The sequence below is a fragment of the Pyramidobacter sp. YE332 genome (assembly GCF_033060595.1).
Lineage (GTDB): Bacteria > Synergistota > Synergistia > Synergistales > Dethiosulfovibrionaceae > Pyramidobacter.
The window spans coordinates 1,320,776-1,377,147 of the sequence record NZ_CP133038.1 but is presented as its reverse complement, the minus strand read 5'-3'; the positions used below and the strand labels follow the sequence as shown (position 1 = coordinate 1,377,147).

The window sequence follows — 56,372 nt, the reverse complement described above, 5'->3', positions numbered from 1 at the left end:
CGCCGCCGGCAAGATCCCAGGCGGCTACATCAAGAGGGAAGGCCGTCCTTCCCAGACCGCCATTCTCAGCGCCCGCGTCGTCGACCGCTCGATCCGTTCGCTCTTCGACGATTCCATGCGCAACGACGTGCACGTCGTCGCCACGGTGCTGGCCGTCGATCAGAAGAATCCCGCCAACATCCTCGCCATCAACGCCGCTTCCGTGGCGCTGACGATCTCCAACATCCCCTGGGGCGGCCCGGTCGGCGCCGTGCGCATGGGCTGCATCGGCGGCGAACTCGTCGTCAATCCCACCGAGGAGCAGATGGCCGAGAGCACGCTCGACCTGACGGTGGCCGGACACGCCGGCGGCATCACCATGGTCGAAGCCGGCGCCAAGGAAGTTCCCGAAGAACTGCTCGTCAATGCGCTGCAGACGGCGCAGGACGAGATCAAAAAGATCGTCGCGTTTCAGCTGCGGATCCGCGAGGAGATCGGCCAGCCCAAGACGGAGCTGCCCGCGCCGCTGGCGATCGAAGAGATCGACCGCTGGGTGAAGGACAACCTGAGCGAAGAGACCGCGAAGGCCGTGATGATCCACGGCAAAAAGGAGCGCGGCGCCGCGATCTCCGCGCTGGTGGAGAAGGCGACGGCCCATTTCGCTGATCTTTACGCCGACGCCGAAGGCTACATCGCCGGCGCGGTGGAAGCGCTGGTCAAAAGCACGATGCGCACGATCACGGCCCGCGACAAGATCCGCGCCGACGGCCGCGCCACCGACGAGATCCGCCCGATTTCCTGCGAAGTGAACGTGCTGCCCAAAGTCCACGGTTCGGCGCTGTTCACCCGCGGCGAGACGCAGGCCCTGGTAGTCACCACGCTCGGCATGCTGGGCGAAGACGATCAGATCATCGACGGTCTGAAACTCGACGAGCCCAACAAAAGATTCCTGCTGCACTACAACTTCCCGCCCTATTCCGTGGGCGAGATCAAGCCCATGCGCGGCCCCGGACGGCGCGAGATCGGCCACGGCGCTCTCGCCGAGCGCGCGCTGGCGCCGCTGGTGCCCGGCGAAGAAGAATTTCCCTACGTCGTCCGCGTCGTCTCCGACATTCTCGAGTCCAACGGCTCCAGCTCGCAGGCTTCGATCTGCGGCGGCAGCCTTTCGATGATGGCCGCCGGCGTGCCCATGAAAAAGCACGTGGCCGGCATCGCCATGGGGCTGATCAAGGAAGGCGACGACATGGTCATCCTCACCGACATCCAGGGACTTGAGGATCACTACGGCGACATGGACTTCAAAGTCGCCGGCACCCGCGACGGCGTCACGGCGCTGCAGATGGACAACAAAGCCGGCGGCATCACCCGCGAGGTTCTGTCTCGCGCGCTGATGCAGGCCCATCAGGCCCGCATGCAGATCCTCGACGCGATGGAAGCCTGCATCCCCGAACCCGCGCCGCTGTCGCCCAACGCCCCCCGCATCTTCACGATGAACATCGACGTGGACAAGATCCGCGACGTGATCGGCCCGGGCGGCAAGATCATCCGCAACATCGTCCAGGAGAGCGGCGCCAAGATCAACGTCGAGGACGACGGCAGCGTGTACATCTGCGCCGTGTCGCCCGACAGCGTCGAAAAAGCCCGCCGCATGATCCACGACATCGTCCGCGAGGTCGAAGCCGGAGAGGCGTTCTACGGCACCGTCACCCGACTGATGGCCTTCGGCGCTTTCGTCGAAGTGCTGCCCGGCAAGGAAGGCCTGCTTCACATCAGCGAGATCAGCACCAAACACATCGGCAAGGTAGAAGACGTTTTCGCCCCCGGCGATCACGTCATCGTCGAAGTCAAGGAGATCGACGACCAGAACCGCATCAACCTGTCGCGCCGCCGCCTGCTGGCCGACCCCGCCCTGATCGAGTCGGCCGGGCTGACGCAGTACCTTCCCGCAGAGGAAGAGCGCGACAAAATGATCGCCGCTTTGCCCGACGCATCCGCCCCTTCGCGCGACAGAACTCCCCGCCGCGACGGCGACCGCGAGCGCCGGGGCGACCGCGGTCCGTTCCGCCGCGACCGCCGTTGACCATGACGCTGACCGTCAGGATCCGGCGCGAGAACGACGACATCCCGCTGCCCGAGTACGCGACTGACCAGGCGGCGGGGATGGACCTTCGCGCCAGCGAAGATCTGGTGCTCGAACCCGGCCAAATCGCCGGCGTCGGGACCGGCCTTCACATCGAACTGCCCGCAGGGTACGAGGCGCAGATCCGTCCCCGAAGCGGACTGGCTTTGAAGCACGGCATTTCGGTGCCGAACGCGCCGGGCACGATCGACGCCGATTACCGCGGAGAGATCCGCGTGATTTTGGTGAATCTGGGCCGCGAGCCTTTTCCCATCCATGCGGGCGACCGTATCGCCCAGATGGTGGTGGCTCCCGTCACGCGGGTCAGCTGGCAGCCCAGCGAAACGCTCAACGAGACAGGCCGCCAGAGCGGCGGCTTCGGAAGCACGGGGACCCGTTAGGACCCGTCGAGGCAACACCGTACAATGCAGCGCGCTGCGCAGAGTCAGCGCATCGCGCTTTGAGAAGGAGGCAACAAAATGTTCAAATATCATGGCCCCGAAGGGCAATTGCTTGAAAGCGACGCGCTCAAGGCCGGAGACATCCTTTCCCGGTGGAAGCTGGACAAGGGGGCCGTCGCCGCTTTCGTCGACGGAGAGGAAAAAGATCTCGACGTCGTGGTCGATCATGACGCGGAAGTCAAGCCGATCACGCCGGAGACGGAGGAAGGACTGGAAATCGTCCGCCATTCCACGGCGCACCTGCTGGCCGAGGCCGTCATGAATCTGTACCCGGCCGCCAAGGTGGCCATCGGTCCGACGATCAAAGACGGCTTTTACTACGACATCGAATTCCCCGAGACCGTTTCCGAGGAGATCCTGCCCGCCCTCGAAAAGGAAATGCGCCGCATCGCCAAGCGCTCCATCCCGCTGCGCCGCGAGCGGGTCGGCGTCGCCGACGCCATCAAACTGTTCAAGGAACGCAGCGATCCCTACAAAGTCGAAATCCTCGAGGGCGTCGGCGACGAGACCGTCAACCTGTACTGGCAGGACGATTACGTCGATCTGTGCCGCGGCCCGCACGTGCCCAACACGCGCTTTCTGAAGCACTTCAAGCTGCTGTCGATGGCCGGGGCGTACTGGCGCGGCGACGAGCACAACATCATGCTGACCCGCATCTACGGCACCGCCTTCAACACGCAGGAAGAGCTCGACGCCTACATCGCCCGCATGGAAGAGGCGCGCCGCCGCGACCACCGCAAGCTGGGCAGGGAACTCGACCTGTTCAGCCTGCACAACGAGGGCGTCGGTTTCCCGTTCTTCCATCCCAAAGGCATGGTCGTCATGAACAAACTCATGTCCTTCTGGCGCCGTCTGCATTTCCTCAACGGCTACAGCGAGGCCCGCACGCCGCAGATCCTCAACCGCGATCTGTGGCTCCAGTCCGGCCACTGGGACCATTACCGCGAGAACATGTACTTCACCACCATCGACGACATCCCGCACGCGATCAAGCCGATGAACTGCCCCGGCGGCATCATCATCTACAAGACGAGCAAGCACAGTTACCGCGAGCTGCCCATCCGCATGGGCGAGCTGGGCGTCGTGCACCGGCACGAGCTCTCCGGCGCGCTGCACGGGCTCATGCGCGTGCGCTGCTTCACCCAGGACGACGCGCATCACTTCTGCACGCCCGAACAGATCAAGGACGAAGTGAAGCTGATCATGAAGCTGGAAGATTACGTGTACACGCACGTCTTCGGCTTCAAGTACCACGTCGAGCTCTCGACCCGCCCAGAGAACTCCATGGGCAGCGACGAGCTCTGGGAGATCGCCGAGAACGCCCTGCGCGAGACGCTCGAGGAGACCGGCACGCCCTACGTGCTCAATCCCGGCGACGGCGCCTTCTACGGCCCCAAGATCGACTTCCATCTCGAAGACTGCATCGGCCGCACCTGGCAGTGCGGCACCATCCAGCTCGACTTCACGATGCCCGAGAAGTTCGATATGACCTACGTCGGCGCCGACGGCAAGGAACATCGGCCCGTCATGCTGCACCGCACGATTTTGGGCAGCATCGAGCGCTTCATGGGCATCCTCATCGAGAACTACGCCGGCGCGTTCCCTTATTGGCTGGCCCCCGTGCAGGTCAAGCTGCTCGCGGTGAGCGACGACCATCTGTCCTACGCCCGCGAGGTGGCCGAGAAGCTCCAGGATCTGAACGTCCGCGTCGAGATCGACCGCCGCGACGAAAAGCTGGGACGCAAGATCCGCGACGCGCAGATGGAAAAGGTGCCCTATATGCTCGTGATCGGCGACAAGGAAGTGGAAGCGCGCACCGTGGCCGTCCGCGACCGCGCCAAGGGCGACCTCGGCAGCATGGATTTCGCCGCCTTCACCGGGCTTTTGGCGGAACAGTACGATCCGGAGAAGGAAAACTTCCGCGTCAGGCTCGGCCAGTAACGCGGAAACGGAGAACGGCAGCGGCGCGGATGGAAAAGAAGACGTCAGCCGCCCGCTGCGGCACACTTCATATCGAAAGACGACAGCGCTGGAAGGCCGCCCCTTCCAGCGCTGTTTGGTATGCGGCGACGGCGCGCCCCGATCGGCCTTTCGTTTTTTTGTCCGCGCCGCGTTTGGACGACGGACATCTCCTTTATTAAACAGCGAAGATTTCTGCAATATGACTTGCGATTGTACGTACAATCGCGTACAATGGACTCGAAAAGGAGGGATCTTCATGGCACAGAAATCTGCTAATTTATATGTAAGGATCGAACCGGATGTCAAAGAACAGGCGGAAAGCATTTTGTCTGCGTTAGGCGTGCCGGCTTCCAATGCCATCAATATGTTTTACAAACAGATCATCATCCACAGAGGGCTTCCGTTTGAAGTTGTACTTCCCGCCAGAAGACCGCTTGATCTGTCGGAAATGAGCGCAGTGGAGTTGTCGGAGGAACTTGAGAAAGGATATGCGGACATGAAGGCTGGAAGAACTAAGCCGGCGAAGGAGTTCTTTTTAGCGATCCGTAAAGGCTATGCCTTATGACGAGATATGAGACGGCTATTTCTTGCCAAGCAGAGCGGGACCTGCGGGAAATATTCGAATATATCGCCTTTGAACTGCTCGCTCCCGAGAATGCGAATTCTCAACTTACACGGCTGGAACGTGCGATAGGGAAACTTGAAACGTTTCCGGAAAAGTACAGGCAATATGCAAAAGAACCTTGGAAAAGCAGGAATCTCAGGGTAATGCCGGTAGATGATTATTGTGTTTTCTATATCCCCGACACGGAAGAAATGACGGCAACTGTCATTCGTGTGATCTATGGCGGCAGAGATATAGATAAACAATTGGAACAGTTCACAGATGATATGCCAGAGGTATGATAAAGGATCCTTTATCCCCTGTGCGGCTCAAATCGAACGCGCTCACTATTTTAACCGTTACGCTGATTCCCGTGATGTTCGGAAAGAGCGAAACAGGAAGGCCGGGCATTCCGGCAGAGACCGAACGCCAGACGATCTCTTGAGGGACAAAAAGACCTGCCCGGAGGAATCGCCGATCCAGATCGGCACGATGGAGCATTCCGTCCCGCTGGAGGTTTTGGCGGAACAGTACAATCCCGAGAAGGAAAACTTCCGCGTCAGGCTCGGCCAGTAACGCGGAAACGGAGAACGGCAGCGGCGCGGATGGAAAAGAAAACGTCAGCCGCCCGCTGCGGCACACTTCATATCGAAAGACGACAGCGCTGGAAGGCCGCCCCTTCCAGCGCTGTTTGGTATGCGGCGACGGCCGCGCCCCGATCGGCCTTTCGATTTTTTGCCCGCGCCGCGTTTGGACGACGGACGCCTCCTCCCCGAGGCCGGCCGCGGCGGATAACGCCTGACCGAGCTTTGTCATCCTCGAAAAGTAGCCGATTGGGTGACAGACTTTGGGGGGGAAAAATATTAAAATTTCCGTAGTGAACCGTGAGATCACGGTCGGCGCATGGGCTTGCGTCACGGATATTTTATCGTTTTTATTTTGCGAGGAGGAATTTCGAAAATGAAAAGAAACACGTCATGCTGGGCGGCGCTGCTGGGCGTCATGATCGCGGCGAACGCGGCGTTAGCGGTGGACGGGAACTTTGTGAACCTGAACGCGACCGGCGCCACGACGCTGGGCGGCACATTGGACGTGACCGGCGGTGCCATACTGCGCAGTACGCTGGACGTGACCGGCGGCGCCACGCTGCGCAGTACGCTGGACGTGACTGGCGGCGCCACGCTGCGCAGTACGCTGGACGTGACCGGCGGCGCTACATTGCGCAATACGTTGGACGTGACCGGAGATACGACGCTGAAAAACACGTCGGTGAAGGGTACGGCAACGTTCGAAGAGAATGTGGAGATGAAAAAGGACCTCTCCGTCGTGGGAACGTCCAACCTGAACGGCACGAACGTGGCCGGCCCTCTGACGGTGACCGGCGACACGACGCTGGGCAACGCCAGCATGACCGGCAATGTTACAGTCGGCGGCACGTTGGGAGTGACGGGCGCCACGACGCTGGGCGGTACGCTGGGCGTGACCGGCGATACGACGCTGGGCAACGCCACCATGACCGGCAATGCGACAGTGGGCGGCACGTTGGGAGTGACGGGCGCCACGACGCTGGGCGGTACGCTGGGCGTGACCGGCAAGGCAACCTTCGCGGAAGCGGAGATCAACGGCCTGCTGACGGTGAAGGGCGCGGCGACGTTCGAGGAGAACGCGGCGATGAAAAAGGACCTCTCCGTCGCGGGCACGTCCAATCTGCACGGCACGAACGTCGACGGAGCGCTCACCGTGACCGGCGACAGCGCCCTGCACGGCAACGTGGTCGCCGACAAGAACCTGACCGTCGGCGGCGCGTCGCTCCTCAAGGGCGACGTGACGATGGAGAAGAAACTGACGGTGAAAGGCGTGGCGACGTTCAATGATAACGTGACGATGGATCGAGATCTGAGCGTCGCGGGCACCAGCAACCTGCACGACACGAACGTCGACGGAGCGCTCACCGTGACCGGCGACAGCGCCCTGCACGGCAACGTGGTCGCCGACAAGAACCTGACCGTCGGCGGCGCGTCGCTCCTCAAGGGCGACGTGACGATGGAGAAGAAACTGACGGTGAAAGGCGTGGCGACGTTCAATGATAACGTGACGATGGATCGAGATCTGAGCGTCGCGGGCACCAGCAACCTGCACGACACGAACGTCGACGGAGCGCTCACCGTGACCGGCGACAGCGCCCTGCACGGCAACGTGGTCGCCGACAAGAACCTGACCGTCGGCGGCGCGTCGCTCCTCAAGGGCGACGTGACGATGGAGAAGAAACTGACGGTGAAAGGCGTGGCGACGTTCAATGATAACGTGACGATGGATCGAGATCTGAGCGTCGCGGGCACCAGCAACCTGCACGACACGAACGTCGACGGAGCGCTCACCGTGACCGGCGACAGCGCCCTGCACGGCAACGTGGTCGCCGACAAGAACCTGACCGTCGGCGGCGCGTCGCTCCTCAAGGGCGACGTGACGATGGAGAAGAAACTGACGGTGAAAGGCGTGGCGACGTTCAATGATAACGTGACGATGGATCGAGATCTGAGCGTCGCGGGCACCAGCAACCTGCACGACACGAACGTCGACGGCGCGCTCACCGTGACCGGCGGCGCGTCGGTGGGCAAGGATCTGACCGTGGGCGGCAATTCGCTGCTGCGCGGCACGCTGGACGTCGACGGGTTCGCGACGTTCCGTTCCGGAGCGTCGATGGGCGGCAACCGTTTGCTCGAAGTCGCCGACGGGCGTGTCGAACGGTGGAGCCAGGACGCGGTCAACGGCGGGCAGATGTGGGAGATGAACCGCCGCCTGAGCGAAGACATCCGCAACTCGGGCAGCCGTTCCGCGGCGCTGGCCGGCCTGCATCCGCTCGATTACGACCCCGGCGCGCCGACGTCGGTCGCGGCGGCCGTTGGCAGTTACCGCGGGGACACTTCGCTGGCTCTGGGGATCAACCATTACTTCAGCGAAGACGTGCTGCTGAGCCTCGGCAGCACAATCGGCAAGCAGCCCATGGTGAATCTGGGCGTCTCGTTCCGCCTCGGGCGCGACGCCAAAAAAGTTTCCAGCCGTCGTCAGCTCCGTCAGGAGCTGAACAAAAAGGACGCCCTGCTTCTTTCGCTGCTGCGCCGTGTCGAGAAGCTGGAACAGGAACGCCGCTGAGCCGGCGAAAGCAAACCTTTGCCGCCGGGGCCGACGCGGCGGCGGTGCGAAAAAAATGAACGGCGCAGTTTGAAACGAAACATGGCAGCCATCGGAGATTCGGAGGCCGCCATGTTTTTTCATGTTTCGTTCGTTTTTTGCGAGCGCCGCCGCAGGATGTCTGGAAGGCACGCGGCGGCGATCGGCCGGAGGCGAGACGCACCCGGGCAGAATCGTTGCATAATGAAGGAAAATATTGATTTTTTCGCGGAGGGGGGGTAGAATAAGTAAAAAAGAGATGAGGTTTTATATCGTTCGGAGAGCGGGAAGCGGCTCTCGATATTTTCGAATTGTTTTCCCGCGTGGTTTCGTTCGAACGAGGAAAGGAGTTTCTCTTATGATCTGCGCCGCGTCGAAGAAGGACTACTATTTTTCCGAACGGATCCGCCGCCGTATGGAGCGCATCCCGTCGCACCGCCTGACGGCGGTCGAGGCGCCTTCGGGCTTCGGCAAGACCACGGCGGTGCGCGAGTATCTGAGCGCGCTGTCCGACGGGGCGCGCGTCGTCTGGCGCACCATCGGCGAGGAGAACCGCCTCGGCGAATGGGAGGTGCTCTGCCGCGTCGTGGGCGAGGCCGATCCCCAGTGCGGAAACGAGCTGGGCGCGCTGGCCGTGCCATGGGACGACGAATGCCTGCCGCGCATGGAAGCGGCGCTCGCGGCCATGCGCCATGACGGCGAAGTCTACCTTGTCGTGGACAATTACCAGTTTGTGCGCAGCCGTATCCCCGAGCGTTACCTGAGGGCTTTTTACGGCGCGCTGCCCGAGGGCGTCCACCTGATCCTCGTCACGCAGCTCGTCAATCCCGTGCCCCGCGCGATCGTCGTCGACGCGCAGGTCAACCACATCCGCAGGGAGCATCTCGATTTCGACACGGCGGACATCGCCGCCTACTACGGCCAGCTCGGCCTGCGCCTCACGGGCGAGCAGGCCGAAGGGATCCGGCGCCTCACCGGCGGCTGGGCGGCCGGCGTGTACCTGACGGCGCTGGCCTATTCCGAGGCGGGGACGCTGCAGGCCGCCAACGACGTGGGAGCTCTGATCCGCGCCACCGTCTGGAACAAACTGAGCGGCGCCGACCGTCTGTTTCTGCTGCGTCTGTGCAATTTCGGCAGCTTCGATCTCGAGACGGCGCGCTTTCTCAACGAGACCGACTGGATCGACGAGAACATTCTCGACATGCTGGAGCGCAACGGTTTTGTCTGGCACGACATGGGCGAGCGGCGCTATTACGTCCACAGCATCCTCCAGCTCTACGTCAAAAAGGAGTTCGACGCGTGCTCCGGCGCGTTTCGCGAGCGTGTGCTGCGGCTGACGGCGCAGTGGCATGAAAAGCAGGGGGACAACTTTCTCGCCCTGCGTTACTACGCCCTGATCGGCGACTTCCGAGCGGCGCTGAGTCTGCCGCTGGCGACGTCGGACTTCTCCTCGAACGCCTCGGCGGAGAACAGGAAGCTGCTGCTCTCGGTGCTGGACCGCTGCCCGCCGGAGATCCGCGCCGAGTTTCCCCGCGCCATGATCGTCTTCGCCTTCGCGCTCTTCATTTACAACGAGACCGAACGCGTCGTAGCGCTGGCCCGCGAAGTGGAGAGAAACGTTGCCGCCAGCGCCATGAGCGACGAAGAGAAGCGCCGCCTCACCGGCGAGATCGTTTTCCTCACGGCGTTCCTGGCGCACAACGATTTCGCCGCAATGGCCGCCGGCTATAAGCGCGCCGTCGAGCTGATGGGCGGTCCCACGTCGATCATCAACATGAAAGGGCCATGGACGTTCGGCGCGCCGTCGATCCTCTACATGTTTTACCGGTCCGCCGCCGAATGCGACGTACAGATCCTCGAGAAGAACCTGCCTTATTATCTCGCCGCCGCCCGCGGCCACGGCGCCGGTGCCGACGTGGTGATGCGCGGCGAGCTGCAGTTCAATCGGGGCGACTTCGAGGTCGCGGAGATCACGGCTCATCGCGCCGCCTATGCGGCGCGGGAAGCCCAGCAGCTCAACGTCGAACTGTGCGCGCATTTTTTGCTGGCGCAGATCGCCCTCGCCATAGGCGACGCCGCGGAGTACCGGTCCGCCGTCGGCGCGCTGCGCGAAAAAGCCCGCGCTTCGAAGTCCGCCGTTCATCTCAACATGCTCGGCCTCTGCGAGGGTTTCCTCGGCGCGGAATGCGGCGTCGGCAAGGTGCCCGGGTGGCTGGCGGAAGGCGACGTCGCGTCGCGCGTGCGCTTCATGACCCGCCCGTATGCCAACGTAGTTTACGCCAAGTCGCTCCTTGATGCGAAAAAATATGCCCGGCTGGCCGGCATCGGCGCGGAACTGGAAAAAGCGGCCGCGTTCTATCCCAACGCGATGGCGCGCATTTACACAGGCCTCCACGTGGCTGCCGCTCACGAAGCGCTGGGCGCGGCGGAAGAGGCGGAGCGCGCATTGCGCGGCGCGCTGGACATCGCGTTGCCCGACGGCGTGATCCTGCCGTTGGCGCAGAACTTCGGCGCCCTGTCGCCGATCCTAAAGCGCCTGCTCGCCCGGGAATTTCTGAACGCCGCGGCGCTGAAAAGAATTTCCGCGCTGGCGAAGGTCTGGTCGCAGAACCTTCAGTGTGCGCGCGCAGCGCTGCTGGGCGCGGCGGCGCTGCTTTCGGAGCGCGAGCGCGAAGTGGCCGGGCTGGTGGCCCGCGGGCTGACGAACGACGAGATCGCCCGGCAGATGCACGTCTCCGTGGCGACGGTCAAATCGTTTCTGACACGGGCGTTCCGCAAGACCGGCGTCGCTTCCCGCGCCGAGCTGGCCGCCTGGCTGCTGCGATGGGAAAACTGACGAGCGTCGGCCGAAAGACGCGAAGTCGGCGCTTGCGCAAATCGTCCGCGGGTGTTATACTCTCACAAGCGATAGAGAAGCAGAGGGATCCCTCTCGCCTTGGTGGCGCCCTTCGGCAGCTGCAAGGTCATGCGTAAGGTCACACTGTATGTGAATGTGCATGAGGAGAGGCGGGGCCTTTCCTCATTTTTTTATCGCGGCAAAATCTTGTGGAGGTGACTCACATAGCTAAAAAAATGTCCGACGAGCCGAGAGTGAACGAAGAGATCAGCGCCGAGCAGGTCCTTGTGATCGACAACGAGGGCAGGAAACTGGGCGTCATGACTCCGGCTGAAGGAATCGCCGCAGCGGAAGAGCGCGAGCTGGATCTCGTGGAGGTCGCGCCGGACGGAAATCTGCCCGTGTGCCGCATCCTTGATTTTGGCAAGTACCGCTACCAGCAGCAGAAGCGCGACAAGTACGCCCGCAAGAAACAGAAAGTGCAGGCGCTCAAGGAGATCAAGATGCGTCCCAAGATCGACGAGCACGATTACGATTTCAAGACGAAAGCCGTGATCAAGTTCCTCGAAAGCGGGCACCGCGTGAAAGTGTCCATATTCTTCCGCGGCAGAGAGATGGCGTTTTTGGACAAGGGCCGTGAGGTCATCAACCGCGTTGCGGCTGACTGCGCCGCCGTCGGCAAGATGGACGAAGAGCCGCGCATGGAAGGCCGCTACATGAGAGCGTTGTTTGTGCCGCTTCCTGGTTCCGCCAGAGGCGACGGTAAAGAATAGAAAGCGAATTTTACGGAGGTTGTCAGTATGGTCTGGAAAGCAAAGACTCATTCCGGCGCGAAAAAGCGCTTTTCGTACACGGGCAACGGCAAGATCAAGTATCAGAAGAACGGACGTCGTCACCTTCTGAGCACCAAGAACGCCAAGAGACATCGCCGGCTGCGCCAGGCGGGGCTTCTTGCCAACGGGCAGGAAGAGATGCTGCGTCTGATGATGCCCGGCAAATAAGTTCAAAATTTCAGAGGTGAAGATCGATGCGCGTTAAAGCAGCCAGTTCCAGCGATAGAAAGTACAAGAAGCTTTTTTCCATCACCAAGGGATTCTTCGGCCATAAGAAGAACAATTACCGCCGCGCCCGCGAAGCCTATCTGCACGCCCTGAGCAGCATGTTCAAGGACCGCCGCCGCAAGAAGAGGGATTTCCGCCGCCTGTGGATCTCCCGCATCAACGCGGCCGCGCGCATGGAGGGCATGTCGTACAGTTTCTTCATGAACGGCCTGAAGAAGGCCGGCATCGAAGTGAACCGCAAGATGCTTGCCGATCTTGCCGTCAACGACATGGCAGCCTTCCGCGGCATCGCCGAGCAGGCTCGTCAGGCGTTGGCCAAGTAAGGTTGGACGAAGAGCTCTTCAACCTGTTCAATGAAGAGAGCGAAGGGCTCCTGTCACAGAATGACAGGAGCCCTTCTGTTTTATGAGGCCTGTCTGAGAACGGGAAGTTCTCGACGGGAACGGACAAGGAGGAAACATCATGAGCAGTGAAATCGCTCTTGAAATAGAGAAAATCCGCGCGGTCGTCGAGTCGGTTCTGAAAGACGGCGCTACGCTCGAATCGCTGAACGACTGCCGGATCGCGGTCTTCGGCAAGAAGGGCGCGATGACGGGCCTGCAGAAAATGCTGGGCAAGCTGTCGCCGCAGGAGCGCCCCGAAATGGGCAAGATCATCAACGGCGCCAAAGTCGAGTTTCAGAGCCAGCTCGACGAGGCGATCGAAACGCTCGAACGCCGTCGCTTGACCGAGATGGAACTGCGCGACCGCGTCGACGTTACGCAGCCCTTCCGCGGCCGGGCCTACGGCGGCGCGCATCCCGTCGTGCAGGTGACGATGGACGTGCTGGAAGTCCTGGAAGGGCTGGGATTCGTGACCGTGACCGGGCCGGAGATCGAGACGGATTTCTTCAACTTCGAAGCGCTGAACATCCCGCCGCACCATCCGGCCCGCGACATGCAGGACACGTTTTACTTCGGCGACGGCCGATTGCTGCGCACGCATACTTCCGGCATGGAGATCCACGCCATGCTCGACATGGGCGCGCCGCTGCGCGTGGCCTGCCCGGGGCGCGTCTATCGCCGCGACAACGACCCTACGCACTCGCCGATGTTCCATCAGGTCGAAGGCCTGGTTGTCGACAAGTCCATTTCCGTCGGCGACCTTAAGGGCTGCCTGGAAGCGATGATCCACGGCGTTTTCGGCAGGAAGCTGAAAGCCCGCTACCGCGCCAGCTACTTTCCGTTCACCGAGCCGTCGATGGAAGTCGACATCGAGTGCTTCAAGTGCGGCGGTTCCGACGCTCGCTGCCAGATCTGCAAGGGTACCGGCTGGCTCGAGATCGGCGGCATGGGCATGTGCCATCCCAACGTGCTGCGCTACGGCGGCATCGATCCCGACAAATACAACGGCTTCGCCTGGGGCATGGGGCTCGACCGCATCGCCATGCTCAAATACGGACTGACGGATCTCCGCGCGCTGTTCGACGGCGACGTTTCCTATCTTCTTTCCGGGAGGCATGAATAATGCTGCTCTCCATCAACTGGCTGAAAGATTTCATCACGCTCGGCGCGCCTCTTGAAGAGATCGCCGAGAAGCTGACGGTGACGGGGACCGAGATCGAGTCGGTCGCCCGTCCCTGCGCGGCCGTCAAGGGCGTGCGCATCGCCAAGATCGTCGAGTGCTCGCAGCATCCGACCAAATCCGGTCTGAAAGTGACCCGCCTGGACGTGGGGGAGAAGGAGTATCCGCTCTGCGTCACCGCGGCGCCGAACGTGAAGGTGGGCGACGTGATCCCCTGGTTCGCGCCCGGCTCGTCGACGGCCGGCGGCATGGAGCTGGAGTATCGCGATTTCGACGGTTTCAACAGCGCCGGCATGATGGCGTCGGCCAAGGAACTGGGCGTGCCCGATCTGACCGACGTGTACGGCATCCTCATCCTGCCGCAGGACGCGCCGCTCGGCGCCGATGCCGGCGCGTGGCTGGGGCTGGACGACACGGTCTTCGACATGTCGGTGACGCCGAACCGCGGCGATCTGCTCAGCGTTCTCGGCGCGGCGCTGGAGATCCACGCGCTGTTCCCGCAGTGCGATCTGCACGTGCCCGCCGTTCCCAAGCCGGGCTACGACGGCGAGTGGACGCTGCCGTTCGAAGGGATCACGCTCGAAAGCGAAGGCTGCCGCGCCTACCGCCTCGGCATGGCCGATTCGGTCCGGATCGCGCCGGCGCCGTTGCAGGCCGGCGTGAGACTGTGCATGTCGGGCATGCGCCCCATCAACAACATCGTCGACGCCACCAACTACGCGATGCTCGCCCTCGGCCAGCCGCTGCACGCTTTCGACGCGGCCAGCCTGCCCGGGCGCAACATCGGCGTGCGCGCCGCCCGAGACGGCGAGGAACTCGTCACGCTCGACGGCAAAACCCACAAGTTGCTGCCCTCCGACCTTGTCATCTCCAGCAGCGGCGTCGGCGTGGCGCTGGCCGGCGTCATGGGCGGGCTCAACTCGGAAATCACCGACAAGACGGAACACGTTCTGCTGGAGAGCGCCAACTTCGCGGCTCCCTTCGTCAGCAAGACGTCGCGCCGCCTCGGCATCCCCAGCGAAGCTTCGTTCCGCTATTCCCGCGGCGTCGATCCGCTGCTGACGGAGACCGCCATGAACTACGCGCTGCATCTGATGGAGCGGTGGGGCGGCGTGCGCGCCTTCTCGCGCAGCCTTTACGCCCAGAACGGCGAGATCCGGCCGGCCCGCGTGCCTCTGACGGCGGGAAAGATGAAGAAGATCCTCGTCTGGGACGACATGAACGGGGCCGAGGCGATCCTGAAGCGCCTCGGCATCGAAAGAGCGGCCGGCGGTCGGGACAACGCCGAATACGAAGTGCCGACACGCCGCTGCGATATCGCCATCGAAGAGGACCTGATCGAGGAAGTCGGACGCATCCGCGGTTACGACGCGATCGAGCCGACGATCCCCGTTCTGCACCGCGCCGGAGCGCTCAGTCCGGCCATGCGGCTGCAGCGCCTGCTCCGTTCCGTGGCGATCGGCCGCGGCTATACCGAAGCGGTGACGCTGAGCTTTATCAGTCCCGAGAGCCTGACGCTGCTTCGTTATCCCGAGGCCGGCCAATGCAAGGTCGTGGCCAACCCGATCAGCGCCGACATGTCGGTGATGCGCCCTTCGCTGCTTCCCGGGCTGCTGGACGGCGTCGGCAAAGCGGTGCGCGGCGGCTGGCGCGATCCTGTCCGCGTCTTCGAGTTCGGCCGCGTCTTCGTGCCGGGAAACGGCGCTGTCAAAGAGGTGGAGCGCATCGGCGGCGTCGCCTTCAGCGGCAAGGAAAAACGCGCACTCTACGCCTCCTCGAAAGAGGATTTCATGCTGGTCAAGGGCGACGTGGAAGCGCTGGCCCAAAGCTGCAACGCCGCGCTGACGTTCCGCCGGGCGCAGCGCGCCGACGGGCACGCCGGCCAGACGGCCGAGATCCTGTTCGACGGCAAGACCGTCGGCTATCTGATGTGCCTGAAGCCCGACATCGCCGCTCAGCTCGATCTTGACACGCCGCTGTACGCTTTTGAACTGGACGTGGAGCCTTTCATGGACGCGCCGCTGCCGCGTTACGCCAAGAACAACGCCTATCCGCCGGTCTACCGCGACATTTCCATGCTCGTTGCCAAGGATGTGCCCGCCGACAAGGTGATCGCCGACATCCGCGAAGCGGCCGGCTCGCTGCTGAGCACCGTGCGCCTTTTCGACGTCTACGAAGGCCAGGGCGTGCCGGAAGGATTCCGCAGCATGGCTTTCTCGATGGCGTACCGTCTGGGCGAGCGCACGCTGAAAGACGCCGAAGTGGAAGAGGAACACAACGGCGTTCGTTCGGGGCTTGAACAAAAGGGCTATAAGCTGAGATAATAAGAAACAGGTCCTTGCGGAAATACAGAAAACTAAGGAGGAAGAAACGATGACCAATTTATCCGAACTCGATCAGCTTCTGGAGCGCGTTTCCGGCCGTATCGGCGAGTTCGCCGCGTCCAACGCTTCTTTGCAGGACGAGCTGGCGAAGGTGAAGAAGCAGCTGGATGAAAAGGAGCTCGACAAGATCCGCGCGCTCAAGGAGAAGGACCGCGCCATCGAGGAGCTCGAGCGGGAGAAGATGAACCTTCAGAAGGAGAAGGAAGCTCTCGAGAGCAAGCTTGACGATATCGCCAAGAGCTTGAAAAACATCCTGCCCGACGCCGGCTTCGAAAGGCGGTAAGAACATGGAGGATAACACCCGGGAGGCAAGAGTCACTCTCGGCACCAAGACCTACCTCCTTCGTACGGCTCTTAAGCCCGAGCAGTTTGACGAAATCGTCGAATTCAGCCGGAAACTGTTTGCGTCCCTCGACCCCAAAGTCGATCAGGAACGGCGGCTGGTTCTCGGCTGGATGTACATGGCGTACAAACTGAAGCAGATCGAGGGGAAACTCGATCTGCTCCTGAGCAAATATTATTCTGTCGGCGACAACGCGCCGGAGAAGAGCGAGCGGAAAGAAGGCGCGGAATGACCCTTGTGGACGGATTCGACCTTTGCATGCTGCTGATCGTGGTCTTTTTCGCCGTCAAGGGGATTTTCCGCGGTTTTTCCGGCGAGATCTTTTCCCTGGCCGGCATCATCGGCGGCGTTTATTTCGGCTTCAAATACGCCGATCCGGTGGACGCCGCGCTCAGGAATTTTTTCGGCTTGCTCAACGCTTCGGTGAGCCGGATGATCGCGATCGCGCTTGTTTTCTTTGCCGTTTGCATCGTCTGCGCGCTGGTCGGCAAGCTCTTCCGCGCGCTGCTGTCGATGGCGTCGCTGTCGGCGCTGGATCGTCTGTGCGGTTTTCTGGTCGGCGGCGTCAAGGGCGCGGCGATCGTGATCCTCGTCGTCGTGACGCTGCAGCATGCCGAGCGCTTTCTGCCCGGCGTGGAACTGCGAAACAGCCGCACGGTGCTGCTCGTCAACGCGGTCCTTCCCGACATCAAAAACTCTCTCGACGCTTTTTTCCCGAAACAGATCGTATAGTTGGTGATCCGAGGTGAAAATCAACGAAGAGGCGCGGCAGTCGCTCGAGATCGACGACGTCCTCGAGCTCCTTGCCGCGGGCGCGAGGAGCGAACTGGGACGCGCGGCTCTCGTCCGGATAGAGCCTGCCGCCGACATGAAAAGTCTGATAAGCCGCCAGAATCTGCTGGCGGCTTATTTGAGCTTTACGGAAAGCGGCGGGAACTTCCCGTGGAACGAGGCGGTGCAGGTCGTCTCCGCAGCGCTGGACGAGGCGCGCCATACGGGGCTGCTGCTGGGGGAGGAACTGCTAAAGGTCCGCGTTCTGCTGACGCTGGCCATGGCCGTCAAGGAATGCGCGCAGGCGGCGAAAGAGAAGTTCCCGGCGCTGGTCTGGTTTTGTGACCGCATCCGCGAATTTTCGGACGAGCTCGAACGGCTTTCGGTCTTGAACAGCGACGGCTCGCTGGCCGACGGCGCCTCGCCCAAACTGCGCGAGATCCGCGCCGAACTGGACCAGAAACGGCGCGAAGCGCGCGCCGTGGGCAACGGCTTTCTGAACGGTCCTTTCAGCGGCATGCTCCAGGAACGCGTGCTTTCGATACGCAGCGGCCGCTTCGCCGTGTTGGTGAAGCAGGCTTTCATCAACCGCTTCCCCGGCATCGTCACCGACAAGTCGGCGTCGGGCAATTCGGTCTACATGGAACCGCACGCTCTGGTCGTCTCCAACAACCGCATCGCGGCGCTGCTGGAGCAGCAGCGCCAGGAAGAGCGCCGCATCTTCGGCGAGCTGACGAAGATGCTCCTCGACCGCCGGAACGCCGTGAACGAAGCGGAAACGGCGCTGGCGCAGCTCGACCTGTTCTATTGCATGGACGACCTGATCCATTTCAAACGCTGGCGCATGCCCGAACTGGTCAAACGTTCCGAGTTCTGCTTTTACGACGTGCGCCACCCGCTGCTGGGCGAGCGCGCCGTCCCCATCGACGTCTCCTGCGGCCGGGATTTCCGGGCGCTCGTTGTCACCGGCCCCAACACCGGCGGCAAGACCGTGGCGTTGAAAACGTGCGCTCTGGCCGTGTATCTGGCCTGGTGCGGCCTGCCCGTGCCGGCCGGCGACGGTTCCAGCGTCGGCAGCATCTCCGCGATTTACGCCGATATCGGCGACGAGCAGAGTATCGAACAGAGCCTTTCGACCTTCAGTTCCCATCTGAAACGCATCGTTTCGATGCTCGAAAACGCCGACGCCGATTCGCTGGCGCTGCTCGACGAACTGGGAGCCGGCACCGATCCGCAGGAAGGCGCGGCCCTGGGCATCGCCGTGCTGGAGGAGTTCTTGCGCCGCAAGACTCTCGTGCTGGCGACGACCCATCACAATCCGATCAAGCGCTTCGCGACCACCACCCCCGGCGTGGAAGCGGCCTGCGTCGATTTCGACATGAAGACCCTCAGCCCCACGTATCATCTGCTCGTCGGCATCCCCGGCCAGAGCAACGCCCTGGCGATCGCCCAACGCTACGGCATGCCGCCCGGCATCGTCAAGCGGGCCGAAGAGTGTCTGAATTCCGACGAGCTGAACGTCGAGCGCCTGATCGGCCAGCTGCAGGAAAAACGCCTGGCCGTCGAGAAGCTCTCGCGCGAACTGGCGCAGGAAAAACAGCGGCTCGACGCCGAAAGGAAAAAACTTCAGCAGAGCCGTTCCGAGACCGAACGGAAACGGGACGAAATGATCCTGAAGGCGGAGCGCGAATCGCAGAAAGTCCTCGACGACGCCGAGGCGAAAGCCCGTTCGCTGCTCAAATCGCTGCAGGGCGCGGCGCGCTCGGCCGGACACCGCGAGATGGCCCGGCAGAAGTCGCAGATCGACAAGACCCGCGATACCTCGGCCGTGCGCCAGAATGCCATCGAAGAGCGGCGCACGTCCCCTGCGCCCCGGCTGGCGGTCGGCTCGCCCGTGAAGCTGAACGACAGCAGCGTCAAGGGCGAGATCGTGGCCATCGACGGCAAGAACGCCGAAGTGCAGGCCGGCGCCATGCGCATCACCGTGCCGCTGGCGAAGTTGACGCCGACATCCGCGCCCCAGGCGCGGCAGAGCGCGGACGAGATCGCCATCGTGCGCCGTCCCGAAGGCGTGCCCAGTTCCATCATGGTGCGCGGCATGCTGGCCGACGAAGCCGTTCCGCTGGTGGAGCGCTATCTCGATCAGGCCATGCGTGCCGGGTACGGCGAAGTCGCCGTCATCCACGGCCGCGGCGAAGGCATCCTGCGCAAGCTCGTGCATCAGCTCTGCGCCCGTTTGCCCTACGTCTCCGAGTACCGCCTCGGCGACCACTCCGAAGGCGGCTGGGGCGTGACCATCGTGAAGTTCCGCTGAACCTTCTTCGCCGCCGGCGTTCTTTCCCTCGATCCGCCGCGCGGACGACAAACAAAAAACGAGAGCCCAGTCCTGCAAAGAAGACTGGGCTCTCGTTTTTGTCGGAAAGACAAGACGGACGCCGTCCACGCTTTGGCGGAATCCGTCATACGGTCGGTATTGTTGGCTACCCCGCCTGGATTCGAACCAGGATCAAGGGAACCAAAATCCCTTGTGCTGCCGTTGCACCACGGGGTAATTTCTTCGAAAAAAATGGCGCGCTCGGCGGGACTTGAACCCACAACCTTTGCCTCCGGAGGGCAACACTCTATCCGATTGAGCTACGAGCGCGCGTCGTAGGTAGAATACACCGATTTGCATTATCCGTCAAGGAGCGGCGGCGCGGGAAAAAACGATGCGCGCGGCGGACGCCGAGGCGTCGGGATGAAAATACTGTTTCCTGCATAATAATGCAAATTTCGTTTTTATATTTCTGATAATTTTGTAGTTGACAAAACGAATGCGTTAGATTATATTCGATTTGCCTCTGAAGAAAGGCGTTGCAAGCGAAGTTATTTTGTGTCCTGCGGTGTGAAGGCGGCCTCTGTAAAAAGTCGCGGCCTTTTGTTTTTTCGCGCCGATGGACGTTCTATGTTTTGAGGGAGGCGTTCTGATTGGTTGACAGAGAGTCGTTGAAGGAAAAGATTTTTGCGGCGGTCGACGCGGCGGAGCCGACGGTCCGCGCCTATGCGGAGGACATCGCGGCCAACGCCGAGCTGGGATTTTTCGAAAAGCGCACCAGCGGCAAACTCGCCGAAAATCTTGAGGCGTTGGGATTGAAACTGAAGAAAGGCATCGCGTTGACCGGGCTTCGCGCCGACATCGGCGAGAATGAAGGACCAAAGATCGCGCTGATCGGCGAGCTGGACGGCATCGTCTGCCGCAACCATCCGCAGGCCAATCCCGTCGACGGCGCTTCCCACAGCTGCGGGCACAATCTTCAGACTTCAATCGTGCTGACCGCGGCGGCGGCGTTGGTCAGGAGCGGCGTCATGAAGGAGCTCGACGGTTCCGTGGCGCTGATGGCCGTTCCCGCGGAGGAGTTCATCGAGATCGACCGCCGCAAGAAGATGCGCGACGAGGGCAAAATCACTTATCTGTGCGGCAAGCCCGAATTCGTGCGCCTGGGCGAGTTCGACGACGTGGACATGGCGATGATGATCCATGCGGGCGAGTTCTCCTCAGGGCCGGCGTTCTCCGTCCCTTATCACGGCAACGGCTTCCGCGTGTTCATGGTGCGCTATGAGGGCAAACAGGCTCACGCCGCCGCTGCTCCCGACCAGGGCATCAACGCGCTGTATGCGGCCGTCGCCGGCATCAACGCCGTCAACGCGCTGCGCGAGACGTTCCGCGACAACGATCACGTGCGCGTCCACTTCATCATCACCAAGGGCGGCGATTCGGTCAACAGCGTGCCGGACGACGTGCGCCTCGAAGGCTACGTGCGCGCCGCCGACGCGGCCGTGATCGATTCGGTGTTCGCCAAGGTGGAGCGGGCCTTCAGGAGCGGCGCCGAGGCGCTGGGCTGCACGTTCCATTTTACCAGCATCCCCGGCGACATGCCGCTGGCGGTTTGCGATCCGCTGAACCGTCTTTTCGTCGAAAACGCCGCGGCTCTGGTCGGACGCGACAAGGTGCTGACGGGCTCTTACTTTGCCGCTTCGACGGACATGGGCGATATCTGCCACCTGATGCCCGGCATTCATCCGTCGGCGGGCGGTTCCGTCGGCGCGCTCCATTCCGCGCAGTTCAAGGTGACGGACTTCCACGCCGCGGTGATGGACTCGGCCAAGGCCCTGCTGGCGACGGTCGTCGAGTTGCTGGCCGACGACGCGGCCAAGGCGCGCGAGATCATCGGCGGCTTCAAGCCCATTTACACGAAGGAGCAGTATCTCGCGGCGATGGACGCCCGCTTTTCCGAATATTAGGTTGTGTCCGAGGGGCGTGTGCCCTTCGGTCGAAGTTCGGCTTTATCTCTTCACATTCTCTATTTCAGAAGGAGGCTTTTTTGTATGGAAACTGTCGGCAAAGCATTGAGGAACTGGAAGATCCACGCCTTGGCGCTCGCCTTGTCGGTCGTCGCCGAGCTTATCGGCGGCAAGACGTTCGACGTCGGCCCGGCCAAGCTGGTTCTGGTGCCCATGTTCTACTCGTTCATTCTGGGCGCGGTCATCAGCCTGCCAAAGATGAAGCTCCTCTCGATGGACGACATGATGCAGGTCTCGTCGCTGGTCGGCGTGACGTTTTTCCTGCTCATGGCCCGTTACGGCACGCTGGTCGGCCCCAGCTTCTGGAAGGTCGTCCATTCGGCTCCCGCGCTCCTGCTGCAGGAATTCGGCAACCTCGGCACCGCCCTGCTGGGCGTTCCCTTCGCCGTGCTGCTGGGGCTGCGCCGCGAAGCCGTCGGCGCCGCCTTCTCCAACGCGCGCGAGTCGAGCGTCGCCCTGGTCGGTGAAAAGTACGGGATCGACTCTCCCGAAGGCTTGGGCGTCATGGGCGTGTACATCACCGGCACCGTCTTCGGCGCTCTGTTCTGCAGCTTCATGAGCTCCATCATCGCTTCGACGATCTCCTGGTTCAGTCCCCAGGCTCTGGCGATGGCCTGCGGCACCGGCAGCGCCAGTATGATGACGACGTCTCTGGCGCCGCTTGTGGCGATGTTCCCCGATCTGAAAGAAGAGCTTACGGCTCTGGCTGCTTCCAGCAACATGCTCTCCGGTCTGGACGGCCTGTACATGTCGGTCTTCATCGGTCTGCCCATGACGGAGTTCCTCGTCCGCCTGTGCGGCGTGAAGGACGCTCCGAGCAAACCCGGCGCGCAGAAGTAGCCCAGAAGAAGGGAGTATACGACCATGACTAATGTACAGCTCGTCCTTTTCATGCTCATCGATACGTTCCTGAGCGTCGTCGTCAATATGATGCAGGGCGTCGCGCTTGCCGACACGCTGCTGGGCATGGCGGTGCTGCTCGGCATCGTCGCGGCCGGCGTGATCATCCATAAGCTGATCCCCTGGAAAGGTCTGCCCGCGGTCGCTTACATCACCACGCTGGGTTGCATCGTGACGATCCCCGATCTGCTGCCCGGCGCGGCGTTCATCAGCAAGGCCGCCGGCAAGATCGGCTTTGTCGGCCTTTGCACGCCCATCCTGGCCTATGCCGGACTGGCGCTCGGCAAGGACATCGACCTTCTGAAAAAACAGGGATTGAGGATCATCCTCGTCGGGCTGATGGTCTTCGTGGGGACGTTCCTCGGTTCCGCGATCATCGCCGAAACAGTCCTTCGCTTCATGAAGTAAAAGAAGCGGGGCAGACGAAGCCGCCCCGTTGCCATGTACGGCAACGGGGCGGCTTTTTGTATGGAACGGCCCTGAAAGAAGTCTTGGGAAACGATCGTGTGATACTAGGGCTTGTTTAAAAAACATTTCAGCTTGTATTATTTCAATAAAATAACACTGGCAGCAACAAGAACAAAAGCGAAAAACGAAGCGTCAAGTTTGTCATAGCGGGTGAAAATTCTACGGAACCATTTGATTTTCTGAAAGAAACATTCAACCAAGTGTCGTTCCTTGTAAACATGCTCATCTATAAACCACGGTTCGGGATTATCGCTCTTCGGCGGGATAGTGTAACTTCCCTCCCGAGAAGTAATGTACTCTCTGATGGCTTGCGAACCGTAAGCCTTATCGCCGATGACGTTGCTCCCTCTGATTTCCGCTTGCCCGAGCAAGGACACGGCGTAGCGGGAATCGTGGTCATTGCCGGGACTGAGCAGGAGCGCCAGCGGATTGCCTAAACCATCTACTATCGCATGAATTTTCGTATTCCTGCCGCCTCTGGACATGCCAATCGCTTGAGCCCCTTTTTTCCCCCTTCCGGGGTTTTCCCTCTCCCGTTGGCACTTTGATGTACTTTGCAGGACGTGGAGTCGATAGAGAGATTTTCCATGTCGGCATCAGCGCTTAGGGCGGCAAAGATCGCCTCGAATATTCCCCGCTGTTTCCACAGCCTGAAACGTGCGTAAACTGCCTGCCATTTGCCGTAACGCTCCGGAAGATCTCTCCATGGCGCTCCACTTCTGGCAAGCCACAGAATCCCATTGATGATCCTGCGGTTATCGTATTTTGCCGGGCGTCCACGTTGACCTGATTTCGGGTGTTCGGGCGGCAGCATTCTCTTGATTCGATTCCACTCGCTGGAGGTCAGTTCATATCTTCTCTCTTCCATGAGAAAAGTTTAAGCGATTGGATCGATTTAGGCAACTTTGACGTTTTTTAAACAAGCCCTAATTCTTGATGGAAAGTATTAACATAGTTTCCCGGGCGCTCCGGAGGAGTTCAGTCGCTCGGGACTCCCTCGACCGCTGCGCGGTCTGCGCAGCTCGCTTTGTGAATCTCTCCCGCAGCGCCCTCGCGTTCGGCCTTTTAATTAAGAAAGAGTATTATCAGGAAAACGCCGCGTTTTCAGCGTGACTTCGTGCAGATTTCATGATTGCGGCGGCTCAATGTTTTTTGTATAATCATAAATAAAGGTTGCAAAGCGTTGCTTCTATATGATGGGGTGATGATCATGTATAATCCGCTTCATCCGGCGAAGAACATGGATCTTCGTCAGATCGTTTACGAGAAGATCAAGCAGGCTATTGTGAGCGGTATCATCAAGCCGGGGGAAAAACTTTCCGAAGTCGAGCTGGCGGAAAAAATGGCCGTGTCGCGGACGCCGGTGCGCGAAGCGATCCGTCAGCTGGCGAAGACTTCGCTGGTAACGCTGACGCCACGCAAGGGGGCCTACGTCTCCCTGCCGTCGATCAGCGACGCGGGGGCGCTCTACGAGCTGCGCGAGGACTTGGAAATGTTCGCGGCGGCGCTGGTGTCGGTGAACCCTCCGGAAAAGGAGCTGAAAGAGTTTCTCGAAATTTTCAAACACATGGGCAACGATACGGATCCGCAAAAGTATTTGGAAGAGGACCGCCGTTTCCACGCCTTCCTGTATCAGTCGTCCGGCAACCGTTTCCTGATGAATTCGCTGCAGGAGCTGGTGGATGTGATCAACCTGTATCGTCCGTATTCGCTGGGCGACACCGAGTACATCAGGCACCTTGCCGAGGGGCATGTGGAGATCATCGAAGCGCTTCTGGACCGCGACGAGAGAAGGGTGCGCGAGGCCATGAGGGCTCACATACGCATGAGCCGGGCGCGCCTCGAGGCTTACTTGAACACGCATACTTCCGAACGTCTTCCGCTCCGCCCATGAGTCAGTGGTCTTTCTTTCAGTCGACGCTGATCATCGCCCTGCTGTCGCCGCTGGGACTGTTCCTGGCGGCGTCGTTCTTTTTGCTTCTGATCCCGGCGGCGGAGGGGCGCGCAAAGCGGCGCGTCCTGTGGGGGCTGCTGACGCTGCTTTTCGCTTTTTCGTGCACTGATTTCTGCGGCAAAAAGATGCTTGCCTTTTTGGAAGCTCTGACGCCGGAAGCAAAGGAAGGGAGCGGCGGCCGTTCGGCCGTCGTGCTTGTGCTCGGCGGCGGCACGGTCGCCGAAGGACAGACGTATCAGCCCTCCGTTTCTTCGCAGCGGCGTCTGCGGACAGCGAGAGAAATTTTATCGCGCTGCGGAGACGCGAAGCTCCTGCTTTCGGGCATCGAGTCGCCGTTGATGGCGCGATGGCTGCGGGATTCGCCGCCTCGGGAAAAAGTGCTTCTGGAAACTCGTTCCTTGAATACCGAGGGCAATCTGCGCGAGAGCGCCGTTTTTTTGCGAAGGCTGTATCCCGACGAGCGTCCGCGCCCGCAGGTCTTTCTCGTCACGGACCGTTTTCATATGGCGCGGGCTCTGCGCTGGGCGAAAAAATTCATGCCTGATTTCGAGGTCGTCCCTTCGCCTGCGCCCAGCCTCGTGCGGAACGTGCCCTGGCGCCCGGTGAACTTCGTGCCGACCTGCCGGGGCCTGGAGCTGACCTCGATGGCCTGGCGCGAAACGCTGGCGCTTCTGAGGGACTGGTTCCGTTCACGCTATGAGAAACAGGATCAATAAAAGCGGGAAGTTTGCGCCGCGTTGTTTCGACGACGCAAACTTCCCGCTTTTTTTATGGTGAGCCCGCCGATGAGCCGCGGGAGATTTCCGCCGCGAAATTTTGGGCGCTGACAACGGAAGAGAGCGGACGCCCCGCCTGCCCCGCGGCAACGTGCAGCAGCGGGTAATGAACGGCAAATATCGAGATTAACGCCTGCACGACAGGCATTCCCAGCCAAAGAGGACTGAGCAGGGGGTGCCCCTCCAGCTCTGCGGGGCTCACGGTGCGGCCGGCGTTTACGGTGATCTCTCCGAGCCCCGCCGCGGCCAAATCTCCCAGCAGAGACAAACAGCGCGGCGAGAGGAAAACGTCGACATGAACGGACTGTCCGTGCATCCTTTCGAGCGCCCGCCGACCGTTATCCCGCACGAACCGGCGGTATTCCCATGGCACAAGAGCCTGTGCCTCGACCAAGCCCCTGGCGAGAGCGTGCATTGTGGCGAAAGTCGCGTCGGCCAGCGCGGCGCATTCGGGATCGGAGCAGTTGTTCACGAGAACGCAGCGCATGCCGGCACGCCGCGCTGCAAGCAGCTCGTAAAGGTAGTCGCCGACGACGAGGCACTGGGAAGCGGGCACGCCGATGGACGCTGCCGCGTCGGTCAGCGCTCGCGGATCCGGTTTGACGTGGCGGGCTTCGCGCCCGAAGGTCTGCGGCGGCAGCCTGAAGCCAATGCTTTGGGCGGCGCGTTCGATGGATTCGCGGCAGTTTCGCGACACGACGCACCAAGGAATGCGGCGTCCGTCGAGCAGGCTGACGAGATCGAAAGCGCCGGCGATCGCGGCGGAACGTGCGGCGCCTCGCATCTCTTCGTCCCTGATGGCGTTCATGAGCTCGGTTCTGAGAGGCTCGCGCATCTCCGCCGCCGTCTCCAGCAGAGGAACGCGCCGTCCGCCGAAGTATTTTTCCCGGATCGGGGCGAAATCGAGCCTGCTCTCGGCAATGACGCCGTCCCAGTCGAAAACGACCCCGCGGATTTGATCGAGATGGATATAGGGGGAACTCATTGTCTCACTTCCTGTTTGTATCGAAAAGATTTTATGTTCCGTCGGCGCTGGATACAAAAAAAGAGGGAACCCCCTGAGAGTTCTCTCTTTTTCGATAAACTGGGCCCACAGTGCCGTGTCGCGGCAGTCTTGACCCGTTCCGCTAGAAATGGAAGATTGCCCGACCGCCACGACGGCCGCAGCCTCTCTTCACCGGACGACAGGTGTTGGCTCAAGACGAAAGCCAAGATCACGAACACCGCAGGTAGACTTTATCATTACGAAAAGTATAGCACAGCTTGTGAACAAAGCAAGCTGTTTTTAGCGGTTGGGCGTCGTCTTTCGCATTTTTTCGCGGTTTAAAGCAAAACGGCTCCCCGAACGTTCATGCTTTCTCTTCGGCGGCGGCGATCCCGTCGACGTGATGCAGCTGGTATTCCGTAAGGATCTTCTGTTCGATGATCCGTCCCGTGCCGTGGCAGTCCTCGCATTCGCGCTCTTCGACGCCGTAATTGATGCTGCCCAGGCCGCCGCAGGATTTGCAGACGCGGACTTTCATCGTTTCCTTGTCGAAAGAGAGATTCTCGCTCAGACTGTCGAGCGTGAACTCCTCCTTGAGCGTCTTGACGAGAATGCGCCCCGTTCCGTTGCACTCGGAACAATTGAAGCGGTTACCCTTCAGGTCGATGCCAAATCCCAATCCCTTGCATTTTTTGCAGATGTGAATTTTCATAGTTTCCGGATCGAATTCCATGGAAAAAACTCCTTCTCGAAAAATGTACGCTCCCGTCGGCGGAAATGCGACGATCGCGCCGCTTCTTCTTCATAATTCCCGTCCATTATACTCGCTTGGGGCGCTGAAAATCAAAACGGGAGAAACAAACAGGAGCCGTTTTCGCTCTAAAAAGCAAAACGGCTCCTGCGCTTTTGTTTAAGCGTCGCGCCCGTATCGAGGACGGCGCTCCGAAGCGCGCTCGAAATTCCTTTTGCCGAGACGTTCGCCGGAACGATCGAAGCGGCGCTCGCGGCGCGGGCCGCCCAAGCGGGGCTGGGGTTCGCCGGAGCCTCCGGAGATCAAGCCGCGGTCGATCAGCCGCCGCCGTCCGCCGTCGTCGAGGCTGGCGATCGCCGCGGGACTCAGCTCCACCTCGGTGTGCGAGTCGCGCATTTTGATGTTGCCGATCTCGTCGCGGCTGACGCCGAGCGCCGCGCACAGCGCGCCCAAGATCCGCCCCACGGACCATTCCTGGTCGTTCCGTCCCTTGGCGATGCGGATGGAAAGGCCTTGCCCGCGAAAGCGCGCGCGTTCCGCGCCGATGCCGCGCCGTTCGCCGTCGAAGCGGGAACCGACGCGGCCTTCACGGCGCGCGGCGGCGCGCTCGCGGCGCTGGTCGAGCTCGCGCTGGAGCGAATCCCTCAGGGAGTAACCCGTGGGGATGTCCTTGACCACGACCGACAGCAGCTTGGCCGCCAGATCCGCGGCGTCGTCGCTGCGTTCGAGGAGCGACTCGGCCCAGGCGCGGATCTCCGGCGCGGGAACGAGCTCCAGCAGCGATTCTTCGCGGCGTTCGCGCTGAATGACGCTGATCTCCTGAATGTCGGGGACTTTCAGCCATTCGACCTTCATCTCGGAGCTGCGGATCATGAACTTGAAGCGTCCCGATTCCTGCGGCGTCAGCAGCAACAGGTTGCTGCCTTCGTGACCGGCCCGCCCGGTGCGTCCGGAGCGGTGCACGAAGGTCTCCATGCTGTCGGGAAGGCCCAGCTGGATCACGTGGCTGACGCCCTGCACGTCCAGCCCGCGGGCGGCCACGTTGGTGGCGACCAGAATGGGGATGCGCCCGGTGCGGAAAGATTCCAAGGCGTTGCTGCGTTCGCGCTGCGTCATGTCGCCGTTCAGGGCCAGAGCCATCAGGCCTTCTTCCTGAAGACGCCCCGCCACTTCTCCCGTATCGGTCTTGGTATGGCAGAATATCAGGCAGAGCGCCGGCTTCTCCCACAGCAGGATGTTGACCAGCGCTTCCATGCGCTGACGCGAAGGCACCAGATACACGCGGTGCACGATGTCTTCGTGCTGCTCCTCCTCGTGGTTCAGTTCCAGCCGCAACGGCTCCTTGAGATAGCGCTTGCAGAGCGAAAACACCGAGTCGGGCATCGTCGCCGAGAAAAGCCAAGTCTTTTTGCGGTTCACGGCGGCTTCGAGGATCGCTTCCAGCTCGTCGCGGAACCCCATGTCGAGCATGTTGTCGCCCTCGTCGAGAACCAGCGTTTCGATATCGCTCAGGTCGAGCGTGCCGCGGCGGATATGATCGAGGACGCGTCCCGGCGTGCCGACGACGACCGAGGCGCCGCGCCGGAGCTGGAAGATCTGGTGCTCCATGCTCATGCCGCCGACGATGCTTGCCGTGGCGATGCCTCTGATGTGGCCTAAAAATTCCGATTCGCCGGCGTTCTGCATGGCCAGCTCGCGCGTCGGCGAGAGCACCAGCAGGCGGGGCTTTTTGCCGCCGCCTTCGAGTTCGTTCAGCAGCGGCAGAAGAAAAGCCAGCGTCTTGCCGGAACCCGTGCGCGCCTGCACGACCATGTCCGTGTCCAGATTGGGCTGCGACAGCACCTGCGCCTGAACCGGCGTCGGCGTCGTAAAGCCTCGTTGATCGAGAGCGGCGAGAAAACTCTCGGGCAGATTGAAATCTCTAAAACTTGCTGCGGTCACTTCGTAATTCCTCCCAGAATCGCAAGGGATTCCCAAAGGACCGCCCACCGCGAGCCGCCCTTGGCGTTTCATCCCTGAATCATGACGCTGAAATCGCGTCAAAGGAAACAATTATGATCGTTTCATGCGTGTTTGTCAATGCCTGGAGGAAAATGTCGTTGTTCAGTGATAAAGTCACCCATAACTGTTCCAAGAAAATGTCACTCTGAGATAATACCGTTCATGAAACAGGAGCGAATGACATTGTCACAAAAGGAACTGGATCGTATCAGGATTATCGGAGCGCTTGTCGACGGACGCATGACGAACAGGGAGGCGGCGGAAAAGCTGGGGCTCTGTCAACGGCAAATCATCAGGATCAAGAAGAGGTTCGTCGCTCAAGGGGCGGCGGGGCTTGTTCACGGCAACCGCGGCAGAACGTCTCGGCGCAGGATCGGAGATGAGGTTCGGGAGTCGGTGCTGAAGGCGTATGAGGAGGTCTATTACGATTTCAACTTCTCTCACTTTGCGGAATGCCTGAACGAACGGGAGGGGATCGGGATCAGTCGTTCGAGTGTCGTCCGCATTCTGAAGGACGAGGGGATCAGGAGCAAGAAGAGTGTGCGGCGGCGGCCGAAGCTTCACCGTTCCCGACCGCGGAAGGTGGCCGCGGGGATGTTGTGGCAGACTGACGCCACGTCGTTTGAATGGTTTGGCAGGGGGAACGGGCGTGCGACGCTGCACGCTTATATTGACGATGCGACGGGGATCGTGACTGGCGCCTGTTTCACTGAGAACGAATGTATGGCGGGCTATGTCGCCGCGCTGGGGATGGGGATCGAGGGGTATGGGCTGCCGATGGCGATTTACAGCGACCGGCATACGATTTTCCGCTCTCCAAAGGCACGGGCGCAGGATGATGAGGATCGGATCGAAGGGAATGAAAAAAATGAAGGGAATGGAAGGAATGAAGGGAATGGAAGGAATGAAGAAAATGAAGGGAATGAGGCGAGGAAGGGGAGCCGTTAAGTTGTTTCGGACGGGGGCTGAAGGATCTTGGGATCGGGCAGATCTTTGCCTTGACGCCGGAGGCGAAGGGGCGTGTCGAACGTCTTTGGAACACGATGCAGGACAGGCTGCCGGGGGAGCTGAGGCTGCTTGGCGTCTCGGATATCACGGCGGCCAACGAGGTTTTGCCCAAGCTCATCGCCAGGCACAATCGGAAGTTTGCCGTCAATCCGGCTGAGGGAGAGGACGTTTATGTGAAGCCGGAAGGAAAAGTCGATTTGGATTTTCTCTTTGCGCGTCGCGAATCTCGCAGGACGGATCACGGCGGCATGATCTCCTACGGAGGTCGTCGGTACGTTCCGGCGGCGGACGATTGTCTCGGGATGGCCAAAACGACGGTTGAGGTGCGTGAAACGTCGACCGGGCGGATCTGGGGTGTTTCCAAGGGCAGACGGATCGAGATGAAGGAGGTTGAAAGTCAAAAACGAGTCAACTCCGATGAGGCATCGGCAAAGAAACGGAAAAGCGGGCTTGTGAAAGCGCACAAGCCCGCTCCGGACCACCCTTGGCGGCATGGCGTCGTCAAAAGGCAGGGATATCATAGCACATGTCGGGATAAACGTACGTTCGCGTAGACGTTGTTATGGCGGCACGATGGGGAGTTCTTTCGAGGTGTCTTGCTGTGATGGGAGTGTGAGGGGGTGACTTTTTCAATGAGCAGTTATGGTGACATTTTTATTGGCTATTGACATGCCTGGAGGAAAATCGCGACCATAAGCTGAAATCGAGAGATACCGCCTTGGACCGCCGGACTTTTCAGAAGTTCCTCGATTCGCACCGGAGCTTGAACGATTGACAGGCAGTCCGCTTAATATATAATAGGACCGATCTCTGCAATCGAGGAAAGCCTCTTTTGTCGTGCGATAAGCGCGGAGACGGCGAAGTTTATAGTAAAGCCTTGGGGACAATTTGAGCGGCCTATGCGGTTCCGTTGAAAAATTGCTGAAGAATTTTTGCGGGGTATGAAGCGATGAACGACATAAAGGATATTTGCGTCAGGAAACTGTCGAAACCGCGGCAGGACATGGAAAAATCCAACGCCATGTGGAACAAACGGGTGCGCGAATTCCGAAAGATCTCGTCCAATGCCGGTAACGACCAAGTTTTTGATCTTTTCAGGGCGAAAGCCGAGCTGAAAGGCCGCAGCGTGATCGATATCGGCTGCGGGGCAGGACGCTATCTGAAGAGGCTCCTCGACGAAGGCGCTCTTGCCGAGGGGCTGGAGCCTTCCGTGGAAATGGTGAGGCAGGCGCGGGATCATCTTTCTCAGTCTGGATACGATGGAACCTCGATCGTCATTCACAGCGCCGCTTTTCAGGACTTTGCGCCCGAGAAAAAATACGACTACGTGTTCATATCCAACAGTCCCGTCATCTCATACTACGAGAATTATCCCAGGATTATCGGCCTGGCCCGAAAAGGGATCTTCATCAGCTCGTGGCTCAAAATCAAAGACCTGTTTCTGGAAAAGATCGCGCTGGGGTTGGGACGGGCGCCGCACACACACGGAGGCAGCGACATCGTCTATTTTATGAACCTCCTGTTGGCCGACGGCTATTATCCTGACTTTTGGACACACGTGAGTCATCGAGAAGAACGCGTCGATCCGGAGAATTTCTATCTGCGCTACACGAGCTGGCTTTACGGGCCTGAATACGGAGAGAAAGAGCTGGACAGGGTCAAAAGGGAAATCGGCAAGTATTTGGGAGACGATAAAAAAGTCGCCGTGTCGAGCACAAATGTCATGGGACTGTTGTATCTCGATCTGCTGAAGCAGAGCCTGTGAGGAAGAATCGCAAACACTGAAGTTTTCCCGCAACGACAGCGGCAGCGCGCGGATCCGTCGCGGAATGCCGTTGGACGCCGCGAGCTCCGGCATGATCGGGAACGAAAAAGCGGCTCCGTACGAATCGTGCCTTCGTACGGAGCCGCTTTTCGTGTTCACAGTTTGGTGCGGGGGGGGGGAATCGAACCCCCATGGATTGCTCCACAAGATCCTTAGTCTTGCGCGTCTGCCAATTCCGCCACCTCCGCGTGACACAGGGCATTATACCACGCGTTGGATTGGCGTCAAGTCCTTAAAACGAAACCCACCGCGGAGAAGCGGCGAAGCGGAGCAATGCAAAGGGAATATTACACTTATTGTGATATTGTCCGCGGAAGTCGAGCTGAATAGGGAAGGAGCAGACGATGAATACCGTCTTTTATTTCAGAGGAACGTTGAAATTGATGAGATACCCCAAAGTCTTTCCCGTGAGTTTCATATATGAAAGAAGCTGTGCGGTATGAACCGGTAAAAGACTTTCTATGGCTTTGAGTTCGATGATGACTTGGTCGTTGATGAGCGTGTCCAAACGGTAGGCGTCGTTGACCTGAAGCTGCTTGAATGTGAAATTGACGGGAACTTCAGTTTCAACTTTGAGGCGTCGCAATTGGAGCTCGTGAGCGAGGCGTGTCTGATAAACTCGCTGCAGAAGTCCGGGGCCCGGAGATTTATGTACGGCAAATACCCCGTTGACGATTTCATCACATAAAGAGTTGAGAGCAGGGGAAATCACGTGCAACCTAGAGTTTGTCATTCTCCGCTTCTCCGTTGCTCCGTGGTGGAATTTGTTCTCACTGCGGAAGTCTGCGCGCGCATCCAGTTGAGGTAATTTCTGACGAGGGGGATGGAGAAACAGGCGCAGAGGACGTCGGCGACGGGCTGGCTGATTTGGATGCCGGTGAGGCCGATGAAGCGGGGCAGGATGATGACGCAGGGGATAAAGAAGAAGCCGCGCCGGGCGCCGGAAAGGAACGACGCTTCTTTGTAGCGCCCGGTGACCTGGAACAACATGTCGGTGAGAGCGGTCACGGGCAGGGTGACGAGCGTCACACAGTGGGCGCGGAAGGCGAAGGAGCCGATCTGAGAAACGCGCGGATCGGTATTTTGAAACAGGGCGATGACCTGCGGCGCAAAGACGAAAAAGCACGCCGCCAGACATGTTAGCACGATCAGGCCGGTACGGACGCAGAATTTATACGCTTCGATGACGCGGTCGTAGCGCTTGGCGCCGAAGTTGTAGCCGGCCACGGGCTGGAAACCCTGCCCGAAGCCGATCAAGATGGAACCGATGAACATGGACACGCGCATGACGATGGCCATGGCCGCGAGCGCGGCGTCGCCGTAAACGGCGGCGCTGGTGTTGAGCGCGATACTGGCCAGCGAAGCCATGCCCTGGCGAAACAGCGTCGGCATGCCGGTGCGGACGATCAGACCGTAAAAGGCAGGCGAACGGGACACATACCGCGGGCTGATGCGCAGCACCGTGCGTTTGAAAATGAAGTGCGACATCAGAATGGAGAAACTGACGCACTGGCTCAGCACGGTGGCGATGGCGGCGCCGGCGATGCCCATTTTGAACGTGAAGATGAACAGCGGATCCAGCACCACGTTCAGCAGCCCGCCGGTGACGATGCCGAGCATGGCGAAGAAAGCCTTGCCTTCGGAACGCAGATTGGTATTCATCACGAAAGACGTCGTCATCAGCGGAGCGCCGATCAGGATCCAGCGGGCGTATTGACGCGCGAAGGGCAGAATGGTCTCCGTCGATCCGAGCAGCCTCATAAAAGGATCCAGCCAGATCAGCCCGCCGGCGGCGACCAGCAGGCCGAACGCGAGCGCGGCGAAAAACGCCGACGAGGTGGCTGTTCGGGCCTCGTCGTCTTTCCGTTCGCCCAGACGCCGCGAGGCGATGCTGCCGGCTCCCATGCCGAACATGAAACCGATCGCCTGAATGATCGCCATCAGCGAATAGACCACGCCGACGGCGCCGGCGGCGCTGGTGCCGATACGGGCCACGAAGAACGTGTCGGCCATGTTGTAAAAGGAAGTGATCAGCATGCTGCAGATGGTTGGCATGGCCAAGCCGAGAATCAGAGGCCGCAGAGGCGACTGAGTCATCTTGATGAACTGCTGCTGGGCGGCATCGGGGAAGTTGTTCATGGTAGGTCAGGGCTCCTTAAACGATCTCGCTGAAGTGTCGGTAATCCGAAACTGATTCTTGCATAGGAAGTATTACCATGGTTTGCTGGGCGCCGTGAGGAAGTTCAGCCGCTCGGGACGATCTCGGCTGCTGCGCGGCGTGCGTTGTGAATTTTCCTCGCCGCGCCCCTGCGTTCGGCTTTTTAATCAAGAAAAAGTATGATATTATTCTCAATCAAAGCGCATCGTTGAAAATGCAGTGCTTCGCACCGCGGCGCTCGAAAAAATCGTTCGATCTTTTCGAAACTTGGGATGGCGGCCTATTTGAGAGGACAACTGAATTCCTGTCTATACTGTCAGACGTTTTTGTGATATAGTTTAGCGACACTGTACGTATAAATAAAAGATGTTCAATTTGTCCGAGAGGCACGTTACGGATTTTTATCCGATGGAATTTGTCGAACCCGACAGAGACGGAGGTTCTTTTCAATGAAAGTTTCAACAAGGGCTCATTACGGACTGCGCGCGGTCATCGCTATCTCCGAAATGGCCCGGAGCGGGCTGCCGGTCAGCGTCAGCGACGTGGCCAAGGCCGAGAATCTTTCCGACACGTATCTGGAGCAGCTGGTATCCAAGCTGCGCCGCGCCGGGATCCTGCGCAGTTACAGGGGCGCCCGCGGCGGCTATGAATTGGTTCGCGACCCTGATACGATCACGGTTGCCGAAGTGCTGAGGGCTGCTGGCGAACAGATCGTTTTTCCCGAATGCACCACGCCTGAGGGATGTGAGTTGGCGCATCAGCGCGGTCATGTCTGCGCTTCTTCCCATTTCTGGCAGAATCTTAATTTCATGGTGAACAAGATAGCTGAGGAAACGACAGTCGGCAGTTTAATCCGGAACTACGAAGAAGAGATGGGAAAAACGCGGGCCGAAAACCGGCAATGACGCGGCGGAGCGAATGACGGAATCCCTGTCTGGCGGACAGGGATTCTTTGTTGGATAAGCAGCTACAGGCTCCCTTCACAAAGTTCGATGATCTCGCCGTCGGGGCCGTTGAGAAAGCAATTGCGGGCATGGTCCCCCATAGGACTGACGGGGCCGGCGGCAAAGCCGCAGCTGCCGAGGCGCCGGAGGGCGTCTTCCATGGACGGCACGGAAATCGCCACGTGGTTGCGCCCCGGAACGCGGTCGTCGCCGGGCTTGCAGATCAGCTCGACGGCGAAGTCCGCAAACCTGACGAAGACCAGATGGGATCCCGAAGGCATTTGGAACTCCTTGTCCTTCATGCCGCCGAGGGCATCGACATAGAAGTGAAGCGACCGATGAAGATCCTGCACGCGGATCCCGACGTGAGCCATTGAATACATGAGCAACCGTCCTCCTTCATGAAAAAGCAAAAAAAATGAAGTTTTTTCGATGTTCTTTATCATAGCAGAAATTTTCTCGTTTTGCAGTATCAGGAAGAGCCGTATATGCTTTTAGAAATGGCTTTTACTGCAAAAATTTGTATTATGCCCCTTTCGCAAGCCATGGGGGAGCCCGTTTCAGAACGCGAAATCAGCAGAAATCCGCTGTTGGGGGGCTTGTCAGGCGCGAATGCTGTGATATACTCACATCGTTGAGTACCAAATCCTGTGTGGAGGTGTCTGAAAAATGACAAAGGCTGAATTGGTTGAGTTCGTAAGGGAAAAGACGAATCTTCGGAAGGTCGACGCTGCCAACGCGGTGGCCGCCATGCTCGAAGGCGTGAAGGACACGCTGCAGAAGCAGGGCAAGGTCCAGATCGTGGGCTTCGGCACTTTCGAAGTACGTCAGCGCAGCGCTCGTACGGGCCGCAATCCTCAGGATCCTTCCAAGACTGTCCACATCCCCGCCAAGAAAGTACCTGTGTTCAAGGCCGGCAAGCTTCTGCGCGAGGCCGTCGACGCCACCGTCGCCAAGAAAGCTGCCAAGAAGCCCGCTCCCAAGGCTGCCAAGAAGGGCAAGAAGTAATCTCTCCCTCAACCAAGGTTTCATCAGTCCAAGCGAAAAAGAGCGTTCCGGTTTTGCCGGGGCGCTCTTTTTAATTCGTCGGGCGCGGATGGCGCCGCGGCGGCGCAAACTTCACAGGATTTGGGCGATGGGATATAATCTTCACGTCATGAAGAACGCAAGGAGGAATCGCTATGTGGGACCGCGGACTGTTGATCGTCGGCGACGGAGACGGCACGGGGACCGATCTGCGCCCGCTGGCGCTGATGAGCGACCTGGGGCGCGGGGATTTCTTCGCGGTGTGCCGCGAGAGCGCCGCGGCGGCCGAATGGCCCGACGAAAAAATCGACGTGGTCATGATCTCGCCGGGCTGCACGAACTGCGCGCCGCTGTTGAAACAATGCCTCGAGCGGCGGATCGGTTTTGTGATCATCGGCTGCCCGCGCCTTGAGCGCGAAGAAGAGCGGCAGCTGCTGCGGGAATATCGAGCCGCCGGCGGCCGGGCGCTGGGGCCGGGCAGCCAAGGATTTTTCGACTGGGAACGGCGGCTGGCGCTGTGCTGGTCGGCGGCCGTGCGAATGCCCGACAGTCAACCGCAGGAACGGCATGTGACGCTGATCGCTCAGGGCGGCACGGTGCCGTTTTCGCTCTATGCCATGGCGGTGGAGGCGGGCGTCCGTTTTCGCCGCGTCGTTTCTCTCGGCAACTGCGCCGACAGCGACGGCGAATTGTTACGCTGCATGGAAACGGCCATCGGCGATCCGATGACGACGCTGTTGATCCTCAGCTTCGAATCGTTGACGCGGGGACGCGACTTTCTCGCCATGGCCTCGCGTGCGGCGGAGCGCCGGCTGCCGGTGGTGCTGCTGCGAAGCGGCGTGAACGAGGCGTTTCGCGACCGTCTGGCGCGGCGTCATGACGACGCGGCCTGGACCGACTCGATCATGTGGGAGTCGGTGGCCGGTCAGTTCGGCGTGGTGCTGCTGCGCGACGCGCAGCAGATCGTCGATCTCGGCAAGCTGTCCTCGCTGGGGGTGCCGCCGCAGGGCAACCGTGTGGCGGTGCTGGCGCTGTCCGAAGGACTGGCGATGATGCAGGGCGATCAGTGCCGCGAAGCCGGGCTGGACGTGGTCGAGTTTTCGCCCGCGCTGAAAGAAAAGATCCAGGTCCTGCTGCCTCGGTGGGCTAACGCCGCCAACCCGGCGGACCTGTCCGAACAGGCGCTTAACCGCGAAGGGACGCTGGGACGGATCCTCGATACGCTGCAGGACAGCGGCGAATGCGACATGATCCTCGTCATTACCGGTTCGCTGACGGCCGCTCAGGGCGAGCGTCTCGCCCGCGCCATGGGCACGATGCACCGCCGCGGCGGCAGGACGCTGGCCTGCTGCTGCCTGAGCCGCTGGCGCCCGCTGGACGAGATGGTGCGGCGCATGAATATGGAAGGCGTACCTCTGTTCAGCAGCCCGCGCCGCGTCGCCGAGGCTCTGTCCAGTTTGTGGCGCATCGGCCGCGATATCCGCCCGATGAGCGAACTCTGCAAGCCGGCGCGGCATCCGTTCCTCGAACGCTGCCCGCTGCGCCTGAGCGAGCGCGACGCCGTGGCGCTGGTCGAAGCCTACGGGCTGAAGACGGTCAGGCACCGTCTCTGCGTTTCGGTGGCGGAAGTGCTGGAGACGGCGCGCAGCATCGGTTTCCCGCTGGTGTTGAAGGTGGTTTCGCCGTCCTTTGCCAGCAAGCAGCAGGCCCGCGCCGTAGCGTTGAATCTGCGTACCGAGGAAGAGCTGCGCAACGCCTACGGCCGCATCCTCGAACGCACCAGCCGCGTCCATGCCGGAGCGGAGATCCAGGGCGTGGTGGCTCAGAAGATGATCACCGACGGCATCGAGTGCATGATCGGCATCAAGCGCGACCCGCTCTTCGGACCGGTCGTGGCCGTAGCGCTGGGCGGCGCCTATTACGGTCTGATGAAAGACATTTCGCTGCGCGTGGCGCCGGTTTCGCTGGAAACGGCCATGGATATGATCGCAAGCCTCAAGGGGTATCCGCTCATCTCCGGCGAATGGTTCGGCACGCCCATGGACGTGGAAGCGCTGGCGCAGCAGATCGTCACGCTGTCGCAGATAGGCTGTGCGGAGCCGGACATCGAGCTGCTGGACATCAATCCGATCTTTGTCCGTCCGAAAGGACTCGGCGCGGAGATCGCCGACGCGTTTGCGCTGCGGCGACAAAAAGCGCGGGACTGAGCCGGCGGAAATTTACGAAGTGCGGTCTGCTGCGGGAACGTATTTTATAAAGAACCCCACGGTTTTCCGCGCGTCCGCTTCCGCCGGGGGCGAAACGCCGATAAAAAAACATCAAGAGGAGAAAAACAGCATGGAACTGGCGCTTTGGGCGGCAATCGGTTATCTTTTCGGCTCGTTCCCCACAGGGTATCTCGCGGTCAAGATCATAAGAGGCGAGGACATCCGCACGTTCGGCTCGGGAAATACCGGCGGCACCAACGTGGGCCGTGTGATGGGGAAAAAATGGGCCGTGCTCGTGACGCTCGCGGACATGCTCAAGGGCGGCGCCGTCGTGATGCTGTGCCGCGCTTTCGGCGGCAGCGACGCGGCGGTGGCGGCGGCGGCTTTCGCCGCCGTGTGCGGGCATAACTATCCCGTCTGGCTCGGATTTTACGGCGGCAAGGGCGTGGCCACGACGCTGGGCACGCTGTTTTTCGTGCAGATGTGGCCGTCGTGCGCGGCGGTGCTGCTGGGCGGCGCTCTCTGGTTCCTGATCATGAAAGCCACGCGTTACGTTTCCGTGGCTTCGTTGGCGGCGCTGCTGTTCATCGCCGGATCTTTTTACTTTTTCGGGCTTCACCGCGCTTTCGTGATCCTCGCGCTGGTGCTGGCGGCGCTGTCGCTGTGGCGTCACCGCACCAACCTGAGGCGTCTGGCCGGCGGCACGGAAAATAAAGTTGGTCAGAAATAAATCTGACCAGTTCTTGACTATATTTGACCAATAAGCTACAATCGTTCCAGTTCTGATGGATGGAACGGAGGAAGCCTGACATGAGCAGTTTGACTGAGGTCATCGAAAGCTATATCAACGAACTTTTCGAACAGGAAGAGCAGGACCGCGCCGCCGACGCCGAACGTGTTTCGCTGCGCCGCAAAGACGTGGCGGAGCGCTTCGGCTGCGTTCCCAGCCAGATCAATTACGTGCTGCGGAGCCGCTTCACGCCCGAACGCGGCTATATCGTAGAAAGCCAGCGCGGCGGACATGGTTATATCCGCATCATGAAGATCAGCTACGACATGCCCGAAGAGCGCGCCCGGCACATCGTCAAGATCGTCGGCGATTCCATTTCCGAGGCGGACGCGAAACGCCTCTTGTGTTCTCTCCAGGCTCGCGGCATGATCAACGCCCGCGAGCGCCTGCTGATCGAAATTTCGTTGCGCCATATCAGCGAACTGTGCGACAACATGTTCGACGTGTCGCCTTACAAGAAAAGTTTACTGGCGGCCGAGATGCTCAAGAAAATGCTCTGCGGCCTCGATTTGGCCTAAGTTTTGAAAATCGTTCGGAGAAATCAAGGAGGGGAGTGCCTTGTGGCAATTTTTTACGGAACGAAGCAAACGCGTGATCCAGATCGCGCATCGTGAGGCACTGCGCCTTGGACACGCATTTATCGGCACGGAACATCTGATGATCGGCCTGATCGCCGAAGAGTCGTCGGTGGCGGCGCTGGCCCTGAAAGATGCGGGACTGGCCGCCGAGGACGTGGCGCGCGAGATCCTCGCGCTGAGGCCGCCGGCGGCGCCGTACGCGCAGCCCGTCGACCTGCCGCTGTCGGATCGGGCCCGCGGGGTGCTGAACGCGGCGATCCATCTGGCCCGCGAACTTCATTCGAGTTACGTCGGCACCGAACATCTGTTGCTCGGCGTGTTGTCCGCGCCGGAGTGCACAGCCTGTCATGCGCTGGCGGAACTGGGGCTTGACACGGAAAATCTGCGCGTCGGCCTGAAAAAACAGCTGGTCGCGCAGTCCAGCCGCCAGGAAGCGGCCGATGAAGAAAAGAATGCCGCCAGCCGTCCGGCGGCGGACGCCAAGACGCCGACGCTGGACAAGTACTGCGTCGACCTGACGGCCAAGGCCGCCAAAGGCGAACTGGATCCGCTGATCGGCCGCGAGCAGGAGACGCACCGCATGATGCAGATCCTCTGCCGCCGCCGCAAGAACAATCCCGTGCTGGTCGGCGATCCCGGCGTGGGCAAGACGGCGATCGTGGAAGGACTGGCCTACAGAATCCAAAAAGGCGCCGTACCCTCGCTGCTCAAGGGCAAGCGCGTCGTGGAACTGACCATGGGGACGATCGTGGCCGGCACCAAATACCGCGGCGAGTTCGAGGACCGCATGAAGAAGATCGTCGACGAGCTGACCGCCGCCAAAAACGTGATCCTTTTCATCGACGAGCTGCACACCGTCGTCGGCGCGGGGAGCGCCGAAGGCTCGCTGGACGCGGCCAACATCCTCAAGCCCAGCCTGGCCCGCGGCGAGTTTCAGGTCATCGGCGCGACGACGCGCGACGAGTACACGAAGAACATCGAAAAAGACGCGGCGCTGGAACGGCGTTTCCAGCCCGTGGCGGTCGGCGAGCCCGATCAGGATGCGGCGCTGGCGATCCTGCAGGGATTGAAGGAAAGCTACGAGAAACATCACAGCGTACACTACACCGAAGGCGCGCTGGAAGCCGCCGTGCGCCTGTCCAGCCGCTATCTGTCCGACCGCAGCCTGCCCGACAAGGCTATCGATCTGATCGACGAAGCGGGCGCGAAAGTGCGCCTTGACCTCGACGGACAGCAGATCCCCGAAGGGCTGACCGTCGACGAGGAGGAGATCGCCGGCGTGCTCTCCGAGTGGAGCGGCATCCCCGTCAAGACCCTGACCGAACACGAAGCCCAGCGTCTGTTGCGCCTCGAATCGGAGATCCACCAGCGCCTGGTCGGTCAGGACGAAGCGGTGAGCGCGCTCTGCCGCGCCGTGCGCCGTTCGCGCAGCGGCCTGAAAGACCCGCGCCGTCCCGTGGGCAGCTTTTTGTTCCTCGGCCCCAGCGGCGTCGGCAAGACCGAACTGGCCCGCTGCCTGGCGCGCGCGCTGTTCGGCAGCGAAAAAGCGCTGCTGGCCTTCGACATGAGCGAGTACATGGAGCGCCACGAGGCCGCCAAGCTGATCGGCGCGCCGCCCGGCTACGTGGGCTACGACGAGGAAGGCCGCCTCACCGAGGCCGTGCGCCGTCATCCCTGGTCGGTCGTGCTGTTCGACGAGATCGAAAAGGCCAATCCCGACGTGTTCAACCTGCTGCTGCAGATCCTCGAAGAGGGACGGCTCACCGACGCCCACGGACGCACGGTCGACTTCAAGAACACCGTCATCATCATGACCAGCAACCTCGGCGTGCGCGAAACGGCGAAAGCGGGGTTCGGCTTTTCCGCCTCCGCGGAAGCGGAAAAGAAGAAACAATCGGAAGCGCTGCTCGGCGCCGTGAGGGAATTCTTCCGTCCCGAGTTCCTCAACCGGCTCGACGCGCAGCTCGTCTTCCATCCGCTCAGCGCCGAAGAGATGGCGCGCGTGTTCGACATCATGATGTTCGATCTGCGCTCGCGTCTCGGCGAGCACGGCATCATCCTCTCCATGGCGAAGGACGCGCGGGAGTTCCTGCTCCGGGCTGCGGCGGCTCAGAATCAGGGGGCTCGGCCGCTGCGCCGCCTGATCCAGACGAAGATCGAAGATCCGCTCTCCGATCTGATCCTGTCCGGTGAGGTACCCGACGGCTCCACGGTGGACTGTGTCCTCGCCGGCGAAACGCTCGCGTTCAGCGCGCGCCCGCCGCGCCGTCGCGCCAAACGGGAACTGGCTGCAGTTTCCGAGTAAACGAAAGCCGCCGAAAAACTTCGGCGGCTTTCTTGTAAAAATTCAAAGCCGTCCGGCAGCAACGGCGAAGGAAGGTGAATCCCATCGAGTTGAAAGACTGTTTCCCGTTCTGGGAACGGCTGACGGCGGACGAGCGAACGGAGCTGGAAGCGGCGGCGCTCGTCCGCGTCGTCGAAGCCGGCGTGCCGCTCCATACCGGTTCAGCGGACTGCGACGGCCTGATCGCCGTCATGGACGGGCAGATCCGCGCCTTTATCCTCTCTCCGGAGGGACGCGAGCTGACGCTGCACCGCCTTGTTCCCGGCGACATCTGCCTGTTTTCGGCCACCTGCGCCGTGCCGGGACTTCGTTTCGACGTCAGCGTCGAGGCGGAAAAGAGCTCGCGGCTGTGGGTGATCCCGCCGGCGGCGTGCAAGCGTCTGGTGGCGCGTTCGCTGGTCTTCGCGAATTTCATCGGCGAGGTCGCGGCTTCCCATCTGTCCGATATCCTCTGGCTGGTCGAACAGGTGCTGTGGAAAAGTTTCGACGCCCGTCTGGCGGAATTTTTGTTGAAGGAGAGCGAGCTGGAGGGGACGGGGAAGCTGAAGATCACTCACGAGAAGATCGCCGCGCACCTGGGCACGGCCCGCGAAGTGGTGACGAGGATGCTGCGTTACTTCCAGGACGAAGGCATGACGCGGCTTTCCCGCGGCTGTATCGAGCTGCTTGCGCCGGACAAAATGGCGCGGCTGACGGCAAAAAAATGAATCGGGACACTGCGGGGCGAAAGCGCCCGACGGACTGATCCGTCGGGCGCTTTCGCCCGTCTTCAGGCCATGTTTTCGCGCCGGCTATTTGAGCAGGGCGAGCACGTTTTCCTTCGACTGCACGCCGACGGTGCGGGCGGAGGGAGCGCCGTTTTTGAACAAAATCAGCGTGGGGATGCTCATGATACGGAGCGAAGCCGCCAGTTCAGACTGCTCGTCTACGTTGACCTTGCCGACTTTGAAGCCCGAAGCTTCAGCGGCGATCTCGTCGAGGACGGGCGAAAAGGCGCGGCAGGGCGCGCACCACGGCGCCCAGAAATCGACCAGCACCGGTTCGCTGCTTTGAAGGACTTCACTCTGAAAATTTTCACTGGTAAGGACAATCGGCGTCATTTCTTTGTTTCCTCCTGTAAATCGCTGAAGTTGCCCGGCTGCAAGCCGGGCTTTTTTATCGCTGAAACAAGTATAAAGGGAAGGCCCCGTTTTGTCAGTGACAAAGTTACGAAGCGGCGTGATTTTGGCGCGCTGAAATCGCGCCGCTTTCGGAGGACGTCGGGCGCCGGTTTTTCGTGGTACAATAAGCCACACACTTCAGGATCGAAACGCAATACAAGCGTTTCAACAGAGGAGGCGTTTCGATGGACCGCAGCGAGCTGAAAAAATGTCGCCGCGTGGTGGTCAAGGTCGGCACGAGCACCATCACGCACAGTAACGGGAAAATCAATATCCAGCGCATGGACAGGCTTTGCCGCGCTTTGGCCGACCTTCACAACCGCGGTACCGACGTGCTGCTCGTTTCGTCAGGAGCGGTCGGAGCCGGCATGGGGCGCCTCGGTTACGCGGAAAAGCCATCCAGCCTGCCGGTCAGGCAAGCGTTGGCGGCGGTGGGGCAGGGGCTGTTGATGCAGATGTACGAAAAACTTTTCTCCGAGTACGGCTGCACGACCGCGCAGATTCTGCTGACTCGCGTCGGGTTCAACGACCGCTCGCGCTATCTCAATCTGTGCAACACCATGCACGCTCTCGCCGAAATGAACGTGATTCCCGTGATCAACGAGAACGATACGATCGCCGTGGACGAACTCAAATTCGGCGACAACGACACGCTGTCGGCCCTGGTCGCCTGCGCCGCCGGCGCCGATCTGTTGATCATCCTTTCCGACATCGACGGGCTTTACGATGCCGATCCTCGCGTTCACAAAGATGCCAGGCTGATCCACGAGGTGCGCACCGTTTCGCAGAGCATCCGCGACAACTCGGGCAGCAAGGGCAGCAGCATGTCCTCCGGCGGCATGTACACCAAGATCACGGCCGCCGACGTGGTGCTGCCGGCGGGCATCCCGCTGGTGATCGCTTCCGGTGCGGCGGAGAACGTGCTGCACCGCATCCTCGACGGCGAAGTGCTGGGCACTCTGTTCATCCCGCCGATGGAGCACCGTCACGCGCGCAAGCAGTGGATCGCGGCCAACCGTCCCTTCGAGTCGGTGACGATCGACGCGGGAGCCGTCAAAGCGCTGACGGAACAGGGCGGCAGCCTGCTGGCCAAGGGCATCACGGCCGTCAACGGCGAATTCGAGGCCGGCCGTCTGTTGGCGGTGTTGGCTCCAGACGGGGAGGAGATCGCCCGCGGCCTGACGAATTTCAATTCGCGGGATCTGAAAAAGATCAAGGGGCACCGCAGCGATGAATTTGAAGCGCTGCTGGGTGCGAAGGATTTCGACGAGGTCATCCACCGCGACAACCTTGCGGTGCTTCGGGCCTGACGGTCGAGAAATGGAGAATGAATCATGGACGCATCGTTGATTTTGCATGAAATGGGAAAGAATGCCCGCGTTTCCGCGGCCGTGCTGGCACAGACCAGTTCGGCGAAGAAAAACGAAGCGCTGCGGGCCATGGCGACGGCACTGCGCGCCCATAAGGACGAAATCCTGGAGGCCAACGGGCGCGACATGCGCGGTGGAGAAGAAAACGGCCTCGGCCAGGCGATGCTGGAGCGGCTGAAACTCACGGAGCAGCGCGTAGAAGACATGGCGGTCGGCATCGAGGAAGTGGCGGCGTTGCCCGATCCGATCGGTCAGACGGTGCGCGGTTATGTCAATTCCGACGGGCTGAAGATTGCGCAAGTGCGCGTGCCGCTCGGCGTGATCGGCGTCATTTACGAGTCGCGTCCCAACGTGACCGCCGATACGGCAGCGCTCTGCCTCAAGTCGGGCAACGCGGTGATTTTGCGCGGCGGGAGCGAAGCCATGGATTCCAGCCGTGTGATCGTCAGCGCGTTGATCGAGGCCGTTTCCTCCGCGGGGCTGCCCGAAAGCTGCATCCAGCTGCTCGACGTGCCCGGCCACGAGGCGACGACGGCGCTGATGCAGCTGGACGATCTGGACGTGCTGATCCCGCGCGGCGGCCGCGGTCTGAAAAAAGCCGTGCGCGAGCACTGTTCCGTGCCCTGCATCATGACGGGCGACGGCGTGTGCCACACGTATATCGCCGCTTCCGCCGATCCGCAGATGTGCGTGCCGATCGTCATCAACGCCAAGACGCAGCGGCCTTCGGCGTGCAACGCCATGGAGACGCTGCTGATCCACAAAGACGCGGCGCCGACGGTTCTGCCGGCCGTGGCTAACGCGCTGGTGGCTCACGGCGTGGAACTGCGCGGCGACGCCGCAGCCCGTGAGATCTTTGCGGATATGGAGCCGGCCGCCGACGAGGACTGGTCGACGGAGTACCTCGATCTGATCCTCTCGGTCAAGATCGTGAATTCGCTCGACGAAGCGCTGGCGCATATCGCTCGCTGGGGCACGGGGCATTCCGAGAGCATCCTTACGACCGATTACGCCGAGGCGGAAAAGTTTCTCGATCGCGTCGATGCGGCGGCGGTCTACGTGAACGCTTCAACGCGCTTTACCGACGGCGGCGTCTTCGGCCTGGGCGCGGAAATCGGCATCAGCACGCAGAAGCTGCACGCCCGCGGCCCCATGGGCATCGAGCAGCTGACCAGCACGAAGTACAAGATCCGCGGCAGCGGCCAGGTCCGGCGCTGAGCGATGAGTCCCTGCGGGGGCGGCCGGATGGAAGGCGCGGAGCCAAAGAATCGGATGCTCTCGGGCGGCGTTTTCCGGCCTGTTTTTCTCTTTGCGCTGCCCATCATGGTGGGGAATTTTTTTCTCCAGTTGTACATCACGGTCGACGCGGTCATCGTCGGCCGTTTTCTCGGCGGCCATTCGCTGGCGGCGGTCAGCGTGGCCACGCCGATTCTGTTTATCGTCGTGTTCTTCCTGGCCGGCGGGTGCACCGGCGTTTCCGTGCTGATCGCTCAGATTTACGGCTCCGGCGATACGGAAAAACTCAAAAGAGCCATGTCCACGGCGCTGATCTTCGGCGCGCTGTTCACGCTCGGGCTGACGGCGCTGTGTCTGTACGGCGCGCGCGGCGTTCTGATGTGGACGAAAGCGCCGGCGGAACTGCACGACGAGACGATGGCCTATCTGAACATCGTCTTCGCCGGGCTGATCTTCTCGTTTTTGTACAATTACTACGCCTCGGTGCTGCGCGGCATCGGCAACTCGAAGATCCCGTTCGTCTTTCAGGCGGCGGCGTCGGCGCTGCACATCGCCATGAATCTGCTCTTCGTCGGCGCGCTGGGGCTGGGCGTGCGCGGTTCGGCGCTGGCCACCGTGCTGTCGCAGATGTTTTCCTCGGCCGCCTGCATTTATTATGTTTATCGTTACGAACCGTTGCTGGCGCTTCGTCGCGGCGACTGTGCCGTTGACCGCGCGGCGTTGGGGCAGACGATCAGCTACAGCTGGGCGGCGGCGCTGCAGTCCATTATCGTCTACGTGGGGCGTTTCCTCACGCAGGGCTGCGTCAATCCGATGGGAGCCGACGTGGTGGCTGGCTACAACGCGGCGACGCGCATCGAGGCGATCGTGGTCATGCCCTACGAGGGCATTTCCACGGCCGAGTCGACGTTCATCGCTCAGAACGTGGGGGCGGGGCACGCGGAACGCGTGCGGGCCGGATTCCGAGCGGGGCTTGCGATGAATCTGGCGTACGTGACCGTGGCCTGTACGCTCCTGTTTCTGAACGCCGCGGCGATCATGGGGATTTTCGTGCCCGGCGGCTCCAACCCGGTGATTGTCCAGGCAGGCAGCCTTTATCTGAGGCCTCAGGCGGTTTACCTCGCCCTCAGCGCCGTCGACGTGGTGATGCAGAGTTTCTTTCGCGGGCTGGGCGAATTTCGCATCGTGATGATCGTCTCGCTGCTGCAGATCGTCGTACGCGTGATTCTCTCGTTCTGGCTGGTGCCGTCGCTGGGTATCTCGGCCATTGCCCATGCCACGGCGGCCGGCTGGCTGCTGATTTTCTTCGTGCTCAGCGCCCTCTCGTACCGCCGGTTGCGGCAGATCGACGGGCGGCTCCAGCGTGCCTGAAAAGCGCGTCCCCTCGCTCGGTGCGGAGCAAAGGGAACTTTGGCGTCGGCCCGTCTCGTTTTTTTCGGTGGACTTTAGGATATTGTGCAAATCGTCATTGACATCAGCGCAGATTTCCTGTATGAAAAGGGCGCGATACACAAGATCACCCGTGGGAATCCAAGGAGGGTACGGAAGGGATGAAAGCTTTCAAGGGCGCGCTGTGGATGACCGTGCTGCTGTGGATGGCCGGCGCGGTCATGGCGGAGCGGATTTGCGCCGCGCTGCCGGAGGCGGTGATGTCGGAATGGGAAAATCTGACGGGGACTCTTGACGAGGCTACGACCCTGCGCGAGAAGCAAAAACGTTTGCCGGAAAGTTCCTGGCTGGGCGCCGACCAGCAGAAGACGGGCGCCAAGATTGCCAAGCTGCTGCGCCGGGCTCAGGGGATTCTGCTGTCCTCGGAGACGCTCAAGTTGGTGGACCGTTCCGAGGAGATCAAAGAGCGTCTGCCCCGGCTGTATCGGAGGATCGAGGAATACAAGAACAAGCGTATCGGGGCGCCGCAGAAGTCCTACAATCCGTTTGTGAAGACGGTGAAGGACTGCGATGAAACGATCGCCGAGGCCGAGAAGGACGTCAAACGTCTGCGCGACGAGCTGGCGCAGATCCGCGACGCAATCGCGGCGGAGCTGCGCGGCTGGGGACTGAAGCTGACCGACGCGCAGGCCGACGTGCTGTTCTCGTCGGTAGTCGGCGACAGCCTGCTGCGCAACGCCGTGATCTTCGAGAACGTCAAGGGCGTCACGGCGCAGCTGACGCAGCTTATGGCGCAGAACAAGGACGACACGTCCATCGCCCGCAAATATTATGGCATGTACGTGACGCTGATCGACGTGCTGCTGGACACGCAGTACGGGTTCGTGAACAAGATCGACGGCGAATGGCGGCCGCAGGTGAAGAAGATTTCCGAAGGCGCCGCCGCCAGCCTGAAGGAAGCCCGTGCGGCGCTGGACCGCAACGATTTCTCGGCGGATCAGAAGGCGATCTTCCGCAGCAACGCCGCCTCCAACGAGATGACGGTGAAAGCGGCCGAACAATATTTGAAACTGCTGGACAACCAGAAGACAAGCGTGCAGAACTGCATCCGCAGCATCAAACGCGACCGCGAAGTGGCGGCCAACACCTACGCGACGGTGCAGCACATCAGCGACATGAACGCGGTGATCCAGTCGGGCATGCAGCTGTTCGACATGCTGGCGGCGATGCAGCTGCCGGAGATCCAAGCTTTCGACAGTTCGGGCGTGCGCCGCGAGTTCGACGAGATCACGCGCCGCCTGCAGCAAAAATAGCTTCGCAGAGAAAACGGGACCGGACTCCCCTGATGGGAAGCCGGCCCCGTTTTCTGCGCGGTCATTGTTTTTCGGCGATCTTTTTCCAACGCTGGTTCAGCTCGTTGCCGATCGCGAGATAATCGGTCTCTTTCTGCTGAAGCTCTTCGAGGTCCTTTTTGTAGCGCTCTTTCCAATAACGGGAACGTTTGTCCGCTTGGGCGGCGTTCATGGAACCGCAGAGGTCGATGAAGAAGGTCATGGCGGTCTGCAAACTGCGCAGGTAGGGGCGCATGGTCATGAAGAACTCGTGCAGCGGATCTCCGGCCTCGAGTTTGAGCTCGCGCACTTCGTCAAGCATGGACTGCGCCTCGGTCCTCAGCGCGCCGGCTTTCGCCGCCGCCATGGCGGGATCGACGCGCTTCAACCCCAGCGCTTTCAGAAACGAGAACTTGAAGATGCTGTTCTGCGCCTCGATGTAGCCGCGCACCACAGCGTTTACCCGCTGTCCGAAGAGGGCGGCGTTTTCTTTTGTCAACGCGAAGGGCACGGCTACTTCCCGCTTTCCGCCAGGGAGACGATGAAGTCCGTCAGCTGCGCTTCCAGCGTCTCGTAAGCGGTACGGGCGCCCGGGGACAGCTGCGTGGAATGCGGCGGCATGGCGAGCAGCTCTTTTTTCAGGTTCTCGACGTTGGCGCCGATTTTTTCCGTCAGGACGGCAACGGCCTGCTCATGGCCGCTGGCGGCGGCCTGCTCGCGTCCCTTTTCAACGAGCGCCTGGCCGAGGGAGACGGATCTCATCACCGAAGCGGCCAACGGTTTGTCCAGCCGCGAGACGCTCTTGAGCAGGTCGCGGCCGGGATTGGAGACGAGATAGGGAGAGAGGGCGAACACGCCGCAGAGCAGCAGGACTATCGAAATGAGGAATCGCTTTTTTCTGAGATCGAGTTTCATGTTCAGCACGCTCCTTTTTATGTCGTTCCCATTGTATCACGTCCGGAACGGACGGCGCTCCGCGGCCGAAAAAGTTTCCTGCTGCGCGGCAAACTGTGCGGGCGAGAACGTTTCGGTGCGGCCGTTCCGTGTCACGTCGAGCAGCCAGCCGTCGCCGCCCTTTTTGAGGCAGACGGTCTGCGGCGCGCGGATCGCCGCGGCTTCGGCCCGGCGATTTTCGAACGTGCCGCCGCGGTCGTCGCCGACGATGCGGAGCCCGGCGCCTTCGAGCGCGCCGATCAGCGGCGCGAGCGCGTCCGGCGCTTCGTCGCCCTCCCAGTAAACGTAGACGTCGAACGGGGCGATCTCGCCGGGCCAGCGTTCGGAGTTTTCGCTTGCGGCCGAGAGCAGCGCCGTCAGGTCGATCTCGGCGCTCCAGGCGGGGACGTGGGCTTTGGCGGAACCGTTGAAAAAGGTCAGCGACGGTTCGGCGAACCCGGCGGGATCGACGGGGCGGAAGGCGGCGATGCGGCGCAGTTCGCTCTTTTCCAGCGCCGTACCGCAGTGGGGGCAGTGATCGCCTTTCTGAAGCAGCGTCACGTCGGCGACGAAGTCGGTCTTGAAATCGCGGCCCCAGCAGGCGCCCGTTTTATGAAAGCCGGGCTTGTTGGCGCCGACGACGGCGTTTTTGACGCCGACGGCGCTGAAGTCGGCGAGCAGTGCCACCGAGGCGGGCAGCCCTACCGGGCCCATATAGCCGGCCGAATCGCCCATGACGGCGGCCAGTTCGTCCGGCTCGGCGGGGCGGACGGACGCGCCCTGGAACGCGGCGCGGACTTTTTCCAGACAGACCTGGCGGTCGGCGCGCAGGATCACGGCGGCCAGGCCGCGCCCCTCGACGGCGTAGAACATGCACTTGACGATCCGCGACGGCGCGATCTTGAGATATTCGCACAATTTTTCGACGGTGGAGCAGCCCGGCGTGGCCACTTCGCGCAGCTCTTCCGGCGCGGCATCCGACGTCTCTCCGCCGAAGCGGCAGGGGCTGTCGAAGGCGGCCATCCAGCCGCAGTCGGGACAGATCAGTCCTTCTTCGCCGCGAAGCGGCGCCTCGGAGCGGCAGAGCAAATCGACGCGGTGCCCTTCGGGCGTCAGACGGTCGACGCGGCGCAGGCGCAGGCCCAGCGTGCAGACGGCGCCGCCGACAGCGCGCAGCGCGTCGTTGGCCATTTCGAGCGAGGCTTCGAAGTCGCCGTGAAGTCCCAGCAGTCGGAGCTCGTCCCCACGGCGCTCGGCGAGGAGAACCGGCAGGTCGGCGGCGCGTTTGATCAGACGCACGGCGGCGTCGAGGGCGCCGCGAGCGGAGGTCCCGCAGTCGAGACGTTGCGGGCGGAAGGCTTCGAGGCTGCGAAGCAGAAAGTCCTCGGTGCGCTGGAAGAGGACTTTCCCCTCCGGCAGCAGGATCAGCGTTTCGTCGTTGGGGTTCCACAGGCCGTAGCCGCCCTGCGCGATTTTGGCCAAGCCGAGGTCGTGCAGTTTCGAGGAACGCCCGCGCGAAACGGGCATCAGCAGTTCGCTCATCCATTTCATGGCGTTTCCCCTGTCGTCAGTCGGCGAAATCGGCCAGCATGGGCGTGTGGTCCGAAGGCTTTTCCCAGCCGCGCGGTTCCGCGTCGATCCAGCAGGCCCGGCTTTGTTTCGCCAGAGACGGCGTGGCGAGCATGTGGTCGATGCGCCAGCCGATGTTGCGTTCCAGCGCGTTTTTGACGCGGTAATCGAAGAACGAGTACAGCTCCTCGCCGGGGTGGTGGACGCGCAGCAGGTCGATGACCAGCGGCGCGCAGAGCTGCGCGAAAAGGTCGCGCAGCTCCTTGACGAAACAGACGTGATCCTTCTTGTTGGCGGGATTGGTCACGTCCAGCTCGGTCGGGGCCACGTTGAGGTCGCCGGTCCAGAGCAGCTTTTCGTCCTTGTGCGCGGCGATCAGCGCGGCGGTGCGGCGCAGAAATTCCTTTTTGGCTTCGTAGTCGGGGTGGGTGATCTCCTTGCCCTGCGGCACGTAGGTATCGAGGATCCACGTGTCCCCGAAGCGCGCGGCGATCAGGCGCGTGTCCCAGAGCGGCGACGCGCCGTCGGCGAAGCCGTGGACCACCTCGTCGGGCTCTTGCTTCGAGAGGATGGCGACGCCGTTGTAGGATTTTTCGCCGCGGAAGGCGGCGCGGTAGCCGAGCTTTTCCACCTCGGCAAGGGGAAATTCGCCGTCCTGCACTTTTGTCTCCTGCAGGGCCAGCACGTCCACATCCGCGCCGGGCAGCCAGCGCTCGAGGATCGGCAGGCGGGTGCGCAGCGAATTCACGTTAAAGGTAGCGACTCTCATGATTCAACCTCCGCAAAAATTGTTCGTTAGAAAAACGCGCGGCAGACAAGACTGCCGAAAAACGGCTCAAGTCTTTTTTTCGCGCGGATTCGATTATAATCGTTGAAGTACCGTTGAACTCCGCGAAAAGGAGGCGTGTTCGCCCATCATTATACCCGAAAGGGCGGTGAAAAAAGTGATTCGTCCCGATTTTTTCGAGCGGCGCGACCTCACGCCGCTGCAGCGCAGCTTCCTTGAATTTCTCAAGGCGTTCCTTTTCATGGTGGAAAGCGCGGCCGGTTCCTTCGAGGAGAATCAGCCTTCCAATTCGCTGCAGACGGCCCATCAGGCCGAAGTGCTCGACGAACTGGCGCTGGACTGCCTCGACCGCTGCGAAGCGCGCGGCTCCCGTTCCGTCAGGGAAACGCTGGAGATGGTCTCTCTGACGCGGCGCTGCGCGGCGGCGCTGAAAAAACTCTGCACGGCCGGCGCGGCGCCGCTGACCGGCCTGAACGAAAGCCGCGCCTTTCTCGGCTCGCTGTGCCGCTGCGTGGCCGACCGGATCGACTGGTCTCACCGGCGACAGCTGCTCGGCTCCCAGCACCGAGGCGCCGAAGAAGAGGATCTGGAATTGTCGCTGTCGGAGCTGCCCGCCACCCTGGCGGGCGAACGGCGTGTCGAACGCGTGGAGGCGCTGCTCGATTTCCGCGACGCGCTGCTGGCGGCGCGGGAACTTTTCGAAGCGGTCGGCGACATCCGCCGCACGGCGGACGAACTGTTCCCGCTCAGCGAGGAAAAATACTGGCGTAAAAGCTGAGCCCGCGTCGAAGAAAGTGCCGAAAAAGCGGCGAAGGCTGATCAGCCGGGTTTGATCAGCTCTCTCGCCGCTTTTATGTCGGTTGTCATTAAGAAATCCAAATATTCAATGGACTTATAGCGCCGTTGTTGTCATGGTTGTGCGGCGGCCTTGGCGGTCAAGAGGGCGATGCCATAAGGAGAAAAGGAAATGGGCAGGAACTATGTGAATCTGACGATCGGCAACCTCGACTCGGAGCATGTGTGCTGCGCAATCGCAGATAAAAAACATCAGGACGGCGTGTCGGTCAAAAAACAATGGCTCAAGGAGCGTATCCAGGAAGGGCATGTCTTTCGTAAACTCAATGAACGAGGAAAGGTGTTCATCGAGTACGCGCCTCTGGAATCGTCGTGGGTCCCCGTGCGCGGAGAAAATTATATGTACGTCTATTGCCTGTGGGTGGCCGGCTCGTTCAAAGGCAAAGGACACGCGCGGGATCTCATCGAGTATTGCATCGCTGACGCAAAGGAAAAAGGGAAATCCGGCGTGTGCGCGCTGAGTTCAAAAAAGAAAAAGCCCTATTTGTCCGAAAAAAAATTCCTGCTCAAGTATGGTTTCGAGGTGGCAGATACCGCCGGAGATGATTACGAGCTGTTGGCTTTGTCTTTTGACGGACGGAAACCCCGTTTTTCCGAAAACGCAAAAGCGATGAGGATCGACGATAAATCGCTGACGATCTACTACGGGGCGCAATGTCCGTATATTCCGGACTGCGTCGAGCAAGTGCGAAGGTATTGCGATAAAAACGACATCCCTCTGAATCTGGTCGCAGTCGACACCTTGGAAAAAGCCAAAAACGTCCCATGTGTTTTCAACAACTATGCGGTTTTTTACAACGGCGTTTTCGAAACGGCTCATTTATTGAATGAGACGTACCTGAAGAAGCTGCTTCATCCATAGGGGGCGGCCGCGCTGCGCGGTCGGAGTCGCCCGTCTTTGGGATACGGCGGCGAAGACTGTCAGACGTTCCGTGCGGAACGTCTCTTGAACGGAGCGGCGGAGCGCCGCCGTATTATCCTTCGGGCGGCAGGCGGCGGGCGAGAGCTTCGGCCAGACGCATGCGCAGCCACCGGCCGCGCGCCTGCGGCGGCAGATCGGCGGGGAACGCCAGACGGGCGCGTTCTTCGTCGAGAACGGCGGCGTACCGACCGTAGCGCTGCAGAAAGTCGGGCAGCGCGCCGTGATCGGCGCGGATCACGGCGGAAACTTCCGCCGCGTCGAAACCGCCGCGCCGCATCTCCCCGATGACCGCCACGATAGCGCCGGGGCGGCGCAGGCGGGGGAGCCGCATGTGATTGGCGATCATAAAGCGGGCGAAATGATACCACGGCCGCGGCAGCGTCATGCGGCGGTCGAGCCGCTCCAGCGCGGCCAGCCCGCGTTCTTCGTGCCCGATGTGACGCGGCCATTCCTGCCGCGGCGTCAGCTCCTTGCCGAGGTCGTGGACGAGGGCGGCGAAGCGCGTCGCCGCGCGTGGCGTCAGCGCGGCGGCGCGGCGCAGAACTTCCATACTGTGCTCGAAGGCGTCGAGGCCGCGGTGGTAGAGCGCCGGCTGTTCCACGCCGATCAGCGCCGCCAGCTCGGGGAAAACGGCGTCGAGGATCCCGGCGTCGCGCAGCGCGGTGAAAAAAAATTCCGGCCGCGGGGAAGCGAGCGCCCTGCGCATCTCGGCGAAAACGCGCTCGGCCGGTTCCCGCGCCAGTTCGCCGCGGCAGGCGGACATCAGTTCGACCGTGCCGGGATCGATGGAAAATCCCAGCTGGGCGGATTGGCGGGCGGCGCGCAGCGCGCGGACCGGATCGTCGCGGAAATGTTCCGACGTGGCGCGGATGATTTTGTTCTTGATGTCGCCGCGCCCGCCGAACGGGTCGATCAGCTCGCCGCCGGGCAGGCGGACGGCCATGCTGTTCATGCGCGTGTCGCGGCGGTACAGGTCTTCTTCGATGGTCGTCTCGGGGCTGAAGCGCGCTTCAAAACCGCGATAGCCCGTCCCGGTCTTGCGCTCGGTGCGCGCCAGCGCCACTTCGCTGAGGCGGCCGCTGACTTCCAGCAGATAAACGGGAAACTGCCGCCCCACGGAGCGGACCTGGAATTCGCGCTCGAGCGTTTGCGCGTCGAGGCCGCAGACGACGTAGTCCTTGTCCTCGGCGGGGCGTCCGATCAGGCGGTCGCGTACCCAGCCGCCGACGACGTAAAGCTGGCCGCCGAGCGCGGCGACGCGCGCGGCGAACTCGTTTTCGTTCATGCACAGCCACCTCGTTTCTACGGAGAAATCGAATTGCCGAGATCAATAAACTATTTTTTAATGAGCGCTTGACAGATGAACTGAATAGTAATAATATACGTTGCAAGGACGAAAAAAGTCCGACAAAAATCTGTCGTCACTCAGGAGGTTGTTTTTAAAATGTTTAAACGCATCGCTGCACTTTCCGCTCTGCTGACGCTGGCCGCAAGCGCCGCTTTCGCGGCTTCGGCTCTGGACAAGGACACGCTGGTCGCCGCGACCGAGAGCACGTATCCGCCTTACGAATCGCGCAACGAAAAAGGCGAGCTGGTTGGCTTCGACATCGAGCTGACCGAGACGGTCGCCAAAAAACTGGGCAAAAAGGTCGAATGGCTCGACATGCCTTTCGATTCGCTGATCCCGGCGCTGATGTCGGGCAAGGTCGATCTGGTCGCCGCCGGCATGTCGGCCACGCCGGAGCGCGCCAAGCGCGTCAACTTCTCGGCTCCGTACGAGATCTCCTTCAGCGCTTTCGTCACTGGAGTCGAAAACCCGCCCCAAGACACCGACGCACTGGCCGGCAAGATCGTGGCGGTGCAGATCGGCACGGTGCAGGAGAATTTCGCGCGCAGTCTCGGCAACGTGGAAGTGAAGACGTTCCAGAAGTTCGACGACTGCGTGCGCGAGGTTGTGCTCGGGCGCGCCGCCGCGACGCTGATGGACATTCCCGTGGCGAAGCAGTACATGCAGGCCAAGGATTTCGCCGGCAAAGTCACGGTCGCTTTCAACAAACAGATCACCGGCGCTGACAAGGCCATCGCCATGCCCAAGCAGGACGAGGCGCTGAGCGCCGCGGTCAACGGCATCATCGAGGAAATGGACAAAAGCGGGGAGCTGGCGGCTCTGCGCGACAAGTGGTTCAAAGAGTAACGCTCTGCCGGTCCCTTGAGAAAAAGCCCCTGAAACGGCCTGCGCCGGATTTCAGGGGCTTTTGTCGCCGCGCTTGAGAAATCTAATTCGTCTTGGTCGGCGGCTGGTCAGATTGGGCCAGCACGGACTGCTCGGGCTCGCGGTGAGATTCTGCCGCGGCCCTGAGCGCGCCTTTCTGGATCGCTTCCAATTTTTTCAGCTCGGCGGCGTGAAAGGCGTCTTTCTGAGCCAGCAGGGTCGCGAGGCGCTTTTCGTATTCCTGCTTGAGCGCGGCGATCAGTTTTTCGCTGTCGCGTGCGGCGGCGTTCCGTGCCTG

At 61.1% G+C, this 56,372-nt stretch carries 53 protein-coding genes and 3 tRNA genes (2 of these 56 running past the window's edge); 38 read left to right on the top strand and 18 right to left on the bottom strand.

Going from position 1 to position 56,372, the window contains the following annotated elements:
* From RAH42_RS06455 to RAH42_RS06435, 5 genes are all read left to right on the top strand, one after another.
* Positions 1-2,059, top strand: the 3' portion of a protein-coding gene (locus tag RAH42_RS06455) for a polyribonucleotide nucleotidyltransferase (protein WP_120371990.1). Its footprint begins 197 nt before the window's first position; 2,059 of the gene's 2,256 nt are visible here — the last part of the coding sequence; its start codon lies beyond the left edge, outside the window; the stop codon is at positions 2,057-2,059.
* 2 nt (positions 2,060-2,061) lie between these two features.
* Positions 2,062-2,499, top strand: coding sequence for a dUTP diphosphatase (gene dut, locus RAH42_RS06450; RefSeq protein ID WP_120371989.1), 438 nt, complete (start codon positions 2,062-2,064; stop codon positions 2,497-2,499).
* 78 nt (positions 2,500-2,577) lie between these two features.
* Positions 2,578-4,500 carry a threonine--tRNA ligase gene (gene thrS / locus RAH42_RS06445; RefSeq protein ID WP_199674670.1) on the top strand — a complete coding sequence of 641 codons (1,923 nt, stop codon included), beginning with the start codon at positions 2,578-2,580 and terminating at the stop codon, positions 4,498-4,500.
* A gap of 277 nt (positions 4,501-4,777) precedes the next feature.
* Complete coding sequence (locus RAH42_RS06440) at positions 4,778-5,086, top strand: type II toxin-antitoxin system RelB/DinJ family antitoxin (RefSeq protein WP_120371988.1); 309 nt, start codon at positions 4,778-4,780, stop codon at positions 5,084-5,086.
* Positions 5,083-5,427, top strand: coding sequence for a type II toxin-antitoxin system RelE/ParE family toxin (locus RAH42_RS06435; protein ID WP_078016990.1), 345 nt, complete (start codon positions 5,083-5,085; stop codon positions 5,425-5,427). The genes RAH42_RS06440 and RAH42_RS06435 overlap by 4 nt, the downstream gene beginning before the upstream one ends.
* On the opposite strand, the gene RAH42_RS06430 is transcribed toward RAH42_RS06435, so the two are convergent.
* Complete coding sequence (locus tag RAH42_RS06430) at positions 5,402-6,043, bottom strand: hypothetical protein (RefSeq protein ID WP_317540225.1); 642 nt, start codon at positions 6,041-6,043, stop codon at positions 5,402-5,404. The two genes, RAH42_RS06435 and RAH42_RS06430, sit on opposite strands and share 26 nt — an antisense overlap.
* Before the next feature lie 42 nt (positions 6,044-6,085).
* On the opposite strand from RAH42_RS06430, the gene RAH42_RS06425 reads away from it, so the two are divergent.
* From RAH42_RS06425 to RAH42_RS06375, 11 genes are all read left to right on the top strand, one after another.
* Positions 6,086-8,278 carry a YadA-like family protein gene (locus tag RAH42_RS06425; protein ID WP_317540224.1) on the top strand — a complete coding sequence of 731 codons (2,193 nt, stop codon included), beginning with the start codon at positions 6,086-6,088 and terminating at the stop codon, positions 8,276-8,278.
* Positions 8,279-8,654: 376 nt separating this feature from the next.
* On the top strand, positions 8,655-11,132 hold the full coding sequence (locus RAH42_RS06420; RefSeq protein ID WP_317540223.1) for a LuxR C-terminal-related transcriptional regulator: 2,478 nt from the start codon (positions 8,655-8,657) through the stop codon (positions 11,130-11,132).
* A gap of 236 nt (positions 11,133-11,368) precedes the next feature.
* A complete protein-coding gene (gene infC / locus RAH42_RS06415; protein ID WP_120372986.1) occupies positions 11,369-11,905 on the top strand; it encodes a translation initiation factor IF-3 in 537 nt (178 codons plus the stop codon).
* A gap of 27 nt (positions 11,906-11,932) precedes the next feature.
* Positions 11,933-12,133, top strand: a complete 201-nt coding sequence (gene rpmI, locus RAH42_RS06410; protein WP_078016994.1) for a 50S ribosomal protein L35 — start codon at positions 11,933-11,935, stop codon at positions 12,131-12,133.
* A gap of 26 nt (positions 12,134-12,159) precedes the next feature.
* On the top strand, positions 12,160-12,516 hold the full coding sequence (rplT, locus tag RAH42_RS06405) for a 50S ribosomal protein L20 (RefSeq protein ID WP_009163740.1): 357 nt from the start codon (positions 12,160-12,162) through the stop codon (positions 12,514-12,516).
* Between the two features lie 139 nt (positions 12,517-12,655).
* The gene (gene pheS, locus RAH42_RS06400; protein ID WP_317540222.1) at positions 12,656-13,699 is read left to right on the top strand and encodes a phenylalanine--tRNA ligase subunit alpha; all 1,044 of its coding nucleotides are present in this window, start codon (positions 12,656-12,658) and stop codon (positions 13,697-13,699) included.
* On the top strand, positions 13,699-16,080 hold the full coding sequence (gene pheT, locus RAH42_RS06395) for a phenylalanine--tRNA ligase subunit beta (RefSeq protein ID WP_317540221.1): 2,382 nt from the start codon (positions 13,699-13,701) through the stop codon (positions 16,078-16,080). The genes pheS and pheT overlap by 1 nt, the downstream gene beginning before the upstream one ends.
* A gap of 49 nt (positions 16,081-16,129) precedes the next feature.
* Positions 16,130-16,423: a hypothetical protein gene (locus RAH42_RS06390; protein WP_078016997.1), complete on the top strand. Its 294-nt coding sequence runs from the start codon at positions 16,130-16,132 to the stop codon at positions 16,421-16,423.
* A gap of 4 nt (positions 16,424-16,427) precedes the next feature.
* Positions 16,428-16,715 (top strand): hypothetical protein, encoded by a 288-nt coding sequence (locus RAH42_RS06385; protein ID WP_078016998.1) that lies wholly within the window; start codon positions 16,428-16,430, stop codon positions 16,713-16,715.
* A complete protein-coding gene (locus tag RAH42_RS06380) occupies positions 16,712-17,215 on the top strand; it encodes a CvpA family protein (protein ID WP_317540220.1) in 504 nt (167 codons plus the stop codon). Before RAH42_RS06385 ends, RAH42_RS06380 begins: the two co-directional genes overlap by 4 nt.
* A gap of 13 nt (positions 17,216-17,228) precedes the next feature.
* Positions 17,229-19,568, top strand: a complete 2,340-nt coding sequence (locus RAH42_RS06375; protein ID WP_317540219.1) for a Smr/MutS family protein — start codon at positions 17,229-17,231, stop codon at positions 19,566-19,568.
* 163 nt (positions 19,569-19,731) lie between these two features.
* Here the strand turns inward: RAH42_RS06375 and RAH42_RS06370 are convergent.
* Both RAH42_RS06370 and RAH42_RS06365 read right to left on the bottom strand, forming a co-directional pair.
* Positions 19,732-19,805 (bottom strand) — tRNA-Gln (locus RAH42_RS06370).
* A gap of 16 nt (positions 19,806-19,821) precedes the next feature.
* Positions 19,822-19,898, bottom strand: a tRNA-Arg gene (locus tag RAH42_RS06365).
* A gap of 323 nt (positions 19,899-20,221) precedes the next feature.
* Between RAH42_RS06365 and RAH42_RS06360 the strand changes: the two genes are divergently transcribed.
* The 3 genes from RAH42_RS06360 (at position 20,222) to RAH42_RS06350 (ending at position 22,903) form a co-directional block, all read left to right on the top strand.
* Positions 20,222-21,535 (top strand): amidohydrolase, encoded by a 1,314-nt coding sequence (locus tag RAH42_RS06360; RefSeq protein WP_317540218.1) that lies wholly within the window; start codon positions 20,222-20,224, stop codon positions 21,533-21,535.
* Between the two features lie 84 nt (positions 21,536-21,619).
* Complete coding sequence (locus RAH42_RS06355; RefSeq protein ID WP_009165591.1) at positions 21,620-22,435, top strand: DUF3100 domain-containing protein; 816 nt, start codon at positions 21,620-21,622, stop codon at positions 22,433-22,435.
* A 24-nt stretch (positions 22,436-22,459) separates the two neighbouring features.
* Positions 22,460-22,903: a DUF340 domain-containing protein gene (locus RAH42_RS06350; RefSeq protein ID WP_078017136.1), complete on the top strand. Its 444-nt coding sequence runs from the start codon at positions 22,460-22,462 to the stop codon at positions 22,901-22,903.
* A gap of 137 nt (positions 22,904-23,040) precedes the next feature.
* Here RAH42_RS06350 and RAH42_RS06345 read toward each other — a convergent pair.
* Positions 23,041-23,831 (bottom strand): IS5 family transposase gene (locus tag RAH42_RS06345; protein WP_317540217.1). Its coding sequence is split into 2 segments (ribosomal slippage): positions 23,041-23,460 and positions 23,463-23,831, totalling 789 coding nucleotides; the frame shifts between segments, so codons are not numbered across the junction.
* A 342-nt stretch (positions 23,832-24,173) separates the two neighbouring features.
* Between RAH42_RS06345 and RAH42_RS06340 the strand changes: the two genes are divergently transcribed.
* Positions 24,174-24,857 carry a GntR family transcriptional regulator gene (locus RAH42_RS06340; RefSeq protein ID WP_317540216.1) on the top strand — a complete coding sequence of 228 codons (684 nt, stop codon included), beginning with the start codon at positions 24,174-24,176 and terminating at the stop codon, positions 24,855-24,857.
* On the top strand, positions 24,854-25,633 hold the full coding sequence (locus RAH42_RS06335; protein WP_317540215.1) for a YdcF family protein: 780 nt from the start codon (positions 24,854-24,856) through the stop codon (positions 25,631-25,633). The genes RAH42_RS06340 and RAH42_RS06335 overlap by 4 nt, the downstream gene beginning before the upstream one ends.
* A gap of 52 nt (positions 25,634-25,685) precedes the next feature.
* Here the strand turns inward: RAH42_RS06335 and RAH42_RS06330 are convergent, their stop codons facing one another.
* From RAH42_RS06330 to RAH42_RS06320, 3 genes are all read right to left on the bottom strand, one after another.
* Positions 25,686-26,678, bottom strand: coding sequence for an HAD family phosphatase (locus tag RAH42_RS06330; RefSeq protein ID WP_317540214.1), 993 nt, complete (start codon positions 26,676-26,678; stop codon positions 25,686-25,688).
* Between the two features lie 364 nt (positions 26,679-27,042).
* Positions 27,043-27,390: a molecular chaperone DnaJ gene (locus RAH42_RS06325; RefSeq protein ID WP_240496173.1), complete on the bottom strand. Its 348-nt coding sequence runs from the start codon at positions 27,388-27,390 to the stop codon at positions 27,043-27,045.
* A 198-nt stretch (positions 27,391-27,588) separates the two neighbouring features.
* Positions 27,589-29,370: a DEAD/DEAH box helicase gene (locus RAH42_RS06320; protein WP_317540213.1), complete on the bottom strand. Its 1,782-nt coding sequence runs from the start codon at positions 29,368-29,370 to the stop codon at positions 27,589-27,591.
* A 222-nt stretch (positions 29,371-29,592) separates the two neighbouring features.
* Between RAH42_RS06320 and RAH42_RS06315 the strand changes: the two genes are divergently transcribed.
* The 3 genes from RAH42_RS06315 (at position 29,593) to RAH42_RS06305 (ending at position 32,203) form a co-directional block, all read left to right on the top strand.
* On the top strand, positions 29,593-30,378 hold the full coding sequence (locus tag RAH42_RS06315; RefSeq protein ID WP_317540212.1) for a helix-turn-helix domain-containing protein: 786 nt from the start codon (positions 29,593-29,595) through the stop codon (positions 30,376-30,378).
* A 50-nt stretch (positions 30,379-30,428) separates the two neighbouring features.
* A complete protein-coding gene (locus tag RAH42_RS06310) occupies positions 30,429-30,992 on the top strand; it encodes a hypothetical protein (protein WP_317540211.1) in 564 nt (187 codons plus the stop codon).
* A 449-nt stretch (positions 30,993-31,441) separates the two neighbouring features.
* Complete coding sequence (locus RAH42_RS06305) at positions 31,442-32,203, top strand: class I SAM-dependent methyltransferase (RefSeq protein ID WP_317540210.1); 762 nt, start codon at positions 31,442-31,444, stop codon at positions 32,201-32,203.
* Between the two features lie 163 nt (positions 32,204-32,366).
* Here the strand turns inward: RAH42_RS06305 and RAH42_RS06300 are convergent.
* The 3 genes from RAH42_RS06300 to RAH42_RS06290 form a co-directional block, all read right to left on the bottom strand.
* Positions 32,367-32,451 (bottom strand) — tRNA-Leu (locus RAH42_RS06300).
* A 170-nt stretch (positions 32,452-32,621) separates the two neighbouring features.
* Entirely contained in the window at positions 32,622-32,996 is a 375-nt protein-coding gene (locus RAH42_RS06295; RefSeq protein WP_317540209.1) for a GxxExxY protein, read from the bottom strand.
* Positions 32,993-34,402, bottom strand: coding sequence for an MATE family efflux transporter (locus tag RAH42_RS06290; protein ID WP_317540208.1), 1,410 nt, complete (start codon positions 34,400-34,402; stop codon positions 32,993-32,995). The genes RAH42_RS06295 and RAH42_RS06290 overlap by 4 nt, the downstream gene beginning before the upstream one ends.
* Positions 34,403-34,870: 468 nt before the next feature.
* Between RAH42_RS06290 and RAH42_RS06285 the strand changes: the two genes are divergently transcribed.
* The gene (locus RAH42_RS06285; protein WP_078016098.1) at positions 34,871-35,326 is read left to right on the top strand and encodes an Rrf2 family transcriptional regulator; all 456 of its coding nucleotides are present in this window, start codon (positions 34,871-34,873) and stop codon (positions 35,324-35,326) included.
* 62 nt (positions 35,327-35,388) lie between these two features.
* Here the strand turns inward: RAH42_RS06285 and RAH42_RS06280 are convergent, their stop codons facing one another.
* Positions 35,389-35,748 (bottom strand): VOC family protein, encoded by a 360-nt coding sequence (locus RAH42_RS06280; RefSeq protein WP_296427490.1) that lies wholly within the window; start codon positions 35,746-35,748, stop codon positions 35,389-35,391.
* 286 nt (positions 35,749-36,034) lie between these two features.
* Here RAH42_RS06280 and RAH42_RS06275 point away from each other — a divergent pair, with 286 nt between their 5' ends.
* The 6 genes from RAH42_RS06275 to RAH42_RS06250 all read left to right on the top strand — a co-directional run bounded on the left by RAH42_RS06275 (position 36,035) and on the right by RAH42_RS06250 (position 43,017).
* Positions 36,035-36,373 (top strand): HU family DNA-binding protein, encoded by a 339-nt coding sequence (locus RAH42_RS06275; protein WP_009163544.1) that lies wholly within the window; start codon positions 36,035-36,037, stop codon positions 36,371-36,373.
* Between the two features lie 173 nt (positions 36,374-36,546).
* Positions 36,547-38,598 (top strand): acetate--CoA ligase family protein, encoded by a 2,052-nt coding sequence (locus RAH42_RS06270; protein WP_317540207.1) that lies wholly within the window; start codon positions 36,547-36,549, stop codon positions 38,596-38,598.
* A 130-nt stretch (positions 38,599-38,728) separates the two neighbouring features.
* Positions 38,729-39,328: a glycerol-3-phosphate 1-O-acyltransferase PlsY gene (gene plsY / locus RAH42_RS06265; RefSeq protein WP_317540206.1), complete on the top strand. Its 600-nt coding sequence runs from the start codon at positions 38,729-38,731 to the stop codon at positions 39,326-39,328.
* A gap of 80 nt (positions 39,329-39,408) precedes the next feature.
* Positions 39,409-39,906: a CtsR family transcriptional regulator gene (locus tag RAH42_RS06260; RefSeq protein ID WP_078016101.1), complete on the top strand. Its 498-nt coding sequence runs from the start codon at positions 39,409-39,411 to the stop codon at positions 39,904-39,906.
* A 73-nt stretch (positions 39,907-39,979) separates the two neighbouring features.
* A complete protein-coding gene (locus tag RAH42_RS06255; protein ID WP_317540205.1) occupies positions 39,980-42,271 on the top strand; it encodes an ATP-dependent Clp protease ATP-binding subunit in 2,292 nt (763 codons plus the stop codon).
* Positions 42,272-42,345: 74 nt separating this feature from the next.
* A complete protein-coding gene (locus tag RAH42_RS06250) occupies positions 42,346-43,017 on the top strand; it encodes a Crp/Fnr family transcriptional regulator (RefSeq protein ID WP_317540204.1) in 672 nt (223 codons plus the stop codon).
* An 84-nt stretch (positions 43,018-43,101) separates the two neighbouring features.
* On the opposite strand, the gene trxA is transcribed toward RAH42_RS06250, so the two are convergent.
* Positions 43,102-43,410 carry a thioredoxin gene (gene trxA / locus RAH42_RS06245; RefSeq protein WP_317540203.1) on the bottom strand — a complete coding sequence of 103 codons (309 nt, stop codon included), beginning with the start codon at positions 43,408-43,410 and terminating at the stop codon, positions 43,102-43,104.
* A gap of 245 nt (positions 43,411-43,655) precedes the next feature.
* Here trxA and proB point away from each other — a divergent pair, with 245 nt between their 5' ends.
* From proB to RAH42_RS06225, 4 genes are all read left to right on the top strand, one after another.
* Positions 43,656-44,780, top strand: a complete 1,125-nt coding sequence (proB, locus tag RAH42_RS06240; RefSeq protein ID WP_317540202.1) for a glutamate 5-kinase — start codon at positions 43,656-43,658, stop codon at positions 44,778-44,780.
* A gap of 24 nt (positions 44,781-44,804) precedes the next feature.
* Positions 44,805-46,058 (top strand): glutamate-5-semialdehyde dehydrogenase, encoded by a 1,254-nt coding sequence (locus RAH42_RS06235; RefSeq protein WP_317540201.1) that lies wholly within the window; start codon positions 44,805-44,807, stop codon positions 46,056-46,058.
* A gap of 27 nt (positions 46,059-46,085) precedes the next feature.
* A complete protein-coding gene (locus RAH42_RS06230) occupies positions 46,086-47,447 on the top strand; it encodes an MATE family efflux transporter (protein ID WP_317540200.1) in 1,362 nt (453 codons plus the stop codon).
* A 179-nt stretch (positions 47,448-47,626) separates the two neighbouring features.
* On the top strand, positions 47,627-48,778 hold the full coding sequence (locus RAH42_RS06225) for a hypothetical protein (protein ID WP_317540199.1): 1,152 nt from the start codon (positions 47,627-47,629) through the stop codon (positions 48,776-48,778).
* 61 nt (positions 48,779-48,839) lie between these two features.
* Here the strand turns inward: RAH42_RS06225 and RAH42_RS06220 are convergent, their stop codons facing one another.
* From RAH42_RS06220 to xth, 4 genes are read right to left on the bottom strand one after another with little or no spacing between them, the layout of a single operon-like run.
* On the bottom strand, positions 48,840-49,307 hold the full coding sequence (locus RAH42_RS06220) for a hypothetical protein (RefSeq protein ID WP_078016108.1): 468 nt from the start codon (positions 49,305-49,307) through the stop codon (positions 48,840-48,842).
* A 2-nt stretch (positions 49,308-49,309) separates the two neighbouring features.
* Entirely contained in the window at positions 49,310-49,711 is a 402-nt protein-coding gene (locus RAH42_RS06215; protein ID WP_317540198.1) for a hypothetical protein, read from the bottom strand.
* Positions 49,712-49,747: 36 nt separating this feature from the next.
* Positions 49,748-51,280 carry a YbaK/EbsC family protein gene (locus RAH42_RS06210; RefSeq protein WP_317540197.1) on the bottom strand — a complete coding sequence of 511 codons (1,533 nt, stop codon included), beginning with the start codon at positions 51,278-51,280 and terminating at the stop codon, positions 49,748-49,750.
* 16 nt (positions 51,281-51,296) lie between these two features.
* A complete protein-coding gene (xth, locus tag RAH42_RS06205; RefSeq protein ID WP_078016111.1) occupies positions 51,297-52,067 on the bottom strand; it encodes an exodeoxyribonuclease III in 771 nt (256 codons plus the stop codon).
* A 175-nt stretch (positions 52,068-52,242) separates the two neighbouring features.
* Here xth and RAH42_RS06200 point away from each other — a divergent pair, with 175 nt between their 5' ends.
* Entirely contained in the window at positions 52,243-52,863 is a 621-nt protein-coding gene (locus RAH42_RS06200; protein ID WP_317540196.1) for a hypothetical protein, read from the top strand.
* 189 nt (positions 52,864-53,052) lie between these two features.
* A complete protein-coding gene (locus tag RAH42_RS06195; protein ID WP_120371890.1) occupies positions 53,053-53,802 on the top strand; it encodes an N-acetyltransferase in 750 nt (249 codons plus the stop codon).
* Between the two features lie 112 nt (positions 53,803-53,914).
* Here RAH42_RS06195 and RAH42_RS06190 read toward each other — a convergent pair whose 3' ends face one another.
* The gene (locus RAH42_RS06190) at positions 53,915-55,147 is read right to left on the bottom strand and encodes an HD domain-containing protein (RefSeq protein WP_317540195.1); all 1,233 of its coding nucleotides are present in this window, start codon (positions 55,145-55,147) and stop codon (positions 53,915-53,917) included.
* A gap of 159 nt (positions 55,148-55,306) precedes the next feature.
* On the opposite strand from RAH42_RS06190, the gene RAH42_RS06185 reads away from it, so the two are divergent.
* On the top strand, positions 55,307-56,056 hold the full coding sequence (locus RAH42_RS06185; RefSeq protein ID WP_078016115.1) for a transporter substrate-binding domain-containing protein: 750 nt from the start codon (positions 55,307-55,309) through the stop codon (positions 56,054-56,056).
* Positions 56,057-56,138: 82 nt separating this feature from the next.
* Here RAH42_RS06185 and RAH42_RS06180 read toward each other — a convergent pair whose 3' ends face one another.
* Positions 56,139-56,372, bottom strand: partial view of a hypothetical protein gene (locus RAH42_RS06180; RefSeq protein ID WP_317540194.1) — the 3' end only. Its footprint extends 846 nt past the window's final position; the window shows 234 of its 1,080 coding nt (coding positions 847-1,080); its start codon lies beyond the right edge, outside the window; it ends in the stop codon at positions 56,139-56,141.

What these genes read in the sequence shown, in the direction of transcription:
- RAH42_RS06275 (WP_009163544.1), top strand. Translation starts at nt 36,035, where the DNA reads ATGACAAAGGCTGAATTGGTTGAGTTCGTAAGGGAAAAGACGAATCTT.
- RAH42_RS06210 (WP_317540197.1), bottom strand. Translation starts at nt 51,280, where the DNA reads ATGAAATGGATGAGCGAACTGCTGATGCCCGTTTCGCGCGGGCGTTCC.
- RAH42_RS06380 (WP_317540220.1), top strand. Translation starts at nt 16,712, where the DNA reads ATGACCCTTGTGGACGGATTCGACCTTTGCATGCTGCTGATCGTGGTC.
- RAH42_RS06190 (WP_317540195.1), bottom strand. Translation starts at nt 55,147, where the DNA reads ATGAACGAAAACGAGTTCGCCGCGCGCGTCGCCGCGCTCGGCGGCCAG.
- RAH42_RS06305 (WP_317540210.1), top strand. Translation starts at nt 31,442, where the DNA reads ATGGAAAAATCCAACGCCATGTGGAACAAACGGGTGCGCGAATTCCGA.
- RAH42_RS06390 (WP_078016997.1), top strand. Translation starts at nt 16,130, where the DNA reads ATGACCAATTTATCCGAACTCGATCAGCTTCTGGAGCGCGTTTCCGGC.
- dut (WP_120371989.1), top strand. Translation starts at nt 2,062, where the DNA reads ATGACGCTGACCGTCAGGATCCGGCGCGAGAACGACGACATCCCGCTG.
- RAH42_RS06270 (WP_317540207.1), top strand. Translation starts at nt 36,547, where the DNA reads ATGTGGGACCGCGGACTGTTGATCGTCGGCGACGGAGACGGCACGGGG.
- RAH42_RS06280 (WP_296427490.1), bottom strand. Translation starts at nt 35,748, where the DNA reads ATGTATTCAATGGCTCACGTCGGGATCCGCGTGCAGGATCTTCATCGG.
- plsY (WP_317540206.1), top strand. Translation starts at nt 38,729, where the DNA reads ATGGAACTGGCGCTTTGGGCGGCAATCGGTTATCTTTTCGGCTCGTTC.
- RAH42_RS06435 (WP_078016990.1), top strand. Translation starts at nt 5,083, where the DNA reads ATGACGAGATATGAGACGGCTATTTCTTGCCAAGCAGAGCGGGACCTG.
- RAH42_RS06225 (WP_317540199.1), top strand. Translation starts at nt 47,627, where the DNA reads ATGAAAGCTTTCAAGGGCGCGCTGTGGATGACCGTGCTGCTGTGGATG.
- pheT (WP_317540221.1), top strand. Translation starts at nt 13,699, where the DNA reads ATGCTGCTCTCCATCAACTGGCTGAAAGATTTCATCACGCTCGGCGCG.
- RAH42_RS06185 (WP_078016115.1), top strand. Translation starts at nt 55,307, where the DNA reads ATGTTTAAACGCATCGCTGCACTTTCCGCTCTGCTGACGCTGGCCGCA.
- RAH42_RS06440 (WP_120371988.1), top strand. Translation starts at nt 4,778, where the DNA reads ATGGCACAGAAATCTGCTAATTTATATGTAAGGATCGAACCGGATGTC.
- thrS (WP_199674670.1), top strand. Translation starts at nt 2,578, where the DNA reads ATGTTCAAATATCATGGCCCCGAAGGGCAATTGCTTGAAAGCGACGCG.
- RAH42_RS06315 (WP_317540212.1), top strand. Translation starts at nt 29,593, where the DNA reads ATGAAACAGGAGCGAATGACATTGTCACAAAAGGAACTGGATCGTATC.
- infC (WP_120372986.1), top strand. Translation starts at nt 11,369, where the DNA reads ATGTCCGACGAGCCGAGAGTGAACGAAGAGATCAGCGCCGAGCAGGTC.
- RAH42_RS06340 (WP_317540216.1), top strand. Translation starts at nt 24,174, where the DNA reads ATGTATAATCCGCTTCATCCGGCGAAGAACATGGATCTTCGTCAGATC.
- RAH42_RS06350 (WP_078017136.1), top strand. Translation starts at nt 22,460, where the DNA reads ATGACTAATGTACAGCTCGTCCTTTTCATGCTCATCGATACGTTCCTG.
- rpmI (WP_078016994.1), top strand. Translation starts at nt 11,933, where the DNA reads ATGGTCTGGAAAGCAAAGACTCATTCCGGCGCGAAAAAGCGCTTTTCG.
- RAH42_RS06385 (WP_078016998.1), top strand. Translation starts at nt 16,428, where the DNA reads ATGGAGGATAACACCCGGGAGGCAAGAGTCACTCTCGGCACCAAGACC.
- RAH42_RS06355 (WP_009165591.1), top strand. Translation starts at nt 21,620, where the DNA reads ATGGAAACTGTCGGCAAAGCATTGAGGAACTGGAAGATCCACGCCTTG.
- RAH42_RS06215 (WP_317540198.1), bottom strand. Translation starts at nt 49,711, where the DNA reads ATGAAACTCGATCTCAGAAAAAAGCGATTCCTCATTTCGATAGTCCTG.
- RAH42_RS06420 (WP_317540223.1), top strand. Translation starts at nt 8,655, where the DNA reads ATGATCTGCGCCGCGTCGAAGAAGGACTACTATTTTTCCGAACGGATC.
- xth (WP_078016111.1), bottom strand. Translation starts at nt 52,067, where the DNA reads ATGAGAGTCGCTACCTTTAACGTGAATTCGCTGCGCACCCGCCTGCCG.
- pheS (WP_317540222.1), top strand. Translation starts at nt 12,656, where the DNA reads ATGAGCAGTGAAATCGCTCTTGAAATAGAGAAAATCCGCGCGGTCGTC.
- RAH42_RS06295 (WP_317540209.1), bottom strand. Translation starts at nt 32,996, where the DNA reads ATGACAAACTCTAGGTTGCACGTGATTTCCCCTGCTCTCAACTCTTTA.
- proB (WP_317540202.1), top strand. Translation starts at nt 43,656, where the DNA reads ATGGACCGCAGCGAGCTGAAAAAATGTCGCCGCGTGGTGGTCAAGGTC.
- RAH42_RS06235 (WP_317540201.1), top strand. Translation starts at nt 44,805, where the DNA reads ATGGACGCATCGTTGATTTTGCATGAAATGGGAAAGAATGCCCGCGTT.
- RAH42_RS06425 (WP_317540224.1), top strand. Translation starts at nt 6,086, where the DNA reads ATGAAAAGAAACACGTCATGCTGGGCGGCGCTGCTGGGCGTCATGATC.
- RAH42_RS06325 (WP_240496173.1), bottom strand. Translation starts at nt 27,390, where the DNA reads ATGAAAATTCACATCTGCAAAAAATGCAAGGGATTGGGATTTGGCATC.
- RAH42_RS06230 (WP_317540200.1), top strand. Translation starts at nt 46,086, where the DNA reads ATGGAAGGCGCGGAGCCAAAGAATCGGATGCTCTCGGGCGGCGTTTTC.
- trxA (WP_317540203.1), bottom strand. Translation starts at nt 43,410, where the DNA reads ATGACGCCGATTGTCCTTACCAGTGAAAATTTTCAGAGTGAAGTCCTT.
- RAH42_RS06290 (WP_317540208.1), bottom strand. Translation starts at nt 34,402, where the DNA reads ATGAACAACTTCCCCGATGCCGCCCAGCAGCAGTTCATCAAGATGACT.
- RAH42_RS06260 (WP_078016101.1), top strand. Translation starts at nt 39,409, where the DNA reads ATGAGCAGTTTGACTGAGGTCATCGAAAGCTATATCAACGAACTTTTC.
- RAH42_RS06330 (WP_317540214.1), bottom strand. Translation starts at nt 26,678, where the DNA reads ATGAGTTCCCCCTATATCCATCTCGATCAAATCCGCGGGGTCGTTTTC.
- RAH42_RS06335 (WP_317540215.1), top strand. Translation starts at nt 24,854, where the DNA reads ATGAGTCAGTGGTCTTTCTTTCAGTCGACGCTGATCATCGCCCTGCTG.
- RAH42_RS06285 (WP_078016098.1), top strand. Translation starts at nt 34,871, where the DNA reads ATGAAAGTTTCAACAAGGGCTCATTACGGACTGCGCGCGGTCATCGCT.
- RAH42_RS06195 (WP_120371890.1), top strand. Translation starts at nt 53,053, where the DNA reads ATGGGCAGGAACTATGTGAATCTGACGATCGGCAACCTCGACTCGGAG.
- rplT (WP_009163740.1), top strand. Translation starts at nt 12,160, where the DNA reads ATGCGCGTTAAAGCAGCCAGTTCCAGCGATAGAAAGTACAAGAAGCTT.